Genomic DNA, 57,671 nt, shown 5'->3' with positions numbered 1-57,671 from the left:
AAAAACAAGGGCTTTGCCATTGGCTAAAAAAGGAAATTTCCCTATTTTAATCTGCAATCCTTGATCTAAAGCTCCTCTTTCTGTCAAACCCACACTAGCGACCTCAGGGTGACTATACACGCATTTTGGTACGTGCTCATAACGAATCGGATCTGGGTTCAATCCCGCCATATGTTCAACAGCTAAAATTCCTTCGTGTGCTGCTACATGAGCGAGTTGAAGTCCTCCAACAACATCACCAATCGCATAAATATGAGAATTCTGTGTTTGCATCATCTCATTTACCTGGATATAATGATTTTGAAGGCGTATATCTGTATTTTGTAACCCGATTTGGGAAATATTAGCCTCTCTCCCGACAGAAACGAGAATTTTTTCAGCCGAAAAACTTTTCACTTCTTCATTCTTTTCCACTTTAATCGTAGCTTCCTCATTTTCCATTTCCATGGTTTCAGACAAAACCTTTGCACCCGTTATAATTTGAACTCCTTTTTTCTTTAATGCCTTTGTGAGTTCCCTTGATATGTCTTGGTCTTCACTTGGAAGAATATGATTGGCATATTCCAAAACGGTTACCTCTACACCAAAATCTGCAAGCATAGAGGCCCACTCAATGCCAATCGCTCCACCGCCAATAATTAGGATCGATTTAGGTAAATCGGATATTTCTAAAGCATCTTCGGACGTTAGCACTGTTTCCCCATCTATGTTTAGTCCTGGTAAGGTGCGTGGACTCGATCCTGTTGCAATGATTAAATTTTTAGGAATCAGCATTTCATTATCATCTTTTAATTCAACAGAAATGGTCCCAGGCAACGGGGAAAAAATGGAAGGACCTAAAATAGTCCCCGTTCCATAATACACATCAATATTTCCCTTTTGAATAAGCTGTTGAACGCCATGATATAATTGATCCACAATCTTCCTTTTTCTTTCTTGGACCTTTTCCATTTGCAGGCTGACCTGATTAGTTTCTATTCCAAATTCACCACTTCTTTTGGCAAGGGAAAAAACTTCCGCACTACGAAGCATTGCTTTACTTGGAATACAACCTCTATGTAAGCATGTACCACCAAGTTTGTCATTTTCTACGATCGCTGTTTTCAAGCCAAGCTGGGAAGCACGAATGGCAGCGACATACCCACCGGTTCCGCCTCCTAAAATGACTAAATCATACTCAGCAGCCATTTCTATCTCCCTCCCGTATCTACAGTATCGATAAAACATTCACACAAACTAGATTCTATTGGCTAAAATATGCTTATTATTGAGAAGGAATTGTCCACGAGATTTTCTCATTTGCTCGATTCTTTCTTCTGCCATACGGTCGGCAGCAAGATAAGTAGGGATATGATCTCGCTTTGAAATTTCAATCACCTTCGTTACATTTGTATAGATAGTCTCTACCCTTTTTAAGGCCCTTTCACGATTATAGCCATATAATTCGTCTGCAACATTTATGACGCCTCCAGCATTAATCACATAGTCGGGAGCATAGACAATGCCCATTTCATGAATGAGATCTCCATGCTTGGAATCTTGTAATTGGTTATTGGCAGAACCTGCAATCACTTTCGCCTTTAATTGCGGAATCGTTTGATCATTGATAACTGCTCCTAAGGCACAAGGAGAAAAAATATCGGCTTCTACACCATAAATATCATTTGGATCAACGGCTTTTGCCTCAAAGGCTTCCATCGCACGATTGACGGATTCTTTACGAATATCTGTTACAATTAAAGAGGCTCCTTCTTTGTGTAAATAACGACATAATTCAAATGAAACATTTCCAACTCCTTGAATCGCAATTGATTTTCCTTCAAGAGAATCAGATCCAAATGCCTCCTTTGCTGCAGCTTTCATCCCCACATAGCAGCCGTAGGCGGTAACAGGGGACGGGTTTCCAGATGAACCTGAAGACTGTGAAATACCCGTCACAAAATTTGTTTCTTCATGAATTAAATCCATATCATCTACGGTCGTTCCCACATCTTCTGCCGTAATATAACGACCATTTAAACCTTGAATATAGCGGCCAAAAGCTCGGAACATCGCTTCATTTTTATCCTTTTTCGGGTCACCCATGATCACCGTCTTGCCCCCACCTAATGGAAGACCAGCCGCTGCATTTTTATATGTCATGCCTCTTGCCAATCTTAAAGCATCTTCAATCGCCGCATCCTCTGATTCATATGTCCACATTCTTGTCCCACCTAAAGCGGGTCCAAGTGCTGTATCATGAATCGCAATGATGGCTTTCAATCCCGATGCTTCATCTTGACAAAATAATAATTGTTCATAATCATATTTTTCCATATAGTCAAAGATTTTCAATGTAAGCCCTCCATATATAGTAGTGCTTGTTCAAAAAGGAGGATAAAAAGGACCCGTCGGCTAAAGGCGCTGACGTCCTGTCAGCAACGCCGACACTAGCACGTCCTGTGCATCGGAAGTTCGAGGCGGCGCAGTTCGAGCAGCGGACTTGCACAGGATGTGCTGACTTCTGCGTTGCCCACAGGACGTGGGCGGTTTTAGCAGAAGATCCTTATCCTGAATACATGAGCAGCGAAGAAACAAGCCGACGAAGAAATTCGCTTATGTCTTTTTACCGGACTTTTTGAACATCCTATTTAAGACCTTATCTTGAGACCTAATCATAATTGCTACCTTATTATTGTAACGAAAAGGCCGCTGCTTGACAAATCTTTAAGGTGTACTATGATTTTTTTATATAGGAAATGTAAAAGGAGTCTATATATGGGAAGAATCGTGGCACTCACTTTATTAGTAATCCCCGGTATTCTAGCAGGTTATGGCATAAAATTAATGCGTGATATGCTCTTTGGTATCTTGCAGAAGCCTTTTCCGGTTCTATGGCTGCAATTTCTAAGTGGCCTGATCTTCTTTGTGATTGGATTAGGATTTATTGCTGGGTTTATTCTACACCGTGATCGCAAAAGAAATAAAGTACAAAGACGATTTAATAAGAGGGATAAAATCGTAAAGTAAAAAATAAACAGGCGCAACCTGAAATCGAACCATTCAGATTGCGCCTGTTTATGGATTCACGTCTTACTTCATCCTCTCCTTTAATCTTACCGCCTTTTCTGGATAATCTGTTATGATAGCAGAACAATTTAGTTGAAATAATCTTTTCATATCCTTCCTTTTATTCACCGTATAGGGTCGTACACGAACACCAAATTCCATCGTGGTCTTAATCATATCATCTGTCATGATTCTTAATTTCGGATGAATCCCACTTGCCTTTAAAGTTGATGCATATTCCCACGGTTTATATAAAAGTTGATTATATAAAGGGGCTGTTTCAACTGTTGGGCAAATTTCCTTCATTTTTTGAAGGGAAGAGTGGTTGAAGGACGAAATAATCATTCGCTTCTCATAAGAGTATTTGCGAATAAGGGTGGCCACTTTCTTTTCCAAATCTTCGTAAGGAATGATATTGTTCTTTAATTCAATATTACAAACACATGTATTATCTTTCATCCATTCAAATACTTCTATAAGGGTTGGAATTCTACTTGCCTTTTTAAAAAAATGCTTAAAATGATCATTCGCTTTTAATTTTTGTAAGGATGTTAATGTAAAATCCTTTACAAGCCCACTACCATTTGTTGTTCGATCAACAGTGGTATCATGAATCACGACAATTTCTCCATCTGAGGTTAACTGAACATCAAGTTCTATACCATCTGCACCAGATTGCTCTGCCGCTATAAAAGCTTCCATCGTATTTTCTGGTTTCGTTCCTGATGACCCTCGATGGGCTAATATGATCGTCATTTTTCTCACCACCGTTGTAAAGGGTTTCCAAACCAAGGAATTCTAATGAGTTAACTAAAGTTATGAAGCCTTGTGTTCTAATCTTAACTTGTCTGCAACCATCGCAATAAACTCAGAATTGGTTGGTTTCGCTTTTGACATGCTTACAGTATAGCCAAATAGCGCTGAAATCGAATCGACATTTCCCCTGCTCCAAGCTACTTCAATCGCATGTCTAATAGCTCTTTCCACTCTACTTGCTGTCGTATTAAATTTCTTTGCAATATCTGGGTATAACACTTTTGTAATGGAACCAAGTAATTCAATATCATTATACACCATTGAGATCGCTTCTCTTAAATATAAATACCCTTTAATATGGGCCGGAACTCCAATTTCATGAATAACAGACGTTATACTTGCTTCCAAGTTTTTTTCCGGTTTTGCTCCGTGGGAATTACTTTTTACCGGCATTGTATTTCTTTTCAGTTCACTTGCCTTACCACTAATTTGTCGTATATGTGTAGTTAAATTTTCCATATCAAAAGGTTTTAATATAAAATAGGATGCACCAAGTTCAACTGCTTTCGTTGTCACATCTTCTTGGCCAAAAGCTGTTAACATGATGACATTAGGGAGCTTCTTATTCGAATCACGCAGTTTTCCTAACACACCTAATCCATCCAAATGAGGCATAATAATATCTAAAACCAGGACATCTGGTACAACATCTTCTAACAGACCTAAACAATCTTGACCGTTATGTGCCGTTCCTACAACTTCCATATCCTCCTGTTCAGAAATATACTCTTCTAATAGTCCAACTAATTCCCGATTATCGTCCACAATACACACTTTAATTTTCTTCAAATTTATTTCCTCCTATATAGCGAATTCCTTATTTTGACACTAATAGATAAATACGCCAAAGATTTTAGAAATCCTTTATATTTATCGATTTTTTTATAAAATCTTACATTCCCTCTGTTTTTCTTAATTTTTCGCCCTTATTCGACTTACCTCGATCCTTTTGTCGAATTTTCTTTAGATTTGCAACAAAAAAGAAAGGGAACGCACAATTGCGCACCCTCAGCTAGCTTTTTCCATATCGTCTTTATATATATTGATACCCGCTTCATGTAACATCCATTCAATATGAACACCATACCCTGAGGTTGGGTCATTCACAAATACATGGGTGACAGCGCCAATTATTTTACCGTCTTGAACAATGGGACTTCCGCTCATTCCCTGAACGATTCCTCCCGTTTTTTTCAATAATTTGGGATCTACTATCTTCAATACCATTCCTTTTGTAGCCGGGAATTTCTGAGGGATCGTGCTTACGATTTCAATATCATAAGCTTCGACCTCATCGCCATCTGTTACAGTCAAAATTTGAGCTGGTCCCTCTTTTACTTGATTGGCTACTGCAACCGGGAGTGGCTTATCCATAATGCCATTGGTTATGGATTTACTTAATTTCCCAAAAATGCCAAACGGACTATTTGTCGTGATATTACCAATCACTTCACGGTTAGCGGAAAACCGAGCTAATTTTTCTCCAGGAGTACCATTTTTTCCTTTTTCAATCGCTGTAACGGTTGATTTAACAATTTGTCCATCATCGACAACAATTGGCTTTTTTGTATCCATATCTGAAATGACATGTCCTAATGCACCATATTTTTTTGATTTTGGCTCATAAAAGGTCATGGTTCCAATTCCTGCCGCTGAATCACGTATATACAAGCCTAATTTATATGTCTTTTCTTTATCATCCATAGCAGGTTGAAGAGATGTGTCAATTTTCTCTTCTCCTCTCTGAATGGAAATATCCAATGGTTCATTCTTTTTGCCAGCTTCATTCACAAATGGAGCTACCTCAGCCATATTATTAATTTTTTTTCCATTTATTTTGGTGATAATATCGCCTGTTTGGATCCCTGCTTCTTCACCAGGAGATCGCTTCTCTCCGCCTGCATAGACTAAATGATGTCCTACAACCAAAACACCAAGGGTATTTAGCTTAACACCTATCGACTGGCCGCCAGGATACACCTTTAGATCTTTTAAGACGTTAACATCCACTTTTTTTATCGGAATACCGGCGAATTCTAAAACCAATTGATCTGCGCCAGGCTGTTTGCCTTCCAAATAAATGGCCTCTCTGCTTTCCTTTAGGGAGACATTTTCGCCGTTTGAGTCTGTCACGCTCATGGCACTGGCTTTCGCAATCGATTGTTCTTGGCCCTCAAATAAAGTGATGTTTCCTGGTATTTGGATGAATTGATGAACGGGTTTGCTAAAACATAACATTAAAAGTGAAACAAGGAGAATTCCACCTATCGCTTTTCTAAACCAATCGTGCATGTACTTTTCACTCTCCTCGCTTTCTAGCCCACATCTTTAATTTAGCCTCCTTGCCCGCTATTTATAAGTGGAAGAAAGTAAAAAAGCTGTCCAATATAGGATAGCTTTTCAAGTTTTTTTTAAGAGGATGCAAAAAGTCCGGTAAAATGACACTACGAACTTCTTTGTTGGCTTGTTTTCGAACTTCTTGGACTTTTTTGTCCTCCTTGAACTTATTTTAGCTTCCCAGCAATTTCCAATAATTCCTTTGCATGCTCTTTCGTTAATTCTGTCGTTTCTGCACCGGAAATCATTCTGGCAATTTCATTTATTTTTTCTTGTTTTTGTAAAATGGTTAATTGAGTCTTCGTTCTTCCTGATTCTGCCTTCTTCGAAATCCAAAAATGCGTATCAGCCATGGCTGCTACCTGAGGCAAATGAGTAATGCAAAGAACTTGAGAGTGAAGGGAAATTTGAAATATTTTTTCGGCAATGGCTTGAGCGACCCTACCACTGACACCTGTATCCACCTCATCAAAAATAATCGAGGTAATCCCTTGATGTTTAGAAAAGATGGTTTTTAATGCTAACATGATCCTTGATAATTCTCCACCTGACGCAATTTTTGATAAAGGTTTTAACGGTTCTCCAGGATTTGTAGAAATATAAAAAACCACTTCATCTAAACCATCTTTTCGAAATTCCTTTTGATCGACTGCATCTGATTTAAAAACAGGCTTAAATACAGTTTTGTCCATATAAAGTTCTTTTAATTCCCGGTAGATACTGGTAGATAGCGTTTCGGCGCTCTGTTTTCTTAATTTACTTAAATATTCGCCCTCAATATATAAATCCTTTTTGATCGATTCTATTTTTCTTTCCAGTTGCTCCATTCTTGCCTCACGATTTGTTAAGGACTCCATTTCCTCTTCGATTTTTGCTCCATATTCAAGAATTTCTTCCATCGTTGCTCCATATTTTCTTTTCAATTGGTTGATTTCATGTAATCGACTTTCGACTTCATTTAACCTGTCAGGATCAAATTCCATACTTTCCAATTTATCCCTTAGGAGAGCAACCACATCCTCCAGCAAATAATAGCTGTTTGCTATGGTTTCATAAGACTCCGAATATTGTTCATCTAACTCTGCAGCACTCTCTAAATGCCCCATAGCATGTCCAATAAAATCCAAGCCACTTATCTCTCCTTGGAGACCATCATAGGCAGCTTTTAAGGAATCGTATATTTTTTCATAATTTGCTAATTGTCTTCTTTCTTGCATTAATTGCTCATCTTCATCTATTTTTAATTCGGCATTCTGGATTTCCTGCGATTGGAATTGTAACAGATCTAACCTCTGCGCAATTTGTTGTTCATTCAATTTAAGATCACGTAGTTGCTTAAGGGTTTTCGTGTATTTTGCATAGATTTCTTCATAATTTTTGTAAGCATTCGCAATTTTATCCCCACCAAATTGATCAAGCAAAGAAAGATGTTGCGATTCATTCATGAGCTCTTGATGCTCATGTTGGCCATGAATATCAATAAGGGTGCTTCCTATTTCACGTAAAATGGAGATGGTGACGAGTTTACCATTTATTCTACATACGCTCTTTCCATTATGAGATATTTCACGGCGTAAAATAAGCATTCCATCCTCTATATCAATTCCAAATTCACGGGCTTGTTGATAGCTTGGGTGATCTTGTGCGATATCAAATAAACCTTCAAGTTCTGCTTTCTTTTCTCCGTGACGGACAAATTCGGCTGAACCGCGGCCACCCACTAATAATTGCATGGCATCGATAATAATGGATTTACCAGCACCTGTTTCCCCCGTCAAAACCGTTAATCCTTTCTCAAAGGAAACAACGATTTCATCAATAATAGCAAAGTTTTTTATCGATAATTCTCGCAACATAATGAAATCCCTTCTTCCAAAAAATAGTGTTCAAAAAGGAGGATAAAAAGGACCAAGAAGTTCGAGGCGGCGCAGCTTCGAGCAGCGGACTTGTACAGGATGTACTGACTTCTGCGTTGCCCACAGGACGTGGGCGGGTTTAGCAGAAGATCCTTATCCTAATACATGAGCAGCGGAGAAGCAAGCCAACGAAGAAATTCGCTTATGTCTTTTTATCGGACTTTTTTGAACGTCCTTTTAAAGCATATCAATGAATTTCTGGTTAATGGTGATGGCATCTTCATTCGTACGACAAATAATTAAGCATGTATCATCTCCACATATGCTTCCCATAATTTCTTCCCAATCCAATTGGTCAATTAAGGCACCGACGGCCTGTGCATTCCCTGGTAGAGTTTTCATAACGATTAGATTTTGGGCGTAATCTATTCCGACGAATGAATCGGTCAGAGAACGTTTTAATTTTTGCAGTGGGTTAAAACGTTGGTCTGCTGGCAAGCTATATTTATAACGTCCATCTGGCAAGGGAACTTTCACTAAGTGAAGTTCTTTTATATCCCGTGAAATCGTTGCTTGTGTTACATTAAAACCGGCATTTTCCAATTGCTCTACGAGATCATCTTGAGTTTCAATTTCCTTTTTGCCAATCAATTCCCTAATTTTGATATGTCGTTGTCCTTTAGTCATTGGTATACCGCCTTCATTTTTTTATAAACCTGTATAATTATACTACATTATACAATAAAGTGAAACTTCATTCAGTGGGGGTTTTTTTCATTCCCCACTGAATGTTAGTTGAACGAATCGGGGATTTACTGGCAGTTGATCCCCCACTTGCAATTCTTGTTTTCCCTCGAATTCTCGAAGTGGGGGGTCTTACTGCCAGTTAATTCGGGATAAAATACTAAAAGAGGGATATCCAATGGATAACCCTCCGCTATTTACCTAATTTTTCATGTGCTATTTCAACGATTTCTTTTGGAGAAATCTTGAGAAGATCTTCTCCTTCTTCCTCTCGATCTATTCCAGGCCAGGTAAGATGGATCAAGAATTCAATATTGCCCTCTCCCCCCGTAATCGGAGAAAAAGATAAATTCTTTACATAATAGCCCTGTTGAAGAGCAAATAGTTTAATCTTTTCAATCACCTGCAAATGTGTCCCAGCGTCCCGAACAATACCTTTTTTTCCTACCTCTTCTCTCCCTGCTTCAAATTGCGGTTTAATTAAGGCAACGATATCGCTATTTGAACCCAACAATCCTTTTAGTACTGGGAGAATTAAAGTAAGGGAGATAAAAGAAACATCAATCGTTACAAAGCTTGGAATTCCCTTATTGAAATCCTCAGGCTTTACGTAACGGAAGTTTGTTCTTTCCATCACAACGACACGATCATCATTTCTTAATTTCCACGCGAGCTGGTTATAGCCTACATCTAGAGCATAGACCATTTTTGCACCATTCTGCAGGGCGCAATCTGTAAATCCTCCCGTTGATGCACCAATATCTAACATTATTTTTTCTTTTACAGTTAATTCAAATTCCTTTAATGCCTTTTCTAATTTTAAGCCGCCACGACTTACATATGGCAAAGGATTCCCTTTTATTTGGATAGGAATATCTTCAGGAACTTTTTCTCCCGGTTTTTCCAAGCGATTTTCATTAGAGTACACAATCCCTGCCATGATGGCACGCTTTGCTTTCTCACGAGTTTCTGATAGACCTCTTTCAACGAGTAATAGATCCAGTCTTTGCTTTTTTGCCTTCATACCCTTATGCCCTTTTTTGCTTAGCAGGAAGCATAGCTGTTAATTTGCTGATAATATGATCAGACGTCAATCCGATTTCTTTCCATAACTCCTTCACACTGCCATGTTCAATAAAGCGATCTGGAATTCCTATCCGATCAATGGTTGTATTCGTATACCCATGATCATGGGCATATTCTAAGATGGCACTTCCAAACCCACCTTGAAGCACAGCTTCTTCAACCGTTAATACAGGGCTTCCCATCTCAAAGATTTTTTCCAGCATCGCACCGTCAAGAGGCTTAATAAAGCGAGCATTCACGACTCGAACAGATATTCCTTGTTTTTCTAATTGATAAGCCGCTTCCATTGCCATCGGAATCGTTGTCCCAAAGGTCAGAATAGTGGCCTTTGCACCATCTTTGAGAATTTCCCAACTCCCAATCGGAAGCTTTTTATATTTTTCATCCATTGGAACACCATAACCATTACCGCGAGGAAATCTCATTGCGATTGGCCCATCATTATATTGATTCGCCGTATAAACCATATGTTGCCCTTCATTTTCATCCTTCGGCATCATAATCACGATATTCGGTAAAGATCGTAAAAAAGCGATATCGAACACACCTTGGTGGGTTTCTCCATCTGCCCCGACCAATCCTGCGCGGTCAATTCCGATAAAAACATTTAAATTTTGCCGACAAATATCATGCAAAACCTGATCATACGCTCTTTGCAAAAATGTTGAATAAATCGCAAGAAAAGGCTTCATTCCTTGTGTGGCCAGTCCTGCTGCCATTGTTGCAGCATGTTGCTCAGCAATTCCTACATCAAACATCCGATCTGGGAATTCCTTTGCAAAATTCTCAAGCTTTGAACCGACTGGCATAGCAGGTGTCACAGCCACAATTCTGTGATCACTACGCGCTAAGTTACGAACCGTCTCACTGACTAATGCACTCCATGATGGTGCTGTATTAACTGGTTTAATCAGATCGCCCGTTTCCATTTTATAGGGACCTGTTCCATGCCATGTTCCGACTTTATCATCTTCTGCTGGACTAAATCCTTTGCCTTTTTTCGTAATCACATGTAAAAGGACAGGACCATCCGTTTTTTTCGCATATCGAATATTCTCCAGTAAATCATCAAAATCATGTCCATCAATTGGACCCAAATAGGTGAAGCCTAATTCTTCAAAAAACATTCCGGAAACGAGTAAATATTTTAAACTATCTTTCACCCGTTCAGCTGTGGCAGCAAGTTTCCCCCCTACCGCAGGAATTTTTTTCAATAAATATTCTAATTCATCTTTCACCCACTGATATTTTCCTGCTGTTCTTAGCTTGCCAAGTACATTATTTACTGCGCCTACATTGGGGGCAATCGACATTTCATTATCATTTAAAATGACGGTCATATTCGTTTGACTATCGCCAATATGATTTAATGCCTCCAATGCCATTCCTCCTGTAAGAGCTCCATCTCCGATAACAGGAACGACAAAGGAATTTTCTCTTTTGATATCGCGGGCAATGGCCATTCCCATTGCAGCAGATAAAGATGTAGAGCTATGTCCTGTTTCCCATACATCATGCTTACTTTCCACCATTTTCGGAAAGCCACATAAACCTTTGTATTGCCTTAAAGTGTCAAATTGATCCGCTCGACCTGTTAAAATTTTATGAACGTATGATTGATGTCCGACATCCCAGATAATTTTATCTTTCGGACTTTCAAAACATTTATGGAGAGCTAAGGTCAACTCTACGACGCCCAAATTAGGACCAATATGTCCTCCTGTCCAAGATAATTTTTCTATTAAAAATTTGCGGATCTCCTCACTTAATTGCTGGAGTTCTTCTGTATTCATCGCTTTTAAAAAGGAAGGGTCTTTAATGGATAAAAGATCCAAATTGGATCACTCACTTTCATTTCTTGGTTTTTAAATTTGACTTCTTTTTCTTATGTTCTTTCAAGATAGAAATATGGATTTTTTCCTCAAGGAATTGCAGTACTCTCCCTACTTGGAAAATAATATTTTTTGAATAGGTAATCGCAAATGATTTACCAAATGCCTTACCTCCCACTGTAATCGCAGCTATAAGACTAGTTAAACCTACATTTAATCCATAATCAAGTGGGGAATTATTAGCGATATGAATACTTTGTGCTAATTGGATGACAACTAATGTTGTCGCTGTCCCACTAATGATTCCGGAAATATCACCGATCACATCATTACAGAAACTAGCAAAGCGGTCTGCATTTCGAACGATGCGAATAGAATATTTGGCCCCATACACCTTTCTCGCCGCCATGGAATGAAAAGGGGTTTCATTTGCAGCGGTGGCTGCAATTCCTATCATATCAAAAATAATTCCAATTAGGACAATAAAAAGCACTATAATGAGTCCGAACGTCCATGAAACCCCATGTAACGCTCCATTGGAAGCGATTGAAAAAATAGCCGCTAACACAAATGTGATAACGGCTATACTGATACTCCATCTCATTGATTTATGTATAATTTCTTTCATAATGGTTTCATTCCATCTTTCCATTTAGTGCGTTGGATGGTCATCATAAGAGTAAAAATTACGGCTTAGGTCCAGTAGGTTTTCCCAAACAAATACCGAATGTCACCATTCTGGCGGTTTCCCTTTAAATTTGTCTTGACAAAGTCGCCTTATGCCAGACTGGATTACCACTTAGTCCGCACTATAATCCTCTTATCATGTCATAGGAACAGTCTAGGAGATTTCCTCAGCAACCTTTAACCTGGCTCCTAGCCTCTTTTGCAAAGCAGATTTCATATGGACGGAAGAAATAAGAACGATGGCCAACCGTGTCTCGCTTCTTTAACCATAATCCCCTCTGACTTCACTCAAGGCAGGCTACGCTGCTAGTGATACCCTGAGTCACTTTGCAGGTCTATACTTCACTATTCATGCCATATACATACGGTATCTGAATAGCTGAAGCCTCCGCGGTAAAGGGTCTACGCCCACATGCCTTTGTGGATCGCCCTTACACCTTTACTCCCAGCTCCGACCCAAGGCTGGGCTCCTCAAGCCGGAACAAGGAACTTCATCGATATGCCCTTTAGTGAATTTTTAGGCCCACCTTCAGAACCGGTAGATTGACTAGAATACTGCACCATCCAACAATGTGGAGATATTATATCATATATTCTCAATTTTTGCAATCCTAATCAGGAGTCCCTCACAGCTATTAAATCCGTTAACTCTAGAAGCAGGTCTGTATTTTGCTTCGTTTGCAGCAGGGCATTTTTTGCTTTTTCAATGTGGTAAACTAATTGTTCCTTTGCACCCGTTAGAGTGAGGAGAGCAGGATAGGTACTCTTCGATTTTCCGTCATCACTGCCAACAGGCTTCCCAATAACATTTTCATCCCCAATCACATCTAAAATATCATCGCTTATTTGAAAAGCTAATCCTAGATGTTGGGAATATTTTTCAAACAATGTTAATTCTTTGGCATTCGCCCCGGCTATTTTTGCCCCCGCTAACACACTAAATGTTAGTAATTTTCCTGTCTTATGCTGGTGGATATATTCTAGATCTTTTATATTCGGTTCCTTCTTTTCAGCCTCAATATCAGCAACCTGTCCCCCAACCATTCCTTCTGGTCCGGCGTTTTTCGCCAATAACTGAATCAGCCAAATTTTATTATTGTCCGTCAATCTTGAATCGTTCGCAATCAACTCAAAGCTGTACGTTAAAAGACCATCCCCTGCCAAGATAGCTAGAGCTTCTCCGAATACTTTATGATTGGTCGGTCTCCCACGTCTTAAATCATCATCATCCATACTTGGTAAATCATCATGGATCAGAGAGTATGTATGAATCATCTCTAATGCACAAGCCGAAGACAATCCGTCTTCAGGGTCTTTCCCATACGCATAAATGGTAGCAAATAGTAGAAGAGGGCGGATTCTTTTACCGCCAGCCATTATAGAATATTTCATGGCTTCTTTTAAGGCATCTGGAGCTTGTAATCTTTCAATCTCCTCAACAAGTTTGTTATCAAGTTTCTGTCTGTACACGTTCAGTAATGGTTCATTACGTATGCTCAATCTTGCTCCTCCTCTTGGAGATGAAAATCCTCCTCTCCATGATCTGTTAAAACCTTTGTTAACTGTTCTTCCGCATTTTTTAACTGATCATGGCAAAATTTTGAATACTCCATTCCTTTTTTATACATGCTTAGCGCTTCTTCGAGTGGGATATCTCCTGTTTCAAGACGACCTACTATTTTTTCTAACTCAGCCATTGCTTGTTCAAATGTGATCTTTTCCGCCATTTTTTTCACCCTTCTTTGCATAGTCCACTGTACAATGGTAATGCCCATCCATCACTCTTACCATCATTTTTTCACCTGCTTCTACTTGATCCGTATCTTTTATGAGTTTTCCTTCCTCCGTATAGGCCACACTATACCCGCGCTTTAAAATATTTAAAGGACTTAGGGCATCCAATTTTGAAACCTTGTGAACAAAATCATTGTTTTTCTGTTTCCATACCATTTGCATTTGAGTTTTTAATCGTCCATGTAGATAACTTAATTTCTCTTTGTGTAACTGTATTTTTGTTGCAGGATGATGGGAATGAAGTACTTGCTCTATTTTTTTAAATTGATCCATTTTCTTTAATAAAAAACGTTCTTGCGCTGTGTATAGCTTTTCTCTCCACCTATCTACCGTTTCCCATTTCTGTTCATAAATTTTATGGGGGTGACGAAATAGATAGGATTGCTCTAAGTAATTTAATTGTGTTTGTTTCGATCGAATGGCTTCTGCCATCCCCCTGTTCAACCGATTTTGCTGGTTTAGAAGGCGCTCCATTAACTCCTCTACATGTGGCACAGCAAGCTCTGCTGCCCCAGTCGGCGTTGGAGCCCTCAAGTCCGCAACAAAATCTGCTATTGTAACATCTGTCTCATGGCCAATGGCAGAAATAACAGGTATCGTTGATTGGAAAATGGCTCGTACGACCGGTTCTTCATTAAAAGCCCAAAGCTCTTCGATTGAACCGCCGCCTCTGCCCACAATGAGTACATCGATATCTTTACGTTTATTGGCTGCTTGAATGGCTGCGACAATCGATTTTCCCGCCTGTTGTCCCTGCACAAGGGCGGGAAAAATAAATATTTTTCCGATTGGATATCGCCGCTGAATCGTTGTCATAATATCCCGAATAGCTGCACCAGTAGGAGAGGTGATGATTCCAATTTTTTGTGGATAAGACGGAATCGGTTTCTTATGGGAAGCATGAAATAGTCCTTCCTTTTCCAAATTTTCCTTCAGTTGTTCATAAGCGAGAAATAATTCACCAATTCCATCTGGCAACATTTCCTGAACATAAATTTGGTATTGGCCACTGTGCTCATAGACCGAAATATTTCCTTTAATCAATACATGCATACCATTTTCAGGGTTGAATTTCATCATTTTTGCAGAACGGGAAAACATGACAGCCATGATTCTCGCTTGATCATCTTTTAATGTAAAATATAAATGTCCACTTGTATGTTTTTTAAAATTGGAAATTTCTCCTTTAACGAACACATTCATTAAATGAGGATCGGCATCAAATTTTCTTTTTATGTATTTTGTTAACGCTTGGACAGATAAATAGGATGGATGCTCCATTCTTTTGTCACCTTCTATTCAACAAGAAAAGCTGCATTCCATCTTCTGGATAACAGCTTTTCCGTTCACTTATCTCTATTCTACTCGTTTTTATCCCTGATTGCGATAGTTTAATTTATTTTTTGCGGATTGAACCGTATTATATAATAACATCGTAATCGTCATGGGACCTACCCCTCCTGGAACAGGTGTAATGGATCCCACTTTGCCTGCTACATCTGTAAAATCCACATCCCCACATAATTTCCCGTTTTCATCCCGATTCATACCAACATCAATGACAACTGCGCCTTCTTTCACATAATCCGCCGTAATCATTTTCGCTTTTCCAATCGCAGCTACTAAGATATCTGCCTCCCTTGTATAGGAAGCTAAATCATCTGTTTTAGAATGACAATAGGTAACGGTCGCATTCTCGTTTAGAAGCAATTGTCCCATTGGCTTTCCGACTATATTACTTCTTCCAATAATGACGGCATGCTTTCCAGTAATGGAAATCCCCTCATACTTTAACATTTGCATGATGCCAAAAGGAGTACACGGCAAAAATGTATTTTGGCCTGTCATCATTTTTCCAATATTAATCGGGTGGAATCCATCCACATCTTTTTCAGGGGAAATCGTCTCAATGACTTTCGTTTCGGAGATATGGTCGGGAAGTGGCAATTGGACGAGGATACCATGAATATCGTCCCGATTGTTTAATTCCTCAATATGATTTAATAACTCTTTTTCTGTTACACTCTCTGGAAGCTCCATTAGTACGGATTCCATTCCAATCGCTTTACAGCTTTTTTGTTTGTTCGTCACATAGGTCCGCGAAGCCTGATTATCGCCTACTAAAATAACGGCGAGGCCAGGTTTGACCCCTGCTGCCACTAATTCTCCCACCTCTATTTGGAGGTTTTTTCTTGTTTCTGCGGCTATTTTTTTTCCATCAATCAAATGGGCTGTCATCCTCTTCCTCCCCTGAACGCTTTCTCTCATTTTCTTCTTTTGCTTTGGATAGAATGCCATTAATAAATTTTCCTGAATGATCATCGCCAAAAATTTTCGCAATTTCAATGGCTTCATTGATCGCCACGTTTTCTGGTACATCCTCATTAAATAAAAGCTCATACATTCCCATTCGCAAAATGGTGATGTCTACTTTAGCGAGACGATCCAATGTCCAATTTTCCAAATGCTTTTGAATTTCCGCATCAATTTGTGGTAGATGTTGAATCGTCCCTTCTACCAATTGCTGTAAAAAAGAATCATTTTGTTCTTCTTCCAGTACATTTGCAATTGCCTCTTTCACTTCAATCCCGCTTATATTCATCTGAAACAAAGCTTGTAATGCTTTCTCACGTGCTGTTCTTCTTTTCATTTACTATGAAATCTCCTTTAGGCCCGCAGGATGGGTCAGGACGGCGAAGACATTCGGATGTGGGAAATCCTTTGGCTCGCCGCGCTTCTCTTATTATTCCTCATACCCTATTTCAAGATCCGCTTTTTGTGTTTCAAATGCTACACCAACAATATGAATATTGACCTCTTTTGCTTCCAGTGCCGTCATATTATAGAGTGTTTGTTGGATATTATCCTGTACTTTTTGGGCAATCGTCGGGATCGAAACACCAAAATTCATTAAACAAAACACATCTACTTTAATCCCTTCTTCTGTTAGTTCTACCCGAATGCCTTTTCCATGATTTTTCTTTCCCAGCTTTTCAACGACTCCGCTTGCGAAATTGCCACGCATTTGGGCAATTCCATCTACTTCAGAAGCAGCAATTCCTGCAATGACTTCAATGACTTCAGGAGCAATTTCAATTTTACCATGGCTTTGTTCATTATCCTGAGTCATTTCCAACATATTCATTGTCTCTTCCATGTTTTGCACCTCCAATTATTTTTGACCCATTACATCATGGATTTCTAAAAACTTTGTATTAAAGTCTCCATTTACGAATGTCTCATGCTCCAATAAGTTTAAATGGAATGGGATTGTTGTTTTAATTCCTTCAATAACAAATTCCTCTAGAGCGCGCTTCATTTTGGCGATCGCTTCTTCTCTCGTTTTTCCATAAGAAATCACCTTTGCTACCATTGAATCATAGTAGGGAGGGATTGTATAGCCTGGATATACACCTGAATCCACTCTTACTCCTGGACCGCCCGGGGCTAGATACATTTCAATTCGGCCAGCGGAAGGCATGAAATTCTTTTCAGGATTTTCAGCGTTAATTCTACATTCAATCGACCAGCCGCGAAACTCCACTTCTTCCTGAGTAAGCGTGAGCTTCTTACCCGATGCTACATGGATTTGTTCTTTGATTAAATCTATACCTGTCACCATTTCTGTAACTGGATGTTCCACTTGAATACGTGTATTCATTTCCATGAAATAAAATTCCTGACTTGTACGGTCATAGATAAATTCAATCGTACCCGCACCCGTATATTCCACAGCTCTAGCAGCCTGAATAGCCGCCTGCCCCATCTTTTCTCTCGTATCCGGATTGATTGCCGGGGAAGGAGTTTCCTCCAATAATTTTTGCAGTCTTCTTTGGATCGAGCAATCTCTTTCACCAAGATGAATGATATTTCCAAACTGATCCGCTAATACTTGGATTTCCACATGGCGAAAATCTTCTATATATTTTTCGATATAGACACCTGGATTACCAAATGCCGTCTCAGCTTCTTGCCTTGTAATCTTAATTCCCTTAATCAATTCTTCTTCGGTGCGAGCCACCCGAATGCCTTTTCCGCCACCACCAGCCGTTGCTTTAATAATGACCGGATACCCTATTTCATTTGCCAGTTCAATGGCATCCTCCATATCTTCAATAATGCCGCGAGACCCCGGAACAATGGGTACACCCGCTTGTTTCATTGTTTCCCTTGCCGCATCTTTTGTTCCCATTTTCGCTATAGCATCTGGACTAGGTCCTACGAAAATAATATTGCAAACACGGCATAACTCAGCAAAATCAGCATTCTCAGCTAAAAATCCATATCCTGGGTGAATCGCATCACAGCCTGTTAGTTTCGCGATTCCTACAACATTTAATGTATTTAAATAACTGTCCTTTGAGGCATTTGGTCCAATACAATAAGCTTCATCAGCTAGTTGCACATGAAGAGCCTCATGATCTGCTTCTGAATAAACAGCAACAGTTTCAATGCCCATTTCTTTGCAGGCTCTAATAATTCTTACGGCAATTTCTCCTCGATTGGCGATTAATAATTTATTTATCATTCACGTATGCTCCTTACTTTTGCTTTACCAAAAATAACGGTTGACCATATTCAACCAATTGACCGTCCTTGACAAGGATTTCTACTATTTCACCTTCAACTTCCGCTTCTATTTCATTAAATAATTTCATGGCCTCTATAATGCAAACGATTGAATCTTCTTTTACTTCGGAGCCCACTTCGACATAAGCAGGAGTATCAGGAGAAGATGCCTGATAAAATGTGCCTACCATCGGGGAAACAATTTGATGGAATTGATCCGAGTGAACGGCTGATGATCTTTCTTCCTCTTTATTTTGATGATGAGTAGGTTGTTGTACAGCAACAGATGGAACTGGAGCTTGCACAGGCTGCTCCTGAACGGTTTGTATACTTGACCTTTTTTTCAATTCTACCTTTGACCCTTCGTGTTCATAAACAAATTCTTCTATCGAAGATTGATCGATTAATTTTATGATTTCACGGATTTCTTCTATTTTCAACATAATGACACTCCTTAGGATTTATGAGTAGCTGCTAATATCATAATATAATACTTAATAAAAATTCAATGCTGGATCTCTTTATTCTTAAAAAAATCATGAAAAATCCGTATTGAATAGAAAATGGACGGATGAGTTTCCCCCTCCGTCCTACGCTTACTTCGTATCAAATTCGATATTCGGTATATAGCTTGTGCTAATTTCATCCTTTATAGTTTTTAGAATTTGAACTGCATCTGCTGCTGTATTTTCTTCTGCTTTCACCCTAATATTAATTTCGTTATCTTCGATTGTGACTAATGCATCACTATATCCTAATCCTTTTACACTTTTTTCAATCGTCTGTTCTTTGACAGCAAGTTCATCAATTTTTTCCATCTCATCGTATAATTTATTTTTTTCTTCTGCTGTTAGATCATCAGCAGCTACTTTGTTCGTTAAATCCATTTTCATTTCACTACGTTTATCCGCCAAATCCATTCTCATCGCTTCATAAACTTCATCTCCAGCTGACTTTGTCATGATTTCTAAATCCTTACCATTTGTTTGCTTGCTAGCATCCTCAGTACCTTCTTCTCCACTTGTCGCCAAATCATTTGCTGGTGGCTCTTGCAGAACATAATAAACTGATAAGACAACCACAAGACTTAACATCGTTAATAGCCAAACCGTTTGCTTCTTTAAAAGCATTAAGATTCCCCCTTAGATTTTTTTGGAATAACCGTAACTTGATGGACTGGGACATTCAAGGCTGCCGTTACAGCTTCTCGGATCCACTTTTTTACTTGGATATTTTCTGCCCCCTCCGCCACAACCAAAACACCTTGAATTTCGGGTTTTTTTATTTCGGAAGTAAGGGGCGTCTCCTTATCCCCATTTTGAATAATCACAAGCTGATCTTCTTTCGATTGATCTTCAACCTCCCTTGTTCCCCCGTTTTTATCCCCTTCACGGGTCGTTTGATTTCTTAAAGTTGTATTTTTTTCATATACTTTTCTTTCAGTCCCGGATACATTCACAATCACGGTCACACTTTGAACCCCAACAATAGATTCCAACGCTTCTTTTAACCGATCCTCATATTGCTCTTCAAATCCCTTCATCCCATTAATTGGGTCGAGATTTTTACTAGAGGTTTCAGCGCTGTCACTAGAGGCCGTTTCATCTAAAACAGCTGTTGGCTGTTCGTTCACATCATTTTTCCACAGGCTGCCCATGATCATAAATAAGGCTCCTAAAGCAAGTAACACGAGAAGATAAGAAGTTTTTCCGCCGTTTTTTCCGGGAGGCTTTTGTGTAAGGTTCTCTACTTTTTCTTTTATCCAATCAAAAGGATTATGATTCTTACCCATCTTTTTCAGGTTCCTCCCCCGAAACTATTTCAATAATCTTTTCAGGAATTTCCCATCGTTCAGATAGTAAATTTCTTATTTCGTTATATGGACTACTTTCCTTAGGCTTTTCTTCCTTTGTGTTAATCACGATTGGTTCTACATTCTCTATTCCGTTTTCGGAAGGGGTAACATGAACCACCACCTGATTTATCTGCTCTTCTGGTTGATCCATATTGGCATCGGCAGAGATTTGAATGTCCTTAATAACTAACTGATAATGATCCATCAACTCCTTTTCCACTTCCTTTTTCATTTGGACAGCCATCTGCTCTAATGTATATGCATGCTGTGAGGCTTGTATCTCTTTTTTTTTCTTTTCTAGCAAATTTTCTGTAGATTGTTCATTTGCCTCGATTTTTGTTGCGAAGGAATTCAAAACTTTCTCATAATCGACGGATAAGAGTTTAAACAAAGGAGTAATAATGATCGAAATTAAAAGCAGGCCTATCACGAGTTTTGCGTATTTTTTCATATTTGTTTCAGGTAAAAGCATGTCAATAATCATAGACAGGAGTAGGAAGATGATAATATTAAAAATCCAATCGGTAATAAACTCCAATGATATCCCCTTCTTCTTATCTAACCATCATTGTGATATTGCCTGAGGTTATAATAATTGTTAGACTGATAAAAAACATAAATGAAACGATTGCGAGCGAAGCAAACACATACATCATGCTATTACTCACCACATTTAGACAGGAAATAACGGGCCCATCACCAAGTGGTTGTAACAATGCTGCTGATAGTTTATAAATGAATGAAATCACCAATATCTTCATAGCAGGAAAAGCTGCAATTAAAAGAATGATCAGCACACCGGCAATGCCAATTGTATTTTTCAATAATACGGATGCCGACAGCACCGTATCAGCCGCATCCGTGAACATTTTCCCAACGACCGGAACAAAATTACCAGTGACAAATTTGGCAGTTTTAATCGCAACCCCGTCTGCCACAGCGGAGGCGGCCCCCTGTATAGAGATGACTCCTAGCAGGATCGTAATGAAGGCGCCAAGAATTCCGACACTTGCTTTTTTTAATAAGCCAGCTAATTGGGAGACCTTTATTTGCCCATTTAAAGTATTCGCTATGCTTAATAAGGTGGAAAGAAATAGTAAAGGCAAGACACCATTTTTAATAATCAAACTACTAATATTCACAAGAAACACGAGAATGGGATGGAAAAATCCTGACGAAGTAACACCTCCGGAAGAAGCAATCAATGCAAGTAAAAGTGGCAATAACGCCATAATAAATTGACTCATATTATCAATCGCCTCTATTGCATATTCACTCGCAACTCGAAAGCTATTAAGGGCAATAATAATTAGGACCATAAAGATGATGGAATAGGCTACCTTACTGACTGCACCTTGTTCAAAGGCATTATGAAGAGATTGTAAAAAAACACTAAAAATGGTTAAAAGCATAAGAGTCCCCAAAAGCTTGATATTCAGCGATATTTCTTGCACAATAAAGGCGATAATTCCATTGACCCAAGCCTGGATAGAGGAGGACTTGTCCCCCTTTATAAATTCGAGAAGTGTTCCCCTTTTGCTTTCAGGTAAATAACTCCCATAATTCTCCACAATCTTGTCCCAATACCCGGTTAATTCTTCCAGGCCTAAATCATCCATATAGCGATCCAAAGTGCCTTCTATTTCATCCTCTGCCGGTTGCACTTCTTGAGCCCCTGCTTGTATAGGTCCAATGAAAAGAAGAAACATTAATAAAAAGATCCGATGCCAGAATTGCATCTATTCCACTCCGTTCTTCGAATGCTTTTTGAACATCCCCTTAGGTGGGCATCATCGCGAGTATCGTTTCGATTAACACCGTCAAAATCGGAACTGCCATCGCTAAAATTAATATTTTACCGGCTAATTCTACCTTCGCTGCAAGAGAACCTAATCCAGCATCCTTGCTAATATGAGCAGTAAATTCAGCAATATAAGCAATTCCGATGATTTTCAAGATCGTTTTCACATAGAGTGAGTTGACATGGGCATTGGCTGCAAGCGTGTTAATCATCATAATGATTTTTTGAATTTGGTCGACTAGAAAAAGGAAAATGCCCGTTCCTGTAAATAACACAAGCAAGAAGGCAAAACTTGGCTTTTGCTCCTTAATTGCTAATGCAAGAAATGTCGTAATGAGGGCGATCCCTGCAATTTGCAAGATAACAATGACGGATTCCCCCTATCACTGAAATAAAAATACGGAGCGAATTTTTTGAAATAGTCCATCAACAATGGTTACAACCATAAATAAAATATAAATAAAGCCAAAAAGTGTCACCCATTGGGCATATTCTTTTTTCCCTACTTGGTCAAGGATCGTATGCAAAAAAGCTACGACGATGCCTACCCCAGCAATTTTGAAGATGACATCTACTTCTATGCCCATTCTCATTACCTCCTATTTAGGAAAAAGCAAGTATCCAACTCTCCAGCTCGTGCAAAATCGCTTAATTATTGGGCGGCTTTGCTTATCAATATCGTGCAGCACATTAATCTTAATTGGCTCCCTTAAATTAGTAGAATCACAATGAGAAGACCTGATAAAACGCCCAAACTTCTCGCCATTTTTTCATACATTTTTTGTTTTTCATGTGCCTCTTTTTCTACCCGTTCTAAATGATTTAATGTTAAAACAATCTGCTTTTGTTGTGATTCTCGATCATGCTTGCCAAGATTTACTCCAAATTGTTGCAGGATTTCAAATTCATTTTGTTTTAAGGCGGTTCGCTTCCATGTTTCCTTTAATGCGGCTTCCCATGCTTGAATCACTGTGATATCCTCTTCGTTCAAAAGATCAGCAAATCTTGCGTAATGATCGGAAATCGGTTTGGACAGTTGCTTTGATATTTTGATACAGGCCTCCCCAAGCGGGGTATGCCCATACATAATTTCAGCCTCTAAAGTCTCCAGTGACGCTGCAAACAACTGTAATTGTTTCGGTCTTTCACTTAATCTTCTCGCTATTTCAAATCCTATAAAGGTAGTGGCTCCAAGAATGAAAAAAGCACCAATGAATTTAAGCATGGCGAACGAATCCTTTATACTCCATTGGCTGTCCATTTGAATCTTTAATCGCTATCGTTGTACCAGGACCATTGATCCGCGATAATTCAATAAATCGATCAAATACTTGCGCTTGAATAATTTTCTGTAATAAGGGCCTTTTTTTCACTTCCTCAAGAGAGTGACCATGGGTCGTCATCATTAACGTTATTCCCGCATTGACAGCTTCCATAATGGCCGTCCTGTCCTCTTCCCTCCCAATTTCATCCACAACTAGAACATCTGGACTCATCGAGCGAATCAGCATCATCATCCCCTCTGCTTTCGGACAAGCATCTAATACATCCACCCTTTGCCCAAATTGAAGTTGGGGTGTCCCATGCACACAACCAGCAATTTCCGACCGTTCATCGACAATCCCCACTTTAGCGGCGGAAATTCCGCGTTCAGAATATCCACTTGAAATGATTCGCGCTATATCTCTTAATAAAGTTGTTTTTCCTGTCTGTGGCGCGCCGATGATCATCGTATTTTTCCACTGTTTTTGAAATAGAAAGGAGAGATATTTTTCTGCAATGCCTATTTTCTCCCTTGCGATTCTTATATTGAACGATGCTAAATGGCGAATCGCTTTCACTTGACTATTTTCGAGAATAACCTTTCCAGCGAGACCAATTCGATGCCCACCCTCGATTGTCACATAACCTTTTTTTAATTCTTCATCAAGTGTATAAAAAGAATGATTCGCCAGCTTTGCGATAAATTGTTCCGCATCTATTTTAGTGAAAATATAAGGGAGAAAATGAGGATTCCCTTTTGAAGCTACCTCCACTTGCCGACCAACTCGCAATCTGATTTCTTCTATCTCATTCCACTTTTGATCAGGAAATTGCGTGATTAAATCACTAATTCGGCGAGGTAGTATTTGCATCACTGTTTTCATTGTGCTCCTCCCCTTCTATCATTCTCTATCTAATATGTATTCAGCTTGTCTATAAATATGAGATATCCTATTAGAAAAAATACAATAAAAAAAAACGGGGAGTCATTTCCCCGTTTAAAATGTACGAATATTTACGCTCGTGATACATAGCTTGCATCAGAAGTATTAATCACTAAACGATCTCCTGTATTCACAAAAAAAGGAACTTGTACCGTTAGACCTGTTTCTAATTTTGCTGGTTTAGAGCCTCCAGAAGCTGTGTCGCCTTTTATACCCGGTTCTGTTTCAACGACTTCAAGCTCCACCGTATTAGGTAAATCAACTCCTAGCGTCTCTCCTTGATACATAATAATATGGACTTCCATATTTTCTTTTAAAAATTGCAATTCATATTCAATTTGTGCTTCTGCCAATTCAATCTGTTCATATGTTTCATTATCCATAAAGACATGCATATCCCCATTTGCATAGAGATATTGCATGGTTTTATTATCAATTTGTGCTCTCTCAACCTTCTCACCAGCACGAAAAGTCTTTTCTTGGATCGCCCCTGTTCGTAAATTCCGCAGCTTCGATCTTACAAACGCTGCCCCTTTTCCCGGTTTTACATGTTGAAAATCGATCACACGCCATATCCCTCCATCTGTTTCAATGGTAAGTCCTGTACGAAAATCATTGACTGAAATCATTCTTTTGCCTCCAAATTTTTATTAAAGTATGATCAAATCTTTGGTTGAATGGGTGAGTGCCTCATTTCCTTTATCGGTGATTAAAGTATCGTCTTCAATGCGAACCCCTCCGATATTAGGCAAATAGATCCCAGGTTCTACTGTTACAACCATTCCAGGTTGCAGTTTATTCTCAGATCGCTTGGACAGACCCGGTCCTTCATGAACCTCTAATCCAATTCCATGACCAAGAGAGTGACCAAAATACTCTCCATAACCTTTTTCCGTCATATAGTCTCTTGCAATCGCATCTGCTTCCCTTCCTGTCATACCTGGCTTTATCTTTTCCATTGCCCTTAATTGTGCCGCAAGGGTCACATCATAGATCTCTTTTAATGAAGGTGCTGGCTCCCCTACCGCTATAGTTCGGGTTATATCGGATACATACCCATTATAAAGGGCCCCGTAATCCATTGTGACAAAATCGCCTTTTTCAATCACTTTATCCGTCGCAACCCCATGCGGCATGGAGGACCTTTTTCCAGATGCCACAATGGTATCGAAAGAAGATGAAGTTGCCCCACATTTTCTCATGAAAAATTCCAACTCATTAGAAACCTCAAGCTCTGTTTTTCCCGGTTCGATAAAATCAAGAATATGTTTAAATGCTGCATCCGCAATATCCGCTGCCACTTTGATCTTAGCGATTTCGTCATTCGTTTTGATTAACCGCATTTGTTCCATCACGTTTGAAACAGGAACGAACTCAACTGGTATGGTTTGATTGTATTTCGTCCATGTCGAATAAGACATATAATCTTGTTCAAAGCCCAATTTTTGAATGCCTAGCTCTTTAACTCTTTCGGCTACCTCTTCCAAAAGGGGGCCCGAATGAATGGAAATCTCATATTCTTGCGCCTGATTTTCAGCCTGTTCCGCATACCGAAAATCTGTAATAAAAAAGGAGCGATCCTCTGAAATCAGGGCTACCCCCGTTGATCCCGTGAAGCTAGTCATATAACGTAAATTATATGGACTTGTAACAAACATCCCGTCGATACCCAATGATTGGAAAGACGCACGGATTTTCTCCAACTTATTCATTCTATCCTCTCCTTTGTATGTACTGCTTTATCGCTAGAAGGGCTAACTCATAACCATATAGTCCGAAACCAGTAATTTGTCCAATCGATACCGGTGCTGTTACTGATTTACTTCTAAACTCTTCCCTCGCATAAACATTTGAAATATGCACCTCAACCACAGGTAGATCAATGGACGCAATGCCATCTCGCAAGGCAATACTATAGTGAGTAAAGGCACCTGGATTCATAATAATGCCCTCATACCCTTTTTCTTTTGCACCATGCAACGCATCAAGAAGTGCCCCTTCATAATTAGATTGAAAAAAGTCTACTTCTAATTCCTCTTCTTGGCAGACATGATCAAGATTTTTTTCTAATTGTTCTAATGAATCTTCCCCGTAAATACCAGGTTCTCTTTCCCCTAATAAATTTAAATTAGGACCATTTAAAACAAGTATTTTCATTTTTCTCACACCCTACGTCAGAATGCTCTCCCAAAAACATTCTACCATAAAAAACCAAATCTCTTCTAGTTGTAGCGTGTGATCTTCATTCAGATTTAACATTCTCCCAATATTGCTGTTCATTATATTCATACGAAATCGAATAACCAATAAAAATACCATACAACACAAAAAAACAGGCTTCCGTTAAAATAGTTGTGAGATTATAGTTTGTAATCAATTGAATGGTCGGGATAATCGGATAAAACACAAAGAAAATCAAACAAAAAAGGGCTGCTCCATATACCCCACCCCAAATAATAGACTTTTTCCTTTTTAATAAGACATAATAACCGAAAGCTACTAGAATCGATAGTAAGCCATAAATCAGACAGGATATCACAATACCAAGCCATCCATCCTGCCAATTCCCTCTAAATATTGTTAATATGAATGACGGTTTAATCTCAGTAAAGTTGAGATAATGGGCAATAAAGCATAGCAAAGCCCCTCCCGCACCTGCAACAAATCCAGTTAACATCGCTAAATGTGTTAATGGCATACTGTACCGATTGCTATTTTTTTCTTTTTCCACGATCTTCACCTCATCATTATCATATCCATTTCCGGCTTTTAAAATTATATCTGGTGAATTTTTTGTTTTTTTAGTAAGATATAGGTAAAGTATTGATCCTAATGATGTTGAATCTGGCAAGAAAATGTTATGGGTGGAAAATGAAATAGCATTCTTTCTATTAACGGTATATCCGGTTTTCTTTTTGGGAATACTTTCAATACTCCCGAGGAGGTGGCATTCTTGACCATACGGAATTGGTTGTTTGGAGGAATTATCATTTCGGCCCTTATTGGATTGGGTACTTGGTTGTATAGTAATCCGGCAAGTCTGTTCCTTCAGTTGTTTGTCATGATTTTGATTGCTGGTATTATTCTGTTCGTCATTCGAGTATTTATGGGAAGAAAACAAAACTATAAAGAAAGTAGATCTTTTGCAAAAGCGGCTAAATTATCGAAAAAGCGTTATCAGCAACCCCGAAAGAGTGTACACGCCAATAAAACAATGAAAAGACCGCTTCGCAAGCGATCGACTGCACATTTGACAGTGATTGAAGGCAAAAAAAATAAGAAAAAAGATCGAGCTATCTTTTAACGTTTGAATGACATTAATAACTCCATTTAGTCAGAAATTCTTTTGTTTTTAGACGTCCTTTTTCGATAAGGGCGTCTTTTTCTTGATCTGATAAGGAGAATTCTGTTGTCAACCCTTCTTCCATTGGAATAAAAATAATATCTTTTTCATGCCTTCTTGAAATATACCTAGCATCATGAACATCTTTCATCGTACTGAACAAAGCTTCAAATAAAGATAACGCATTTTTAATCTCTCTTTTTGGTTGTTCTTCCGATTTATAACTTAATTTAATCCCAATAATCGGTCGTTTCTTCTTTTTATTCTCTTGGTCAAATAGCCAAATCGGAAAATTGCTTAATATTCCACCGTCTACAATTATGTTTTTTCCTGATACAGAACGTAGTTTAACAGGTTCGAAAAAAAAGGGAAGTCCACAACTCATTCGAACCGCTTTTGCAATCGGAAATGTTTCTTTCGGAATTCCAAATTGATCCAAATCATCTGGTAACACTAATAATTTTCCACTCGATAAATCGGATGCGATGATTCTTAATTTATCTTTTGGTAAGTCAGAAAAAGTATAAATCCCTTTATCTGCCAATTTTTTTCGCAACCATTCTTCTAATGCACGCCCTTGATATAATCCCATCCGCCAATACAAAAATAACCATTTTGAGATCGCAAAGGGAATAAAGGTTTTTCTTTGATCTAAAAAAAGGGAGATCTCCGTTTCATTCATCATGGTCAAAATATCTTTGCTGGAATAGCCTGCTGCAATGAAAGCCGCCATAATGGAACCCGCACTGGTCCCTGCTAGTCGTTTGAAGGTAATGCCCTTTTCTTCTAGCACTTCATAAGCACCCATCAGCGCATATCCTTTAATCCCTCCACCCGAAAATACCCCATCCACATCCATTCCTGCCCCTCCTGTTCATGCCTTTTTATTATTTTAGAGGGAGAAAAAGAATTTAGAACAGGATACAAGCTTGGAATTTAACCAAAGAAACCATTAAAAAATACTCAAATGGGGATTCATTTGGGATTTTTTAACCGTTGTCCGTTCAACATTGTCCTATGATTGTATCCGCTACAGGAATCTTGGCCATTTTTGCTTCTAGTATTTTCATCTTGCGTAAGGACACGTAGCATTCATTGCCGTTTGCCATGATGATTTTACGTCGTTCCTTATCGATATCCTTTACATACTGTAAGTGAACAATATAGCTTTTATGACAGCGATAAAAGCGCTCATGGATATTTTCAAATTCCTTCAACTTTCCATAAAATTCGTAATAGCCATTTGTTGTGTGCAGGACAACTTTATGTTCCACCTGAGGGGAAGTTTCAAAATAATAGATATCATCTAAATCAATATTTTTGATCCGTTCTCCGATTTTTATTTGAATACATTTCGTTCCATCGCTATGCCCCAGTTGTTGATATTTCGTAAAGGACGCTTGCAATGCTTCATTTATCTGCTCGGCTAGCTGATCATGCCCATCATCTTTGACAATAAAATCAAGGGCAGCTAACTTGTATTTAAACGTTAGTTTTAGCCGATCCGCGTGCATGGAAATAAAAATAATATCGGCGAACGGATCATGTTCTCGGATCTTGCACGCCAAGTCCATACCGTCCATGGAGGAACCGAGTTCAATATCTAAAAAATAACAGTCCGCTCGCTGATCACGTAAATACGCCAAAACTTCATCCGGTTTAGCAGCGCTTAAAGCTACTTCAATGCTCGGTTCATTTGAGATTGCGTATTGGAAAATAACCGATTGTAGAAATTCTCGATGTTCTGCTTCATTTTCGCAAATCACAACTTTCATCGTCTCCCCCCCTTTGAAGTGTAAGTCGATATCAGGAACGATGGCAGAAAAATAGATCTTAGGCCATTGTTTTTTTCGGATAAAAAGTTGAAACGTATTTTTTTCGTATCACTTCATTAATTTCAATTTCATGAATAAAAAATCCATTTTCGATTCTCGTATTCATAGTAATATTCGGATACCGATTGAGAATTTTTCGTACGATGGCTAAACCTAGTCCATGATCTTTGCCCTTTGTCGAAAACCCGGCCTCAAAGAGTCGCTCTATCTGGATTGACTCATGGTTGACACGATTTTCAAAAATAATTAATACAGAAACATCCGTTTGCAAAAATGCCACATTTAGTTCCCGTTCTTCTAATTTGGCGGAAGCTTCAATGGCGTTATCCATTAAAATACCGATCATACGTGTTAAATCAATCATATTCATTTCAATCGCTTGAATGACGTCCGGTACTTCAACATGAATATCAATCCCACGTTCCTCTGCCACCAACACCTTAGTGGAAAGCAGTCCTTTCAATTCAACAAGCTTAATATGATCCAACTGATTCAATATGTAATTGCTTTGAATCGTCCTGTTTTCCACTTTCACAATCCGATCATGAAAGTATGCCTTTAATCCTTTGAAATCATTTTGGTCGATATACCCTTGCATGGTAAGCAATATGTTTTGATAATCATGACGAAATCCTTGCATGTCCTTGTTGATTCGTTCTAATTCCTGCATATAGTGTAAAAGTTGTTCCTGCTCCATTTCTTTTCGCCTGAGCCTATTCTCTTTCTTATTGTTGCGCAACAATAAAAAAGAGAGAACAAACATTAACACAAAATAAATGGTTTGAATAAGTAGATTAAACATGGCAGACGTATATAGATTAAGGCTCAATGAGATAAATAGATTTAAAGTTAGGACGGCCACTGTAATGAAGGCGATCACAATGAATAGAAGTTGACTAGCGACTGAAATGGCAATCGAATTCCATATTTTTCGAATAAACAACTGATAAATATAAATGGAAAGCGCAAAAAACACAAGAAATATAATAGCACTGATCCCCATGACAGGAGCGGTTTCCTCTGAAAAAACAGAAAATTTAATGACCTGTGCCAGTGTTTCAGAAATAATACAAGCAATGGCAAAGATACATACATCCAACAAAACACGGATTTTCTTTGTATACGCATAAAAGACACAAATCAAAGAGACCAGCAAATAAACAAACCCAACCCATTTTATCACATATAAGTAGCAAAGAACGGCTGGAACACCAATCACAAGGATGCCGACCACTACTCTTTGAATGTTTGCGGGAATTTTCAATGTGTAAAATAAGGCACCAAACAGAGCAAATAGTTCCACAACAAAAAAGAAGAATGAGAAGATCATAGTTCGATAGGCCTTTCTCTCAAAATAAGTTGTTGCTAAATAAGGACGTAACCGCTTTCCGGAAAGCAAAGATTTAAAGGTTCTCAATGCAATCACAAAACAATTGACTCATGTCTTTGTTCATACACAGTATAACACAAATTATGGTCGGTTCCAATCTCTAAAGAAAAGTGACTCCGTAGAACTTTCTTTAAAGTAGAGCTTTAAAGAAGGCTAAGCGTGATGATTTTATGCATCATAAAGGAAATGATGGAGAAAATCGGTTTGACAGCATACAAAACTCCCCTGAAACTGGCTTCATACGCAGTTTCAGGGCAAAATAATGAATGAAACTCGCGCCTTACTCAATCAAAATCCGTTTGACATTTGGATACAATGAGACAACTAGATAAATATGATCCTTCCGAATATCCTTCACTTCAATCGGCTCGATTTTCGATGATGGTGCAAAATAATAGGGCAGATGGAAATCCATCTCGGTCTCCGGACGTAAGCGGAAGCTCATCATCTCATTATCTTTCAAAGCGGGATTCGCAATTTCATTCAATTCACGGCTAATTTGCAATAAAAAATCGGTTCCGACTAAATGATAATCAAAAAAGCCGAAGCTCGTTTCATCATTGGGATCGTCTTCGATTGTATTCGTATTTTTAACCGTGACATGCAGCTCATAGACCATTTCTGGGAATGAGCTGTCACCCTCCTCAAATAAGGGGGAAGATGCACTGTTCTGATAGTGATATTTGGCAAGAAATTCTTCGTATGACATCATCTCGCCACGGTGAACAGTGATCGTATATCCATCGCTATTTTCAGTATCATCCAGAAAAATATCCTCTTCGATCGCCACTTCCTCCCCCATATTAAACGTATGGACCGGTGGGTGATCGACATCCTTGTTCACATACCAAATGCGGATCCCGACAATGACAAGAATGACAACAGATAAGAAACCAATCAGGATCTTTTTCATGCGTGTGGGCTCCTTGTTGTCGTATTGACCAATGAACCATTTTCCAAATAATGAATCTCATCAGCTAATTCATCCAGTATATCTGTATCATGGCAAGCAATCACAACTACAGCTCCCCGTTCTTTTTCTTGCCGGACAATTTCTTTGACACACTCCACCCCACTCGTATCCAATGAATTGGTCGGTTCATCTAGAATCACGATATCGGGCTGTTCCATAATCGCCCCGGCGATGCCAAGCCGTTGCTTCATGCCTAAAGAATATTTTTTGTATTTTTTCCTGCTGCTTTCAGGAGTAAGCCCTACCTTATCAAGCACATGCTTAATTTGTGTATCATCGATCTCATCACGAATAGAAGCAAGCATTTTCAAATTTTGCAAGCCCGAATAGGAATCTAAGAAGGCGGGATTTTCAAGTAGGATGCCAATACTTTCTGGAAAGGTGATCTCTTTTCCAAGTTTTTTTCCATCAATGGTGATGACTCCCTTTGTAGGCAAAATCAATCCAGAAATCAAGCGCATTAACATCGTTTTCCCTGAACCATTCACCCCGCGGAACCCGGTCACCTTCCCCGAAGATAGTGTCATGGACACATCTTGAATGACGATCACACCCTTTAATTTTTTTGTCACATGATCCATTTGGATTGTTGTCATTATACATCCCTCATTTATTCTAAGTTTGTATATTATTCTTCCACTAAAATATCGTAACGCCGAAAATAGAGACAGCCGACGATAAAGGAAGCGGAAACTAAAAGCAAAAACATCAGGATCCCGCCATACGTACTCATACCATTTTCCACCACATACGCACTGCGAATCGGCATGGCATAATTTCCCGGAAGATACGGGGTGAGTAGATAGGCTGACGCCAGTAAGAGCACCGCCATTAGCCCAAAGCTATAGAGCGGTTTGATAAAGAGAACGAGCGTCATCTGCACTAGATTTAAGCCGATCGACATCAAGAGCGGGAAAAATAAAATCGTATAGACCAGCTTAGTAGAAAAGGTATCGAATGGGCTGCCCGCATCAAGAAGATCATGCACAAACACCGGAGTAATATCCAATGTGATTGGCTCCTGCATGACAAGACAAAAAAGCAAAACGGTCAGAAAAATAACCGCATACATGGCCAACACATAACAAATATTCCAGATGCTCTTAGAAATCCACCATGCGATACGCCCTTTCGTTCTTACCAAAATATTTAACCCTAAAGACGATAAGTCCCGATAAGGATAGTAAAGTGTACAGTAAAAGATAAACAGATGGAGGAGCAGCCATTTCACCGGAAAGATAAACGATTCGGTCATAGAGGGGATATATTCCCTCATGCCGGCAAAAATATAAAACAGATAGTCGATCATTGTACCTGCTGGGATGCTCTCTTCAAAGATATAGGTATGGCTTTTGCGAAGATAAAAATCAAGACAAAAGGCGATCACAAGGAGTACGAGAACAAGCCACTTGATCGACCCAAGCAGAAAGCCATTTTTTAAGTCATATTTCAGTAATTTAGAGAATTTCACGTTTCCCACCTAATTTCATCGTAATTCCAAAAGTTAGCAGGAAAAAAAGCAGTCCCTGCACTAAAATAATCCAAACATTTGTTGGATTCTCTAGGCTGGTTGAATGCAAATAGTGAAGTGGCGAAATTTCATAAAAGTATTTGTATGCTAGAAATGTACGACTATAATGCAAAACCAGTATCAAGAAAAAAGGGATTAACAGAACCGCGATTCTGTTTTTTACCAAGAGAGAAACAGTCAAACTCATCGTTGCAAATAAACCTGCAAAAACAAAATCTAAAATAAGGTAGAGAATAACAAAAATGACCGGATGAGTATAAAATAATTGCGACCATAAGGAACCATGACCTACTGCGTAATACAATGGGTACAACATGGAGGGTGTAGTCGCTGGTATGAAGGATGCAACTACTAAAAAGTTGATCACAAGTGGGCTCAGTACGACAAGACCACCAGCTGTAAAAGTGGCTAGATATTTTGCCAGAAAATACTGCCATTTGTTGCTTCGGATCATAACTGATTTTGCATAACCAGTTTTATTTTCGATAAAGTAGGACCAACCATATGGAAGGGCTGCAAGCAGCGGCAGTAACGTAAAAAAGAGCGTAGACCCAAGCGATGTGCCCTCTCCACCGATCCAATGGTTATAGAGGGAAAACCCTTCTGTCATCGGATTTCCACTTGTCCCCAAAATTCGATTCTGTCGCTGGAAGTAGAAATAGGAATCAATCATATACCAGGCACTAAGCAAGGCAAACAGACTCGCAATGATGAGTGTCGTGAAAAAAATTTTATTGTTTATTGCTTTTCTTAACTCGACTCTTAATAAACGTGGAAATGTGTTGTTCATAGTCGTTTTCTCCCTATTCAAATTTTAGTTCGAAATATTCATAGTCTTCCGCCAATCCACTTTGTCCTATAATATAATAGAGAGGCTGGTTCTTTAGCTGATCGGCGGGCACAAACCAACCTACCGTTACATCGATTTCGTCACCGATTGGCAAGGGGAATTGGGAATAATCCTGACCATTGTTTTGATCCAGAGGAGGATGTTCACTAAAATATGATTCCTCTAAAGTCCATGGCCCGTTTGGGTCTTCAATCCCTTCTTTAAATCCAACTGATGATTCAATAAACAAAATAGGATCATCCGCCTCGCTATCATACCCCTGATGACTGATATTTTTCACTGTAACATCAACGGTCACTAGCCGATTCTTTTTCTTTATATCACCGTTGTCTGCAATAAGAGATTTGTCAGTGAAGTCATCTACATTTAAACCTAGATCATTAATATTATCCGAAACATGAATTTTATTAAGTGTGTACTCAATGGTCTGTTTTGTATCAGTCTGAATATCTTCCTCGGTATATGTAATGGTATCCCCAACAGAAAAAGGACCTTGTTCTTCGTCTTCCGAAGATTCGTCCACTATTTTAGCGGGATTTGAATACTCGTCTTCCTCTTTATTTAATTTGCTTTTAAGCGAATCTTCAAATTCCCTATAGGAGCAAGCAGAGAGAAAGATCGGTAAAACACAGAAAAATAAAATGGTTATTCCTTTCATCTTCTTCATAGATCGTTCTCCTTGTGGAATTGATTTTATACTGTAGAAAGAAGCAGAGTGAAATAATCTCTGCTTCCATATCTTGCGCAAAATAATCTTAGTTTAGATGTGGAGCATTGCCCACACTGTCAGGACTCCATACTCCCGAAACTGTACCAGATTGTGTAAATCGTTTGAATTTTAATCTAGCGCTTCTCCCACCGTTTTCGTAAACATTTTGCTTGACACGCCACTCGCCTTTTCTTGCTGTTTGTGTTCCTCCAATTGTTTCATCTGCCCAGTAATTCGTACCGCCGACTGAAGATGGCCGAAAGCCTTGTACGTCTAGATAAATATAGGTGACAGGCACTTGATTAATCTTCACATACGTAGAACTCCGATCTTCTTTTGCTCGTGCAGCAGTAGTATATCCTACGGAAGAGTTCACGTAAAAACTAAAAGGTCTATCCTTAACATTTGACGCAAATGTTGACGACGGAATCAAAGTCAACATCATGCTAGCAGACAATACAAAGAGGGCTATTCTTTTTTTCAGCATTTTGTCACCTCCTCTCTTTTTTATTTCATTCACTCATGAGCTTTATTTCGGTTAACCTACGAATATAGTAGCATTGATCCCGCTTACGTGTAATAGTTTTGTCGTAAACGTCGGGTTTTTGATCGTAAACGTCATTTTTTACGTTTAGCTTAATAAAATATCGTTGTTCGACTATGTTTTATAAGAATGAGGTAGGAGTTTCGTCGTCGCCTCAATCTTCACAAAAGTTGATCAAACAACAAAATGGGGACTCCATCCATTCGGGTAATGATCTCTCTCTTGAATGTCCTATTCCTTGACACAAGGGATATTTAATCTAAACAGCGACTTTTTATCCAGCTCATTTCCCATTACCAATGACAAGCGATTTCTTCCCCATAAGTGTGTATAAATACTCAAATTTCTCTTTCGCAATTTTATAATTTTTTTCTCCATAATCTTCGGGATCGTTTACGTACACATATTCTTGATCATATCCCGTTAAAACAACATTGTGAAGGGGATTTGGGGCATAAACCTCCGCCCCCTCCTTCGTTAACCAAAACCGCTCATTCGGTATCTCATATTCATTGGTGATCCAAACAAGCACTGGTCTTCCTTCCGCAATAAAATATTCTAACGTGTCAAGATTTGCTCCGGTTGAATCGATGCTTGGGACGTATTGATCCGCTTGTTGTTTAAGTTGATTAGTGAAAATTGTATAGCCAACAGAAAAAGGATCCCCTACATAGCCATTGACTGGATTTCCCCAAGTATGAATCGACCCGTCCTCATTTTTGATCAATTCGGCATCGTCATAAATATGTTCCTGGGCAATTGTTTCTTTTGTGATAGCGATTCCATAATAATTTAAAGCCATGGCGAGCGAAGTAGCTTCACAGCCGGAAGGTAAACTTGGTCGTTGCTTTATATAAGGGATATCTAATATCATCTCATCTGGTTTATCCCTATCTTTTGGATCAATAGTCAGAGGATGAACTAAAAACATTGCATTTACGTATGCTGTATTTCCATCGTATTCAATCGGGTAATACCCATTAATAGGCTCACCCATCACTTCAATTTGATCTTCAACATTGAGTTCGCCAATTAGCTCATGTTCTCGACTAGGCCCTGTACGAACATTTAAAATAGTGCTTGTCACGATGTAAGTATTGTCGCTCGAGGGCACGAGGAGATCATTTAGATTTTGATCGGAAAACTGTTCCATTGAATCAACAGAATTAGTTGCACTCATAGCTACAAAATCCCCTTTCATATTTTGTGAATATATGATAAAAGTGGTCATACCAATAATTCCGATAAAAATAAAAGTCCAGAAAAAAATCCGTTTTTTATTGAAACATGAAGACACGCTGCACACCCCCCTATAAAGTATTCTTCAAGGAATCATTTTGCTATTTATGAAACTTTGAAAATAGCATTTTAATATCAATGATTTTATACAGGAAAATATCTATTTATTCATATAATTATGAATTTAACTCAACGCTTATCCATCCTTATTTCGATCGCTTTCAATTCTAGATGATTTTTGGCCTGTGAATATAGTAGCATTTTTTCCATTTCTGTGGACATTTTTGTCGTAAACGACTGCTTTTTGATCTTAAACGTTAATTATTTACATTAAAAAAAATCGCATATTAACAATTGCATCTTTTATATAAGTAAATAAGAAAAGCTTAAGGCGCCCGTAATCGTCGACAAGCAAATGTTCTGAGACAATAAAAGTCCGTCTTGACTTTTATTGGCGGGGGTTTATGATCTCGAGGGACTAGGCGCTGGAGTTGGAGCTGGATCCCACACTAGCCAAATTTACTATCTTACCTTTAAAAATAGGTCAACCAGATATATATTCTGGATGACCTATAATACGAAGCGTGCTCTTTTGTAGTAATGGGGAAAATCTTGAGAGATTCAAAGAATTTAAGTAAACCAAGCCTTATCCAATTTCTCATAATAGGGTTTCAACTTCTGTTGAAGTTGCTGAAATACTTGTTTTTCGTCCTTTTTTAATATTTCGATACACCCATTTGCTTGATCAATTTTTAGTTGATAAGGTGCTATGTCTTTGAGCAATGTGATAAATTGATTAAACTCTTGGGGGTCTAAGACTTCTTTTAAGTTCAGCACCATCCCTATAGCCTCTCTTTCATTATTTTTCAGTTTTACTGTATAGGACGATTTGGACAGTAGCCTCTATTGAAGTACCACTGCAGTACCACGGATTAAATCTTGAGTTGTAGGACTATAAAATTTACGGTTTAACCCCTACGTTTGTTTTATTCGCTTTTATTATTGCCGAATATCAATCCACCAACGATCGTCCGCATTCATGTCTTCTGTTTTACCAAATCCACTGTAATGGAACACATCAAGGAAGATTGAATCCAGTTTATCCTCATCTACAAAATAGCCTAAGTTAATCTGCATCGTTTGTCCTGGCTGGAGAATGCCAATATTGTAAAAGCCTTTTCCGTCTCCGTGTGGTGCTAGATAATCCACTTCTCCCGTCATAATACTTTCTTCAGCGATTCCATCTTCTCCAGCATAGTTCCATGCATTTTTTTCAGGTTTAAGTACCTGTAGGGACGGATGCATATAAATTTCTTCTGTTGCTTGTTTACTATTGTTTTTCACTTCTGTTGTCAGATAGACAAATTTGAGGTTCACTGAAGGAGACTCTATTAATTTGTTAATGGAATCTTTACCATCTCCTACTTTATATACATCACGCTTGTAGGGCAGCAATTTTTTTGTCTCGTCCAAAGCCTGATTCTCAGTTAATGTCTTTAGAGATGAATCATTAAAGTTTTCTCCTTTAAAATCTTGAATGGAATCAAAGACTTCCACTTTTTCTATCACATAATCAAGTTTGTTGATGATTCCAGTTTCCACTTGCTCTAAAGTTACTGGCACCGGTTGACCGACATTAAATAATTGTTTACTATCTTTCTTCAATGGAACAACACTAAATTCTGTTGGTTCCTCTGCTTCCGCTTTTTCTTGGTTGGCAAGGAATTCATCATAATCCATTGTGTAGTGTGCATTCTCCTCTGAAGTTGCTTCAAGGGAAATATTCTTCATGACGGTCATCATTTGTTCATCACTTACATCCGTTCCAATATAACTTTGTAACATCATCCCCTCTTCTTTAAATAATAGGAAGATTTGTCTATCAAACGCTAAATCGTCGCTACCAGTGTCTCTACTGACAACCACTGCTTTTCTGCCATTAATTTCCATTTCTTCAAAGTTGCTTGAGTACATAGTTGAGAAGTCAGAATTTTCCCCTAATCGCCAAAGTAAGAAAGAAAATCCGCCTTGTGCGTAGTTATCTTTGAAGGAATATTTCATTTCACTTTCATCAATTGCTTCCATATTTTCTGGTAAATAATCGATTTTCAGCTTATACCAATTATCATTCTTTTTGAAGGCCTTATTAGTCACGGAAACATTTACTTCATAATTTTGTTTTTGCACAATCATATCATACGCTTTTACTGCTCCAAAAACAGTCGTTGGCATGCCAATCAATAAACAGGCAGTAGCAATTAAAATGCTCTTCCTTTTTCGTTTGGCTTGATGTTGTTTAATTTTCTGCCTAATTTCCTCCATAAATAATTTCTTTTTATGTGTGTAGGTATCTGAAAATTCATGTTGTTCTTCCAGTTTATCAAAATCATCTAAAGCGATTTTTTCAGCGATTTCATCCATTTTTTTTGAGTCCTTTGAATTCATCATTTTGGCTACCTCCTATGATCGTAAGTATTCGTTTTCGAGCACGTTCAAATTGCTTTCGTACGTTAATTTCAGTTATCCCCATGAGCTTTGAAATTTCTTGATAATTCAAGTCATAGAAGACTTTGTACTTAAAAATTTGTTTGTAGGACTCCTTTAAGGTTGTTAGCAATGTATCAATTTGGTTCTCAGATATTAAACACTGTTCCCACTCTTCAATATTTTCATCTGTTACTTTTGCTGCCTCTCTTTGTATTTCTGCTAAGAGTATTTCATGTCGTTTGTTATTCCGGTAGTTGTCAATCGCTTTGTTTTTTGCAATCCGCAAAATGTAGCGTTTAAGCTCTTGATTATTCAAACTGTGAAGTTTTTCTAGATGCTGGTAAAGAATAATAAACGTCTCTTGGACTGTGTCTTCAGCCTGCTGAATATTATTCAGGATTGAATAGGCTACATAATAGATTTTTTGTTCATATAGCTCGTATAGTTCTTCCATCTTTTCATAGTCCTTGTTTGTATTTCTCATGTAATACCTCCTTTCACTCTATATAACGAGTGGGCCCCACACTTTTGTGACACTTTCCTTCAACTATTAGAAACCAAGAGGTGACCTAGCTTTGAAGTTATAGTTGCTGCTCTCCATGTGCTAGAATCCTTTCCTTCGTTACATACATAACATTCTTTTTTTAGGATCCATCATAATAGGGGTATAGTATACTCTTTTTTAGCAGAATAAAAACTCCCGAATGAATGCACATTTGGGAGTTTTTTTCGGTTATAAACCACATTTTAATTGGGCGTTACAATTGTCACAAGTATGACAGCCACCAATTTCTTTGACATGTCCTTTACGGCAGACTGGGCAAATGTCACCAATTTCAGAGCCAAAGGCACTTGTTGAACGGAGATCTTGAATGGTATCCACTAGCACGACTGGTTCACTAAACTGTAACTGCTCACTCGTCTCCATTGTATTATCTTCTGCTTTCAATGTAAGGACCTGAGAGTCACGGCTTCCGTCAACATACACCGTTCCGCCTTTCGCTCCTCCTCGATAGAGTCGCTCATAAACCTTTTGCACTTGTTCGACTGTATAACCTTTCGGCGCATTGACTGTTTTTGAAATCGAACTATCGATCCACCGTTGTATCACACATTGCACATCGGCATGGGCTTCAGGTGCTAGACTCATCGATGTAACAAACCATTCTGGTAAATGGTCTGGATCCACATCAGGATTTGCTTGCAAATATTCCTTCACAATATCGGCTTTGACTTCAATAAACTTTCCAAGACGGCCACTGCGATAATACGTAAAAGAGAAATAAGGTTCTAAACCTGTACTTACGCCAATCAAAGTACCAGTGGATCCAGTCGGAGCCACAGTCAGTAGATGTGAGTTACGAATACCGTATTCTAAAATATCTTTCCTTATATCCTCCGGCATCCGTTTCATATAACCTGTTTCAATAAAGGCTTGACGTAATTGATTCGTTTCTTCCTCAGTCTCCCCTTGTAAGAATGGGAAACTGCCTTTTTCTTTGGCGATTTCAATCGATTCGCGATAAGCTTCTGTCGCAATCGTTTTAAACACTTGATCAACGAGCTTATTTCCTTCGGCTGATCCATATTCCTTTTCACAATAGATTAAAAGATCCGCAAGCCCCATCACACCAAGACCGACACGTCTTTCACCAAGTGCTTGTTTTTTATTGTCTTCTAAGAAATATGGGGTTGCGTTAATGACGTTATCCTGCATTCTTACACCGATTTTTACCGTTTGTCTTAGTTTTTCAAAATCAACAGTTTTCTTTTCTTTATCTGCCATATTCGCTAGATTAACAGCCGCCAGATTGCAAACAGAATATGGTGCGAGTGGTTGTTCCGGATTTATTGTTAACCTAAAGGCTTTTTATCCTTTAGTTCTTACAGTTGAGTTCCTGTAAGTTCAGCATATATTTTCATTATCAATTATAATGTTGCGGTCTCGTGGCAAGATTATATTCTGCTCAAATCACGAACAGTTTCACCTGCTATGCGTTGCCCCTGACTAAAGTTTTACGTTTAGCCTTCGGTTCGGATTAGCGTCTCAGCCTTCCCGCTTTATCCCGCAATGTTTAGCGTGAGGCGAACTCCACCACACGGATTTGTTGCAACAACTTTTTGTCCGTATGCTTTCGCATTGGTCATTTCATTCGCATTATCGATGAAGAAAATGCCTGGTTCTGCTGAATATGTGGCACAAATATTAATCAGATTCCACAGCTCTTTTGCTTTGATTTTTCGGTATGTACGTAGTTTATGACCAAGTTTTTCCCATTCACGTACATCCCCAACCTTATGCCACTCTTCATTATAAATCTTCATGGCTTCTTCATCGTAATTTTCCACATCTGGAAAACGCAGCTCATATTCCTTATCATGATCGACAGCTTCCATAAATTCTTTTGTCAAACAGACCGATATATTCGCTCCAGTAAGAAATTCGGCGTTATGCACAGAATACGTTCCGCCTTCATTTAGCTTTTCCTCTGCTTCGCGGAAAATTGCTTCATCAAAGCCACCATATCCCGGCATATTACGATAGTTCAGAATTCCTTGATACATAGCTTCTTCTGTTTGTGTTAATGGCGTAAATTTCAGCTTATCTCTGGCATGTTTTTTAACAATAGGATCTTCCGTATTTTCAATTAAAAATCTTAAAATTCGTGGGTTTTGCATTTTGGAAATGATAAATTCAATAATGTCGGGATGCCAATCCGCCAACATGATCATCTGAGCCAATAATGTTTCGTTGATTCGTTGGATCAACTCTCTAAGTCACCCTAGAGTTCAGACCATATCTTACACTCATCTGAGTGTCCTCGCACTTCGGAATCACTTGATTCCTACTCTACTCGCTTCCACATATTGTGTGCTTTCGATGGTCGTTGAACCTTCGCCATGTAACAGGCGCTTGGCTGCTGATTGTCTTTGTCCCCTTACTGTTTTCTAGCCTTCACGCTTACTGTTTCCAGTTACGTTGTAGCCAGCAAGTCATTTAAAGAGTTCCCAGCAATTCACGAGGTTTATTTAGAGACGAGGCACCTTATGCGAATACCACGTCTTGATCCACCTTGTTCTACTAAATGGGTGAGCTTTGCAATATCATCAAGCCAGGAAACAGATCCAGATGATTTTCCATTCACACCACGGGCAAGTGTATTCCGCGGTCTTAGAGTGGATCCGTTTGTTCCGACTCCCCCGCCTCTACTCATAATTTCCATTACCTGCTTCCGATGTTCGGAAATGCCTTCCCTAGAATCTGGGACAAAAGGCATCACGTAACAATTAAAATACGTAACGTCCGTTTCAGAGCCCGCTCCATATAAAACCCGTCCCGCCGGAATAAAATTCAAGCTGGAAAGTTCCCGATAAAATTTTTCAAACCATTCTTTTCTTTTTTCTTCTGTCACTTCCACGGCAGCCAAACCGCTCGCATTTCTTTTCGTAATTTGTTCATAAAAAACTTCCAACGGTTTTTCGATGACATCAAGAGGACGAACGATGAGTCCAGTCTTTCTTTCTTCCGCCTCATCCAAAGAATGACGAAATTCTTCTTCAACAAGTACTTTTGCCGTATTCGCTTCCCAGTCAATCGACTGGATAAAACCAAGCCCTCTTGCCGGAAATTTCGGATCTTCTTTAATCGTTAATACGACAAAATCACCAGCAGCTAAGGTTATCTTTTCTGTATCTTTGAATGCGTATCGATCAATCATAACAAGTCTAGATACTCCCTTATGTGTGATCTTCATGTCGGCTGTAATGGGATATACTTGGTGAAATTGTCGAATATCCTTATTCAATCTTTCCATATTCAAATCTGAATATTGTTCATAGACGGTGGTCATGATCTTATCTCCTCTCTGCTCTTTCAGAGTTACTTTTCAGCCTTCCATTCACTCAAAACACTATATATTGCTTCTATACCATTATCATCACACAATATATTGTAAATCAAGTAAAAAGGGTTTAATCCCTTATAGGTTGGTTTTAATCCCTTATAGGTTGGTTTTAATCCCTTATAGCGAAGTTTAATCTCTTATAAGCCTTCCATAAAGATCATTTTGGGAGAGTTTCTCGATTTTGGGTCTTATAATCCTTTTATAAAGCCTATTTTTGAAATAAAAATTTTGATAAAGGCCGCCTTGAATAATATAATAAAAGTTAGGGTTGTTTACTAGAGGGGGGAAGAAAAAAATTGACAGCTTTATATACGTTACTTATTATTTTGGGAATCCTTATCATATTTTCCCTATATAATTATTTTCATCAAAAGAAAATTTTAAAAACACTTTCAGAAGAGGAATTTCGTGCTGGCTATCGAAAAGCGCAATTGATTGATGTGCGCGAAACGAATGAATTTGATGCCGGTCATATTCTAGGTGCTCGCAATATCCCGGTTTCCCAATTAAAAAACAGAATGAAAGAAATTCGTCCCGATAAACCGGTGTATCTTTATTGCCAAAGTGGCATGCGCAGTGGGAGAGCCGCACAAATGCTTTACAAAAAAGGATACAAACAGCTTTTCCAACTACAAGGTGGCTTCAAAAAATGGACAGGGAAAATAAAAACGACGAAAAAATATAACAGCTAATACAAACACCGCAGATAACTTTATTTTCTGCGGTGTTTCTAAAACCAATCAGATGAAATATTGAGCAGGTTCGACTAACAAATGGTTTTCTCACATCTACCCAATTTTTAAATCAAGAACACTTGTTTTGTAAAAGAGATCTGTTATACTATCTTTAGATACTCTTCCTTGTCAGTCCTCATCATATACAAAGGACGTGTTCTCATGGCATTAGCGGAATTATATTATGAAAAACCTGCCGAATTTACCATAGTGAGTCAAGTGAGAGAAAAACCCAATAACTATAACAAGCAGCCACGGAAAACAAGGGAGAGTGCAAGAACAAGATTACTCAAACAGATACCTCTGGAAAAATTAATGGATTTGAAGATTGATTACGCTTTCAAACAACTCTTTGGAAGTGAAAAAAATAAGAAGATCACCATCATATTTTTGAACGCGATTTTGCAAAAAACAGGTAGGAATCGAATCAAAGATATCCTTTTCACCAATATCGAGGCAGGTGGAGAATATGCGGATGATAAGCAGTCGAGACTAGATCTGTTGGTTGTGACAGATGCGGATGAACAAATTAATGTGGAAGTTCAATTCACGAATAAATATAATATGATTAAACGTTCTATTTATTACTGGGCTGGTGTATATAGAAATCCTTTTACAAGAGGGATGGATTATCATGAATTACAGCCAGTGATCGCGATAAATATTCTGAATTTCAATCTACTGCCCCAAACAGAGCGCTTTCATACCTCTTTCCATTTATATGAAGATGATGAACATTTCAAGTTAACTAATACAATGGAATTTCATTTTATTGAAATGACCAAGCTAATACAAGCTTGGCAAGAGGATAAGCTGGATCCGTGGAATGATGTGTTAGCTAGGTGGCTTCTCATGCTCGGTATGGTAGATCATCGAAACAAGAAAGTTTATGATGAAATATACAAAGAATTGGAGGAAATCGCCATGAAAGATGAGGCACTACGCGACGCTTTTGAAAGCTGGACAGAATTGAGTATGGATCATGAACAATGGCTTGCTTACGAATCGCGTCTAAAGCGTGTGATGGATGAAGAATCGTTTCGAAACAATATGGAAGCCATGAAACGAGAGATTGAGCAGGGGCAAAAAAAGATTGAACATGGAAAAAAAGAGATTGAACATGGGAAGAAAGAACTTGAACATGGGAAGAAAGAACTTGAACACGGGAAGAAAGAACTTGAACATGGGAAGAAAGAACTTGAACACGGGAAGAAAGAACTTGAACACGGGAAGAAAGAGCTTGAACAAGAAAAACAGGATCTCCAGCAAAAAGAAAAAGAGTTAAGACAGAAGGAGAAGGAAATTAGTCAAAGAGAAGAGAAATGGAGAATAGAACAAAAAGACACAGCTTTACGTCTTATTAAAAAAGGATTGGACATTGAATTTGTCGCCGAATCGACTGGTTTGGATATAGAGGAAGTCGAAGTAATTCGTAACAGGCATGCAAAATAAATGAGAGAACAGAACCAGTTAGAAGGGATCCTCCCTTTCTAACTGGTTCTTTATTTTCTGCGGTGTTTCTACATTATCCTTCTTTTCTATAACGCAATACAGGCTTTCTAGCCGCCTGAGTTTCATCTAAGCGTTTGACAATCGTTGTATGTGGTGCTTCCTGGACAATTTCTGGATTTTCTTCTGCTTCTTTAGCGATTTGAATCATGACATCAATAAAAGCATCTAATGTTTCTTTTGATTCTGTTTCTGTCGGCTCCAACATCATCCCCTCTTCGACAATAAGGGGAAAATAGATTGTTGGCGGATGGAAGCCAAAATCTAATAATCTTTTTGCGATATCCAATGTCCGAACACCTAATTTTTTCTGCCGCTTCCCACTTAAAACAAATTCGTGCATACAATGGCGATCATAGGGCAAATCAAAGTAATCCGCAAGCTTTCGCATCATATAATTTGCATTTAAAACCGCATATTCGGAGACAGCTTTTAACCCATCCGCTCCCAACGACCGAATATACGTATAAGCTCGGACATTAATGCCAAAGTTTCCATAAAATGGTTTTACACGGCCGATTGATTGAGGGCGATCATCGTCGAAAACAAATTGATCCTTCTTTTTCGTCAAAATTGGTTTGGGCAAAAACGGAATGAAATCCTCTTTCACCCCAACTGGTCCTGATCCTGGACCTCCGCCGCCATGTGGGCCCGTAAATGTTTTATGAAGATTTAAATGAACGACATCAAATCCCATGTCACCCGGCCGGACCTTCGACATCACCGCATTCAAATTAGCCCCGTCATAATAAAGCTTTCCGCCAGCTTTATGAACAATTTCCGCCATTTCTAAAATTCGTTCTTCAAATAATCCCAAAGTGTTTGGATTTGTCAGCATTAGCGCCGCCGTATCTGATCCTACTAATGTTTTCAGATCCTCAATATCCACTAATCCATCTGGACCTGACCGAACTGTCACTGTCTCAAATCCTGCAACCGTGGCAGAAGCTGGATTTGTGCCATGCGCGGAATCCGGTACAATCACTTTTGTCCGCTCAAAATCACCGTTCGCTTCATGAAATGCGCGGATCATCATCAAACCCGTCCATTCTCCATGAGCGCCTGCTGCTGGCTGCAGCGTTACTTCATCCATACCGGTAATTTCAGCTAAATGTTCTTGTAAATCGTACATAAGTTCCAAGGCCCCTTGAACAGAAGACTCAGGCTGATAGGGGTGAATAGAAGAAAAGCCCGGAAAACGAGCCACTTGCTCATTGATTTTTGGATTATATTTCATTGTACAAGACCCAAGCGGATAAAAGCCAGAATCAACCCCATGATTATGAGTGGAAAGCTCTGTAAAATGGCGGATGATATCAAGCTCAGATACTTCTGGTAGTTCTGGAGCCTGTACACGAATGTATTCTTCAGGCATATTTTCCCTTACATCCACTTCTGGCACATCTAGTGCAGGAAGACTATAGCCAATCCTTCCAGGTGTCGATCGTTCAAAAATTAATGGAATTTGACTCACAGATATCCCCCATTTCCTTTGCAAAATCTTCTAGCTCTTCTCTTGTTCTAAGTTCTGTAACGGCAATCAACATATGATCTGCCAGTTCAGGATACTCCCGTCCTAAGTCATAGCCGCCGATGATCCCTTGCTCCATCAGCTTTTTATTCAAATCACGGACAGAGGTTTTTATATTGACAACAAATTCATTAAAATGCGGACCGTGGAAAGGCAGCTCAAACCCTTTCTCTTTAAAAATTTCCATCGCAAAATGAGTTTTTTGCCAATTTTGATGAGCCATTTCTTGGACACCTTGTTTACCAAGTGCTGAGAGTGCCACAGAGGAGGCTAAAGCATTCAACGCTTGATTCGAACAAATATTGGATGTCGCCTTATCACGGCGAATATGCTGTTCACGCGCTTGAAGTGTCAAGACAAAGCCGCGTTTTCCATCTTCATCAACCGTTTGACCGACAAGCCTGCCTGGTATTTTTCGCATTAGCTTTTCCGTGACGGCAAAATAACCGCAATGTGGACCGCCGAATGAGGCGGGAATCCCAAATACTTGCACATCCCCTACAACGATATCCGCCCCAAATGTCCCTGGAGGCGTTAATAATCCTAAAGCAAGTGGATTACTAGAGACAATGAACAGTCCTTTTTGCTCATGGATCAGTGGTTCTATCTCTTTTAAAGGCTCCACTTGACCGAAAAAATTAGGGTACTGAATAATAAGTCCGGCCACATCTTCATTTAATTCGGCTTCTAAAGCTTCTATATCAGTCACTCCGTCTTTATACGGAATTTCAATAACCTCGATGTTTTGGCCTTTTGCATAGGTGTGTAAAACAGCACGTGATTCAGGATGAACGGTTTTCGAGACAAGAATTTTTTTCCGCCGTGTTTGGCCTGCACATAGCATGGCTGCTTCAGCCAATGAGGTTCCTCCATCATACATGGATGAATTAGCAACCGCCATTCCAGTTAGCTCACAAATCATTGTCTGAAACTGAAAAATAGCTTGGAGCTCCCCTTGCGATATTTCTGGTTGGTAGGGCGTGTAAGCTGTATAGAATTCCGACCGCGAAATAACATGATCAACAATTGTTGGGATGTAATGATCATAGACACCTGCCCCTAAAAAAGAGGTATATTGTTTCGTATCGGCATTTTTAGCCGCCAACCGGCTTAGTTCCCGCAATAGCTCTGGCTCAGATTTTGCTTTTTTTAGCTTGTATTCCCCTTGAAAGCGAACCTTTTCCGGTATAGCAGCAAAAAGTTCGTCAATGGATTGTACACCGATCACTTTCAGCATTTCTTCCTGATCCTGTTTGGTCATCGGCAAATAACGATGCTGTAGCATATTCCTCTTTCTCCCTTCTAATTTCTGGAACGCTTATAAAACGGTGTCGAAATCACTTTAGCTTTCAGCCGTTTTCCACGTATTTCCACTTCTAATTCCGCACCCAATTTGGCATATTCTGTCTGAACCAAAGCGAGGCCCATATTTTTTTTCAAAGTAGGGGATTGCGTTCCTGAGGTCACTATGCCAACTTCCCTCTCTCCCGAATAAAGTTTATACCCATGCCTTGGAATGCCGCGATCGATCATTTCAATTCCGATATTTTTACGCGGAATCCCTTTGGCTTTCTGTGCCTTGAGTGCTGATTTCCCAATAAAATTTGCGTCTTTATTCAACTTAACAGCAAAACCGATCCCCGCTTCAAGAGGGGTGATCTGCGCCGATAATTCTTGCCCATATAAAGGGAGACCTGCTTCAAAACGGAGAGTATCTCTTGCCCCTAATCCACATGGAAGCAAACCATCTTCCTCGCCAACTTCAAGCAATTTCTTCCAAATATCGGGAGCAGCTTCCGACATACAATAAATTTCAAAACCATCCTCCCCTGTATACCCTGTTCGGGAAATTATGGCCGGGCTCCCATTTATATCCACTTGGTTAAAAAATTGAAAAAACTTCAGTGCTTGTATATCTTCGTTCCTCACTAATTTCTGAAGAATACGTTGCGCCTTCGGACCTTGAATCGCTAATAAAGCATATTGATGGGAGACATTGATCACTTCCACCTTTCCTTCTGCATGTTTCCTTAGCCATTCTTCATCTTTTTTTGTATTGGCGGCATTCACGACTAGAAAATATTCAGCTTCTTTGAGTCTGTACACAAGAAGATCGTCGACAACTCCTCCATTTTCATCACACATCGGCGTATACATCGCAGCACCAACTGTTAATTTCGATAAATCATTTATCATCATTTTTTGCAAAAAAGGCAGGCTATCCTCTCCTTTGACGATCAGTTCCCCCATATGAGAAACATCGAATAACCCCGCATTCGTTCTAACCGCATGATGCTCTTTCTTAATACTCGAAAACTGAACCGGTAAATCCCAGCCCCCAAAATCAATTGTTTTTACTCCCATTTCCTGATAAAGCGAATACAAAGGAGTCTTCTTTAAATTGGTCAATGGCCTTTCCCCTTTCTAACAGAGTCGCAAAAAGGACAGAGAAATCCCTTTTACGGATTTCTCTGTCCTTTCACCTGAGAGTTTTTACCCCTTTGGTGGTTCCTATGAATGGAACTCTCTCCAGAGTTGCGTCAAATAAGGGTCTTTTTTGCCTGAGAGATTCACAATCTTGTTGCTTGCTCCTTCGGCGCTGCCTGCGCAGTCTCTCCCCTTATCCTCATTCGCGTAAATATATATCTTCACTTTTTTGGATATACTATAACTAACCGATTGATTGAACCGGTACTAACAAATGTTATCGTACCATCATTTTCATTTTTCATCAATGCTTTTTAACGTTTTACAGGAGGTACGTATGTCAGTAAAAATACAATTCGACCAAAAATGGAAACATAGTTTCATGGAAAAATTAGAAAAAGATGGTCCATGGGCTAATTTTGAATTATTTAAATTGGCTATGAAGACTGAAGAGTATTTAACGATCCCTACCTTTGAGGGATTAGTGGCCCCAAAATACTTGCAACAGTTAAAACCATTACCCCATCAACTAGAAACCGCGCAACAAGTGGTTGAAAATATGAATGGGAAAGCAATTTTGGCGGATGAAGTGGGGCTTGGGAAGACGATTGAAGCAGGATTGATTTTAAAAGAGTATATGATTAGAGGATTGGTCAAAAAAGCCTTAATCCTTGTTCCTGCCTCCCTCGTTTCTCAATGGGTCCTCGAACTAAACGAAAAGTTTCATATCCCGGCGGTGCCACAAAGAAAAAGCTATGTATGGGATCAATATTCCTGTGTCGTTTCTTCCATCGATACAGCCAAAAGAAGCCCCCATAAGGAAATCATTGCGGAACAAAATTATGACCTTATTATCATCGATGAAGCTCATAAATTAAAGAATCCCAAAACAAAAAACTATCAATTTATTCAGTCGCTCAAGAAAAGATTTTGCCTGTTATTGACCGCAACGCCGATTCAAAATAGGATAGAGGAAATTTTTCATCTCGTTTCATTGCTCAAGCCTGGTCATTTAGGATCCGAAAGTGGATTTTTAGAGCAATATAAAAATAATAAACATTCCTCCATTCAACAAGATGAGTATCTAAAAGAATTAGTGAATAAAGTGATGATTCGAAATAGGCGAGGAGAAACAGGTATCGAGTGGCCTGAACGGCAGGTTGAAAGCATTTTGATCGATTTTTCAAAAGAGGAAAAGGAATTATATCAAGCCATTGACACCTTAAAAAATTTGGGAGAGGGTTTTGCCGCGCATGGTTTCTCTCTTCTTACTCTCAAAAGGGAGGTTTGCAGCAGTAGAGAAGCCGTCTTTCTCACATTAAAAAATATGTTAGCGAAAATGGAAACCCCCCCACCAATCGTAATCGAAACGTTAAATACGGTGAAACAAAAAATCGATGCGATTCAACAAAACTCAAAAGCGGAAAAAGCATTGGAATTAATACAAAAGATCAATGATAAAGTGATTATTTTTACAGAATACCGCGCAACTCAATTATACTTACAATGGTTTTTACAAAAAAATGGTATTCGCTCCGTTCCTTTTAGGGGAGGGTTTAAACGCGGAAAAAAAGATTGGATGCGTGAATTATTTAAAAATCATGCACAAGTGCTAATTGCAACAGAAGCTGGTGGGGAAGGGATTAATCTGCAATTTTGTTCCCATATTATCAATTTTGATTTACCCTGGAATCCGATGCGACTTGAACAAAGAATTGGACGAATTCATCGATTAGGGCAAGAAAATAATGTTCGCATCTATAATTTTACGATTAGAGATACGATCGAAGAACATATCTTAAAACTACTTTATGAAAAAATCAATTTATTCGAACGGATCGTTGGAGAACTGGATGAAATTTTAACGAGATTTGATCACTTGAATATGGAGGAATACGTAAAAGACATCTTTCAAAAATCCCGCTCAGAAGGAGAAATGAAGATTAAAATGGAAAACCTCTCTTCCTTAATTCAATTTGCTGACTCTATGGAGAAGGAGGGAACAAACATTGCAGCAGACTGAAATTCATCAATATCTCGAAATATTCTTCCAAGAAAATGATTGCATCATTGAAAAAAATGAACCTGGATTTATGACGGTACAACTTACGGTCGATATGGATAAAGCGTTAATGAATCGCCCTTTTTATTGGACCTATTTAGAAAAAACCGGAGGAATACCGAATCCGATGAAAATTACTTTTATCACAGATCCTAAACAAGCGCCAAAGGATCTAAAAGGTGAAATTATTCATTTCGGGGCTCCTCGCCTCCATCAGCTTTTCCAAACAACCAAACAAATTGCAGGCTATATTCGACTTTATGAAAGTCCAAAAAGGGCGGATCGGACAAGACAAGTTCCCTTACACCCTTGGTTAATGCTGAATATCAAAATCTCTTATGAATGTGACAGAAAGAAAGATGTTCTACGATCACTGGGGTTAAATTTAATCAATGGTGTATTAATCGATCATTTTTTTGAGAAGATGGAAAAAGCCAATCTTCATCCTAAAATCCCTGATTATTGCTTCACGGTTTCCCCGATTATCAAACCAGAGAGTGGTTTAAAAAGGATGGAAGCCTATTTAGAAAAAGAAATATTATCGATGGACCATAACTGGGCAAGAGAGGCGGAATTACGCTGGGAGAAAGATTTACAGCTTCTTAATCATTTTTATGAAGACCAGGAAGAAAAACCAGAAACCTATGAAATAGAAAAGAAAGCACTACAAGAACAATACGAACCGATTGTGCGGATTGAGATCATCAATGGAGGAATCTTTTATTTAAATGCCCTGAATTAACCTATGTATCCAAAAAAAGATAGGCTGACCCATTCACAACGAGTCAACCTATCTTTTAAATATCATTCGAATCGAATAAGGCACTAAGCCAAACCATTGATATAGCTTGGGGGGGCTTGCTTTTTTGCGCTCTAATCTCATTTGCTTCCGTTCTGCTTTTGGTCGTTCAAAATGTTTAATACATGTTTCTGTCATATATTTCATATAATCATCAAACGACATGCACCTTCACCTCTTTACAATCGGAAAATAATGGAAAACCGTCCTATGTAAAGTATAGCCAAGTCATTTATGAAACATTCATTTTTTGAAGGATAGAACGAGCAACTTCCTCAATCGTTAAATCTGTTGTATCAATAATCGCTGTCGCACATTCCAAATAATAAGGTAGTCGATTTTGATACATCTCAGCAATTTCTTTACGTGTTTTGTGATGAATCAGTGGTCTGGAAGAATCTAACCCAATTCGCTCTGCAATGGAATCAGGATGACATTGTAGAAAAAAGGTATTTCCGTTTTTTAATAACTGACGATTCTCCTCTCTTAAAATAATGCCTCCACCTGTAGTAATAATACAGGATTCTTGAGATAACTCTTTTAATACTTGAGACTCCACATCACGAAAATAATCTTCTCCATACTGCTCAAAAATTTGCGGAATCCCCATTTTCATCTTTTTTTCTATTTGTTGATCCGTATCAATCACTGAATATCCACATCTAGCGGCCAATTGTTCACCAACAGAAGTTTTGCCTGCCCCCATAAAACCAATCAAATACAATGATCTTGTCCCCAAATTCTGCTCCCCCTTAGATAGTTCGCTAATCATTATTTTACCATCTAATTCGGTGTCGGGAGAATGAATTTGTTGTAATTGCACCTTTATTTCTTTTTTATAGTATTGTTGCATCTCATTTACATACCCCCATTCCGATAAATAAATATGGACGACTTCCATTAAAAACAACAGGGTGAAGGAACAAATAAGTAAAACGAGCGGATAAATAGCTCCTTTTTGTTGGATTAAAATCATGATTCCTCCCTATTTACTAATAATAAAAATCTAGCTTCATCCTTTACTCCATTAGTAAATTCAATCTCTATCACCATGAATTCCTCATCTATCGAAAAGTTGATTGCTTGGATATTCTGAAGCACAATTTCATGTCCTAAACGATTCACTCGTCTTCTTAACGTGAAACCATAAGGCTCATAACTGATCACTTGATTATTTTTCTCCATCATCAGACTTGTTTTAGATTGTACATTGACTACATGTACCTTCTTTGCCCCCTCCATTTCTTTTCGTATGCCGATGAGGAATAAATTCCATTCATAATCTTGATCAACCTCTATGAGTCCATCCACTGTCTTCAATGTCTGAAAAATAAACGGTATGATCGACATCATGAGCGCCAAAATCATCATTGAAAAAACAGCCTCTAGCAATGTAAAGCCAGTTTGATCATTCCACACATTTTTGATGGTTTTCATACTGAATACACGCTCTCCCATTTCCCGTACTCATTTCTTCAAAGTATAATTCGTATTGAATCCCCTGACTGCTTCTCATGACTCTTTCCGACCGATTCGAAAAGCCATATTGTTCAACATACTCATATAATAAGCGATATCCCATCATTTCCTTTTTCCCTTCAGATAATTTGTTCACCATTGAAAAGACTAGCGGAAACAAAGTCAAACATATTAAAAAGAGAAAGGAAAGGGAAAGAAGCCCTTCCAAAAAGGTAAACCCTTTCTCATTCTTCAATATTAAAACGCCCCTTTCCAATATTAAAAGAAACCTTCACAGTTGTTTGATTATGCTGAAACGTGATGATGCCAAAGGTAGATACATTTCCATCTGGAGTGATCACAAAGCTAGAAATAGTACTTTCCTTTATATAAATAGATGGCGGGAATTTTCGTATAAGAAAAAGTTCGGGTTGTTGTTTTCCAACAAGCATTTCATACTGCTTACTTCCACGAGAAAAACGAACTTGAACCGCTTCTTTTCTGTTTTGCGCGTAGGCATGGGCATAATATAAATCGGATTCAAGCTGGGTAAAAAACAATCTTTTCTGCATCGATTCTGAAAATGACCGAAACATAAAGATACTGAATAAAAGAATAATGGAAATGACTGAAAGGACAATCAGCATCTCGATTAAAGTAAAACCATCCCTTGAACGTACGTATTTCACGAGCCGCCCTTCCCCAAAGCTTTTACTTTCCCATTGGTAATGGTAATATCACTGCCATCCGGGCAACTGACTTTCGCTGACTCAATATATTGCCCTTCTTCCAATTCGGCTAAACTTTGCGGATATCGGTTATTCTCCATATAGTAGGCCTGTGCTTGCCCCTGAAGCATACTGACTAACGCATCACAGCCCTTGTTATTAATGTTCTTATTATGCTTTGTCACATTGGGTAAAGTGATTAATAATATGATTGAGATGACTAATAATACAATGAGCATCTCGATGAGTGTAAAACCTTTCTGATTACGGATATATTTTTTCACTTTTTCCTCTCCTCACCTATATTAAATAGCATCCATCATTTGGAACATAGGAAAAAAGATGGACATATAAATGACTGTCACCATTCCCCCAATAACAATAAAAATAATGGGCTGAATCGTTGACATCAGTTTCATTGTCTTTTCTTCTAGTATCTCTGTACAAATTTGACTATAGTGAAGCAACTCATCCCCCAAACGGCCATTTCTTTCCCCATGTGCAACAATAATCTCCATTTCCTCCGCAATAAAATGTAACTGAGTCAGTGTTCTTGAAAAAGAACTCCCCATTACTAGCTCTTTTTTTAAATACTTTCCTGTTTCCTGCAGCAACGGTCGAAAATTTTGTGATTCCATTATTTTGACAATTTCATTCAATGAAAAACCGTTTTGTAAGAGTAAGCTCCACTCTCTAGCAAAGAAGATGGTTTGATACAGTCTGTAAAAATATTGATAAAGGGGAATGGAGGAAAGAATGGTCGCCGTTTCAAAGGCGGATTTCTTTCGGAAATATCTTTTAATAAGAAAGGCTGCGAGAAGAAAGAAACAAAGGGAGATGGCAAAATACGTTGGGAGATGGTCAATAAGATGGAGAATGAATTGGGTCATCCCATTCGGTTGAAAACCGATTGTGTGATATAGAAGCTGGAATTGTGGCAAAAGCACTGTCTTGAGGATGAGTGCAACAAACACCAGAGCGAAAAGCAAAATAAATGGATATTGCATTAACTTTACGAACTTTTTTCGCTGTTGTTCCTTTTGCAACAAATAATTCCCACTTTCACGAAAGGTCTTTGCTAAAAAACCATGCTTCTCCGCAAAATAAACCATGGCACATGCTTGATTATCAAAATCATGTTTAATGAAAACCTCATGGATCGAACTTCCATTTTCCAGCTCCGTCATCATCGAAGAAAAAAGAGCGTGATGTTTCGCTTGGATATTCATAAAAAATTGAAAGACCTCTACGAATGTATAACCATTTTCTAACATATCACTTCCTCTAATAAAAAATTGTCCTTGATCTTTTAAGGTCATTTTTTTCGTCCACAATCCATTTTTCATATTCTTTGGCTGCAATATAGCCAAACGCTACCCCCTTTGCAATCAGTTTTGGTAATGAATGGGCTGAGGAGAAATGAGCTTCCCCCATTAATTCCTTCATGGCTCCTTGTAAAGACTGACCATGTAAAACCTCATAAACGCCCGTTCTTTTCGATTTTTGCGAACGAATACAATATTTAGAGCACTGAAACCCACAAAAAGGACATTTAAGTGTGACTAATCGTTGTGAGGTAATCGCAAGCAAGGTTTGCTCTAAATCATGTTGTTTGATTCCAAATTCAACTAGCCGATACAGGGCACCTTTTGCATCTCTTGTATGCATGGTGGAAAGTACTAAATGACCTGTCATCGCCGCTCGTATCGCAATCGAGGCCGTTTCTACATCACGAATTTCCCCGATTAATATAACATCCGGATCATGCCTTAAAATAGCCTTTAAGCCATTATGAAAACTAATCCCCGCTTTTTCGTTAATCTGCACTTGCAATAAATCATCATTTTGTCGTTCAACCGGATCTTCTAACGAAATAACTCGTCGATTCAACTGCTTAGAACAATAGTCAGCTAATGTAAACATTGTTGTGGATTTGCCACTGCCGGTTGGACCGGTGAACAAAATAAACCCATGTGCCTGTGTCATGAAACGTTGCAGGATTTGCATACTATTAGGAAAAAGGGATAATTTTTCATGTGAAAGGTTATTTTTGTGGTAGAGAATGCGGATGACAATGCTTTCTTTTGCTTTCGCTGTAGGTAAAGTGGAAATTCGCAATGAAGTTAAAATCCCGGAGAAATGTGCTTGTAGTGAACCACTTTGCGGCTTTCTTTTTTCACCAATATCCATGGAAGCTAAAAATTTCAAATGAGAAATCAATCTTTCTCCCATCTTGATCGGAATTTTTTTATGGGAAGACAGGATGCCGTGAATACGGAACTGGACCAAATAATCATTCGATCGAGGAAGAACATGGATATCTGTGGCTTGATAATACAGGGCCTGCGATAACAGAGATTCTGAAATTTTCTCAATGCTCATTATTCATAAAACACCACCTTTCATACCTTTCTCTATTACTACATTCGACACCCTTTTGCTTTTTCCTGCAAAAACTTTTAAAAAAATATTATTTATGTGAGGAATAAGATATACTAAGGATGGATGGTATGATCACCTAATTGCCACAAAGTTGCTCGCTCATATATTTACTTTTTAATCAACATTCCTTTATAATAAGGTATTGATGGATTATTCGCTGCAAAGGAGGGAATGCATATGGATCGCATGTATAGAGTATTGGGTTTTTGGACCGGTATATTTGCCATTATGCTTTATCTCGGCGATATGGAAAAAACGGCATTATTATTTCTAGGACAAACCGGATTTTTTATTCTTCTCAGTTACTTGAAATTATCTGAACGTATGTATATGTATGTATTCGCCGCATATTTAACCGTATTTATGTGCGGATTTACATACTACACCATGTTCTTAATGCCTCCGGGCGGTGGATTAGGCTAGTAATCGAGTAGGAGGCTAATCATTAATTGATTAGCCGACCTCTCCCACCACCGAACGTACGGTCCCGTATTCGGCGGTTCAGTAACTTGAGTATCGTTGCTCATATAAATGATTGAGATC

61 protein-coding genes, 3 pseudogenes and 1 riboswitch (1 of these 65 running past the window's edge) are annotated in these 57,671 nt (G+C 38.7%); of the genes and pseudogenes, 7 read left to right on the top strand and 57 right to left on the bottom strand.

Going from position 1 to position 57,671, the window contains the following annotated elements; all coding sequences use genetic code 11:
* Both lpdA and MUB24_RS00315 read right to left on the bottom strand, forming a co-directional pair.
* Positions 1 to 1,188, bottom strand: partial view of a dihydrolipoyl dehydrogenase gene (gene lpdA / locus MUB24_RS00320; protein WP_244699692.1) — the 5' portion only. Its footprint begins 231 nt before the window's first position; the window shows 1,188 of its 1,419 coding nt (coding positions 1–1,188); its start codon is at positions 1,186 to 1,188; its stop codon lies off the left edge, out of view.
* 48 nt (positions 1,189 to 1,236) lie between these two features.
* Complete coding sequence (locus tag MUB24_RS00315) at positions 1,237 to 2,334, bottom strand: Leu/Phe/Val dehydrogenase (RefSeq protein ID WP_244699690.1); 1,098 nt, start codon at positions 2,332 to 2,334, stop codon at positions 1,237 to 1,239.
* A gap of 423 nt (positions 2,335 to 2,757) precedes the next feature.
* Here MUB24_RS00315 and MUB24_RS00310 point away from each other — a divergent pair, with 423 nt between their 5' ends.
* A complete protein-coding gene (locus MUB24_RS00310) occupies positions 2,758 to 3,009 on the top strand; it encodes a DUF2627 domain-containing protein (RefSeq protein WP_244699687.1) in 252 nt (83 codons plus the stop codon).
* A 63-nt stretch (positions 3,010 to 3,072) separates the two neighbouring features.
* On the opposite strand, the gene MUB24_RS00305 is transcribed toward MUB24_RS00310, so the two are convergent.
* From MUB24_RS00305 to MUB24_RS00170, 28 genes are all read right to left on the bottom strand, one after another.
* Entirely contained in the window at positions 3,073 to 3,804 is a 732-nt protein-coding gene (locus MUB24_RS00305; protein ID WP_244699684.1) for a glycerophosphodiester phosphodiesterase, read from the bottom strand.
* 60 nt (positions 3,805 to 3,864) lie between these two features.
* Complete coding sequence (spo0A, locus tag MUB24_RS00300; protein ID WP_244699682.1) at positions 3,865 to 4,653, bottom strand: sporulation transcription factor Spo0A; 789 nt, start codon at positions 4,651 to 4,653, stop codon at positions 3,865 to 3,867.
* Positions 4,654 to 4,872: 219 nt separating this feature from the next.
* On the bottom strand, positions 4,873 to 6,156 hold the full coding sequence (gene spoIVB / locus MUB24_RS00295) for a SpoIVB peptidase (RefSeq protein ID WP_244699679.1): 1,284 nt from the start codon (positions 6,154 to 6,156) through the stop codon (positions 4,873 to 4,875).
* 212 nt (positions 6,157 to 6,368) lie between these two features.
* Positions 6,369 to 8,057, bottom strand: a complete 1,689-nt coding sequence (gene recN, locus MUB24_RS00290) for a DNA repair protein RecN (RefSeq protein WP_244699676.1) — start codon at positions 8,055 to 8,057, stop codon at positions 6,369 to 6,371.
* A 237-nt stretch (positions 8,058 to 8,294) separates the two neighbouring features.
* Positions 8,295 to 8,744 (bottom strand): transcriptional regulator AhrC/ArgR, encoded by a 450-nt coding sequence (gene ahrC / locus MUB24_RS00285; RefSeq protein ID WP_244699672.1) that lies wholly within the window; start codon positions 8,742 to 8,744, stop codon positions 8,295 to 8,297.
* Positions 8,745 to 8,994: 250 nt separating this feature from the next.
* Positions 8,995 to 9,825 (bottom strand): TlyA family RNA methyltransferase, encoded by an 831-nt coding sequence (locus MUB24_RS00280; RefSeq protein WP_244699669.1) that lies wholly within the window; start codon positions 9,823 to 9,825, stop codon positions 8,995 to 8,997.
* A gap of 4 nt (positions 9,826 to 9,829) precedes the next feature.
* Positions 9,830 to 11,722, bottom strand: coding sequence for a 1-deoxy-D-xylulose-5-phosphate synthase (gene dxs / locus MUB24_RS00275; RefSeq protein ID WP_244699666.1), 1,893 nt, complete (start codon positions 11,720 to 11,722; stop codon positions 9,830 to 9,832).
* 16 nt (positions 11,723 to 11,738) lie between these two features.
* Positions 11,739 to 12,347: a hypothetical protein gene (locus tag MUB24_RS00270; RefSeq protein WP_244699663.1), complete on the bottom strand. Its 609-nt coding sequence runs from the start codon at positions 12,345 to 12,347 to the stop codon at positions 11,739 to 11,741.
* A 674-nt stretch (positions 12,348 to 13,021) separates the two neighbouring features.
* Entirely contained in the window at positions 13,022 to 13,906 is an 885-nt protein-coding gene (locus MUB24_RS00265; protein ID WP_244699660.1) for a polyprenyl synthetase family protein, read from the bottom strand.
* Positions 13,903 to 14,133, bottom strand: coding sequence for an exodeoxyribonuclease VII small subunit (gene xseB, locus MUB24_RS00260; protein ID WP_244699657.1), 231 nt, complete (start codon positions 14,131 to 14,133; stop codon positions 13,903 to 13,905). Before xseB ends, MUB24_RS00265 begins: the two co-directional genes overlap by 4 nt.
* Positions 14,111 to 15,481 carry an exodeoxyribonuclease VII large subunit gene (gene xseA / locus MUB24_RS00255; protein ID WP_244699654.1) on the bottom strand — a complete coding sequence of 457 codons (1,371 nt, stop codon included), beginning with the start codon at positions 15,479 to 15,481 and terminating at the stop codon, positions 14,111 to 14,113. Before xseA ends, xseB begins: the two co-directional genes overlap by 23 nt.
* A 90-nt stretch (positions 15,482 to 15,571) precedes the next feature.
* On the bottom strand, positions 15,572 to 16,438 hold the full coding sequence (gene folD / locus MUB24_RS00250) for a bifunctional methylenetetrahydrofolate dehydrogenase/methenyltetrahydrofolate cyclohydrolase FolD (protein WP_244699651.1): 867 nt from the start codon (positions 16,436 to 16,438) through the stop codon (positions 15,572 to 15,574).
* Positions 16,419 to 16,850 carry a transcription antitermination factor NusB gene (gene nusB / locus MUB24_RS00245; RefSeq protein WP_244699649.1) on the bottom strand — a complete coding sequence of 144 codons (432 nt, stop codon included), beginning with the start codon at positions 16,848 to 16,850 and terminating at the stop codon, positions 16,419 to 16,421. The genes folD and nusB overlap by 20 nt, the downstream gene beginning before the upstream one ends.
* Positions 16,851 to 16,943: 93 nt before the next feature.
* A complete protein-coding gene (locus tag MUB24_RS00240; RefSeq protein ID WP_244699646.1) occupies positions 16,944 to 17,357 on the bottom strand; it encodes an Asp23/Gls24 family envelope stress response protein in 414 nt (137 codons plus the stop codon).
* Positions 17,358 to 17,372: 15 nt separating this feature from the next.
* Complete coding sequence (gene accC, locus MUB24_RS00235; RefSeq protein ID WP_244699643.1) at positions 17,373 to 18,728, bottom strand: acetyl-CoA carboxylase biotin carboxylase subunit; 1,356 nt, start codon at positions 18,726 to 18,728, stop codon at positions 17,373 to 17,375.
* 13 nt (positions 18,729 to 18,741) lie between these two features.
* Positions 18,742 to 19,212: an acetyl-CoA carboxylase biotin carboxyl carrier protein gene (gene accB / locus MUB24_RS00230; RefSeq protein WP_244699640.1), complete on the bottom strand. Its 471-nt coding sequence runs from the start codon at positions 19,210 to 19,212 to the stop codon at positions 18,742 to 18,744.
* Positions 19,213 to 19,365: 153 nt separating this feature from the next.
* Positions 19,366 to 19,899, bottom strand: a complete 534-nt coding sequence (locus MUB24_RS00225; RefSeq protein WP_244699637.1) for a SpoIIIAH-like family protein — start codon at positions 19,897 to 19,899, stop codon at positions 19,366 to 19,368.
* The gene (gene spoIIIAG, locus MUB24_RS00220) at positions 19,899 to 20,561 is read right to left on the bottom strand and encodes a stage III sporulation protein AG (RefSeq protein ID WP_244699634.1); all 663 of its coding nucleotides are present in this window, start codon (positions 20,559 to 20,561) and stop codon (positions 19,899 to 19,901) included. The genes MUB24_RS00225 and spoIIIAG overlap by 1 nt, the downstream gene beginning before the upstream one ends.
* Positions 20,554 to 21,162 (bottom strand): stage III sporulation protein AF, encoded by a 609-nt coding sequence (gene spoIIIAF, locus MUB24_RS00215; protein WP_244699631.1) that lies wholly within the window; start codon positions 21,160 to 21,162, stop codon positions 20,554 to 20,556. Before spoIIIAF ends, spoIIIAG begins: the two co-directional genes overlap by 8 nt.
* 16 nt (positions 21,163 to 21,178) lie before the next feature.
* Entirely contained in the window at positions 21,179 to 22,363 is a 1,185-nt protein-coding gene (gene spoIIIAE, locus MUB24_RS00210) for a stage III sporulation protein AE (RefSeq protein ID WP_244699628.1), read from the bottom strand.
* A gap of 40 nt (positions 22,364 to 22,403) precedes the next feature.
* On the bottom strand, positions 22,404 to 22,784 hold the full coding sequence (gene spoIIIAD / locus MUB24_RS00205) for a stage III sporulation protein AD (RefSeq protein WP_244699623.1): 381 nt from the start codon (positions 22,782 to 22,784) through the stop codon (positions 22,404 to 22,406).
* Between the two features lie 24 nt (positions 22,785 to 22,808).
* A complete protein-coding gene (gene spoIIIAC / locus MUB24_RS00200) occupies positions 22,809 to 23,012 on the bottom strand; it encodes a stage III sporulation protein AC (RefSeq protein WP_057983258.1) in 204 nt (67 codons plus the stop codon).
* A gap of 122 nt (positions 23,013 to 23,134) precedes the next feature.
* Entirely contained in the window at positions 23,135 to 23,650 is a 516-nt protein-coding gene (gene spoIIIAB / locus MUB24_RS00195; protein ID WP_244699621.1) for a stage III sporulation protein SpoIIIAB, read from the bottom strand.
* Entirely contained in the window at positions 23,643 to 24,572 is a 930-nt protein-coding gene (gene spoIIIAA / locus MUB24_RS00190) for a stage III sporulation protein AA (protein ID WP_244699618.1), read from the bottom strand. The genes spoIIIAB and spoIIIAA overlap by 8 nt, the downstream gene beginning before the upstream one ends.
* 131 nt (positions 24,573 to 24,703) lie before the next feature.
* Positions 24,704 to 25,261 carry an elongation factor P gene (gene efp / locus MUB24_RS00185; RefSeq protein WP_244699615.1) on the bottom strand — a complete coding sequence of 186 codons (558 nt, stop codon included), beginning with the start codon at positions 25,259 to 25,261 and terminating at the stop codon, positions 24,704 to 24,706.
* Positions 25,262 to 25,282: 21 nt separating this feature from the next.
* Positions 25,283 to 26,344 (bottom strand): M24 family metallopeptidase, encoded by a 1,062-nt coding sequence (locus MUB24_RS00180; RefSeq protein WP_244699612.1) that lies wholly within the window; start codon positions 26,342 to 26,344, stop codon positions 25,283 to 25,285.
* 1 nt (position 26,345) lies between these two features.
* Complete coding sequence (aroQ, locus tag MUB24_RS00175) at positions 26,346 to 26,789, bottom strand: type II 3-dehydroquinate dehydratase (RefSeq protein ID WP_244699609.1); 444 nt, start codon at positions 26,787 to 26,789, stop codon at positions 26,346 to 26,348.
* Positions 26,790 to 26,874: 85 nt separating this feature from the next.
* Entirely contained in the window at positions 26,875 to 27,363 is a 489-nt protein-coding gene (locus MUB24_RS00170; RefSeq protein ID WP_244699606.1) for a YqhR family membrane protein, read from the bottom strand.
* Positions 27,364 to 27,585: 222 nt separating this feature from the next.
* Between MUB24_RS00170 and MUB24_RS00165 the strand changes: the two genes are divergently transcribed.
* On the top strand, positions 27,586 to 27,936 hold the full coding sequence (locus MUB24_RS00165; RefSeq protein ID WP_244699603.1) for an SA1362 family protein: 351 nt from the start codon (positions 27,586 to 27,588) through the stop codon (positions 27,934 to 27,936).
* A 13-nt stretch (positions 27,937 to 27,949) separates the two neighbouring features.
* Here the strand turns inward: MUB24_RS00165 and MUB24_RS00160 are convergent, their stop codons facing one another.
* From MUB24_RS00160 to MUB24_RS00085, 16 genes and pseudogenes are all read right to left on the bottom strand, one after another.
* Positions 27,950 to 28,834 carry a patatin-like phospholipase family protein gene (locus MUB24_RS00160; RefSeq protein WP_244699600.1) on the bottom strand — a complete coding sequence of 295 codons (885 nt, stop codon included), beginning with the start codon at positions 28,832 to 28,834 and terminating at the stop codon, positions 27,950 to 27,952.
* Between the two features lie 145 nt (positions 28,835 to 28,979).
* A complete protein-coding gene (locus MUB24_RS00155) occupies positions 28,980 to 29,750 on the bottom strand; it encodes a LytR/AlgR family response regulator transcription factor (protein WP_244699597.1) in 771 nt (256 codons plus the stop codon).
* Between the two features lie 58 nt (positions 29,751 to 29,808).
* Entirely contained in the window at positions 29,809 to 31,236 is a 1,428-nt protein-coding gene (locus tag MUB24_RS00150) for a sensor histidine kinase (RefSeq protein ID WP_244699594.1), read from the bottom strand.
* A gap of 244 nt (positions 31,237 to 31,480) precedes the next feature.
* Entirely contained in the window at positions 31,481 to 32,113 is a 633-nt protein-coding gene (locus MUB24_RS00145; protein WP_244699591.1) for a DUF5028 domain-containing protein, read from the bottom strand.
* Complete coding sequence (locus MUB24_RS00140) at positions 32,110 to 32,769, bottom strand: ABC transporter ATP-binding protein (protein WP_244699588.1); 660 nt, start codon at positions 32,767 to 32,769, stop codon at positions 32,110 to 32,112. The genes MUB24_RS00145 and MUB24_RS00140 overlap by 4 nt, the downstream gene beginning before the upstream one ends.
* A 32-nt stretch (positions 32,770 to 32,801) precedes the next feature.
* On the bottom strand, positions 32,802 to 33,644 hold the full coding sequence (locus MUB24_RS00135) for a hypothetical protein (RefSeq protein ID WP_244699585.1): 843 nt from the start codon (positions 33,642 to 33,644) through the stop codon (positions 32,802 to 32,804).
* Positions 33,631 to 34,494: a hypothetical protein gene (locus MUB24_RS00130; protein WP_244699582.1), complete on the bottom strand. Its 864-nt coding sequence runs from the start codon at positions 34,492 to 34,494 to the stop codon at positions 33,631 to 33,633. The genes MUB24_RS00135 and MUB24_RS00130 overlap by 14 nt, the downstream gene beginning before the upstream one ends.
* Before the next feature lie 13 nt (positions 34,495 to 34,507).
* Positions 34,508 to 35,221 (bottom strand): DUF5027 family lipoprotein, encoded by a 714-nt coding sequence (locus MUB24_RS00125; protein ID WP_244699579.1) that lies wholly within the window; start codon positions 35,219 to 35,221, stop codon positions 34,508 to 34,510.
* An 88-nt stretch (positions 35,222 to 35,309) separates the two neighbouring features.
* On the bottom strand, positions 35,310 to 35,750 hold the full coding sequence (locus MUB24_RS00120) for a hypothetical protein (RefSeq protein WP_244699575.1): 441 nt from the start codon (positions 35,748 to 35,750) through the stop codon (positions 35,310 to 35,312).
* A gap of 340 nt (positions 35,751 to 36,090) precedes the next feature.
* A complete protein-coding gene (locus MUB24_RS00115) occupies positions 36,091 to 36,987 on the bottom strand; it encodes a C39 family peptidase (protein WP_244699573.1) in 897 nt (298 codons plus the stop codon).
* Between the two features lie 689 nt (positions 36,988 to 37,676).
* Positions 37,677 to 37,886: a hypothetical protein gene (locus MUB24_RS00110; RefSeq protein ID WP_244699570.1), complete on the bottom strand. Its 210-nt coding sequence runs from the start codon at positions 37,884 to 37,886 to the stop codon at positions 37,677 to 37,679.
* 159 nt (positions 37,887 to 38,045) lie between these two features.
* Complete coding sequence (locus tag MUB24_RS00105) at positions 38,046 to 39,494, bottom strand: anti-sigma factor (protein ID WP_244699568.1); 1,449 nt, start codon at positions 39,492 to 39,494, stop codon at positions 38,046 to 38,048.
* Complete coding sequence (locus MUB24_RS00100) at positions 39,460 to 40,017, bottom strand: RNA polymerase sigma factor (RefSeq protein WP_244699566.1); 558 nt, start codon at positions 40,015 to 40,017, stop codon at positions 39,460 to 39,462. The genes MUB24_RS00105 and MUB24_RS00100 overlap by 35 nt, the downstream gene beginning before the upstream one ends.
* Positions 40,018 to 40,266: 249 nt before the next feature.
* Positions 40,267 to 41,376: pseudogene (locus MUB24_RS00095) on the bottom strand (vitamin B12-dependent ribonucleotide reductase); the annotation flags it as partial.
* 251 nt (positions 41,377 to 41,627) lie between these two features.
* A pseudogene (locus MUB24_RS00090) lies at positions 41,628 to 42,272 on the bottom strand (vitamin B12-dependent ribonucleotide reductase); the annotation flags it as partial.
* Between the two features lie 308 nt (positions 42,273 to 42,580).
* Positions 42,581 to 43,384 (bottom strand): annotated as a pseudogene (locus MUB24_RS00085) (ribonucleotide reductase N-terminal alpha domain-containing protein); the annotation flags it as partial.
* A 350-nt stretch (positions 43,385 to 43,734) separates the two neighbouring features.
* Here MUB24_RS00085 and MUB24_RS00080 point away from each other — a divergent pair.
* Entirely contained in the window at positions 43,735 to 44,130 is a 396-nt protein-coding gene (locus MUB24_RS00080; protein WP_244699564.1) for a rhodanese-like domain-containing protein, read from the top strand.
* 204 nt (positions 44,131 to 44,334) lie between these two features.
* Positions 44,335 to 45,624: an Rpn family recombination-promoting nuclease/putative transposase gene (locus MUB24_RS00075; protein ID WP_244699562.1), complete on the top strand. Its 1,290-nt coding sequence runs from the start codon at positions 44,335 to 44,337 to the stop codon at positions 45,622 to 45,624.
* A gap of 73 nt (positions 45,625 to 45,697) precedes the next feature.
* On the opposite strand, the gene gcvPB is transcribed toward MUB24_RS00075, so the two are convergent.
* The 3 genes from gcvPB to gcvT are packed head-to-tail and all read right to left on the bottom strand — an operon-like array spanning position 45,698 to position 49,621.
* Positions 45,698 to 47,155 carry an aminomethyl-transferring glycine dehydrogenase subunit GcvPB gene (gene gcvPB / locus MUB24_RS00070; protein WP_396426683.1) on the bottom strand — a complete coding sequence of 486 codons (1,458 nt, stop codon included), beginning with the start codon at positions 47,153 to 47,155 and terminating at the stop codon, positions 45,698 to 45,700.
* On the bottom strand, positions 47,130 to 48,497 hold the full coding sequence (gcvPA, locus tag MUB24_RS00065) for an aminomethyl-transferring glycine dehydrogenase subunit GcvPA (RefSeq protein ID WP_244699559.1): 1,368 nt from the start codon (positions 48,495 to 48,497) through the stop codon (positions 47,130 to 47,132). The genes gcvPB and gcvPA overlap by 26 nt, the downstream gene beginning before the upstream one ends.
* 17 nt (positions 48,498 to 48,514) lie before the next feature.
* The gene (gene gcvT, locus MUB24_RS00060; protein ID WP_244699557.1) at positions 48,515 to 49,621 is read right to left on the bottom strand and encodes a glycine cleavage system aminomethyltransferase GcvT; all 1,107 of its coding nucleotides are present in this window, start codon (positions 49,619 to 49,621) and stop codon (positions 48,515 to 48,517) included.
* A 129-nt stretch (positions 49,622 to 49,750) separates the two neighbouring features.
* A riboswitch (glycine riboswitch) is annotated at positions 49,751 to 49,842 on the bottom strand.
* A 134-nt stretch (positions 49,843 to 49,976) separates the two neighbouring features.
* On the opposite strand from gcvT, the gene MUB24_RS00055 reads away from it, so the two are divergent.
* Positions 49,977 to 51,662, top strand: coding sequence for a DEAD/DEAH box helicase (locus MUB24_RS00055; protein WP_244699554.1), 1,686 nt, complete (start codon positions 49,977 to 49,979; stop codon positions 51,660 to 51,662).
* Entirely contained in the window at positions 51,649 to 52,443 is a 795-nt protein-coding gene (locus MUB24_RS00050; protein WP_244699551.1) for a YqhG family protein, read from the top strand. The genes MUB24_RS00055 and MUB24_RS00050 overlap by 14 nt, the downstream gene beginning before the upstream one ends.
* A 48-nt stretch (positions 52,444 to 52,491) precedes the next feature.
* On the opposite strand, the gene MUB24_RS00045 is transcribed toward MUB24_RS00050, so the two are convergent.
* From MUB24_RS00045 to comGA, 8 genes are all read right to left on the bottom strand, one after another.
* On the bottom strand, positions 52,492 to 52,665 hold the full coding sequence (locus MUB24_RS00045) for a YqzE family protein (RefSeq protein ID WP_244699549.1): 174 nt from the start codon (positions 52,663 to 52,665) through the stop codon (positions 52,492 to 52,494).
* A 67-nt stretch (positions 52,666 to 52,732) separates the two neighbouring features.
* Positions 52,733 to 53,476 carry a shikimate kinase gene (locus MUB24_RS00040; protein ID WP_244699546.1) on the bottom strand — a complete coding sequence of 248 codons (744 nt, stop codon included), beginning with the start codon at positions 53,474 to 53,476 and terminating at the stop codon, positions 52,733 to 52,735.
* Positions 53,473 to 53,937, bottom strand: coding sequence for a competence type IV pilus minor pilin ComGF (comGF, locus tag MUB24_RS00035; protein ID WP_244699543.1), 465 nt, complete (start codon positions 53,935 to 53,937; stop codon positions 53,473 to 53,475). Before comGF ends, MUB24_RS00040 begins: the two co-directional genes overlap by 4 nt.
* Positions 53,909 to 54,214, bottom strand: coding sequence for a hypothetical protein (locus tag MUB24_RS00030; RefSeq protein ID WP_244699540.1), 306 nt, complete (start codon positions 54,212 to 54,214; stop codon positions 53,909 to 53,911). The genes comGF and MUB24_RS00030 overlap by 29 nt, the downstream gene beginning before the upstream one ends.
* A complete protein-coding gene (gene comGD / locus MUB24_RS00025; protein ID WP_244699539.1) occupies positions 54,204 to 54,647 on the bottom strand; it encodes a competence type IV pilus minor pilin ComGD in 444 nt (147 codons plus the stop codon). The genes MUB24_RS00030 and comGD overlap by 11 nt, the downstream gene beginning before the upstream one ends.
* Positions 54,644 to 54,925 (bottom strand): competence type IV pilus major pilin ComGC, encoded by a 282-nt coding sequence (gene comGC / locus MUB24_RS00020; protein ID WP_244700488.1) that lies wholly within the window; start codon positions 54,923 to 54,925, stop codon positions 54,644 to 54,646. The genes comGD and comGC overlap by 4 nt, the downstream gene beginning before the upstream one ends.
* Before the next feature lie 66 nt (positions 54,926 to 54,991).
* Complete coding sequence (gene comGB, locus MUB24_RS00015; RefSeq protein WP_244699536.1) at positions 54,992 to 56,005, bottom strand: competence type IV pilus assembly protein ComGB; 1,014 nt, start codon at positions 56,003 to 56,005, stop codon at positions 54,992 to 54,994.
* Positions 55,971 to 57,068 (bottom strand): competence type IV pilus ATPase ComGA, encoded by a 1,098-nt coding sequence (comGA, locus tag MUB24_RS00010; RefSeq protein ID WP_280516804.1) that lies wholly within the window; start codon positions 57,066 to 57,068, stop codon positions 55,971 to 55,973. Before comGA ends, comGB begins: the two co-directional genes overlap by 35 nt.
* 237 nt (positions 57,069 to 57,305) lie before the next feature.
* Between comGA and MUB24_RS00005 the strand changes: the two genes are divergently transcribed.
* Positions 57,306 to 57,551 (top strand): DUF2626 domain-containing protein, encoded by a 246-nt coding sequence (locus MUB24_RS00005; protein ID WP_244699533.1) that lies wholly within the window; start codon positions 57,306 to 57,308, stop codon positions 57,549 to 57,551.
* The last annotated feature ends 120 nt before the right edge of the window (positions 57,552 to 57,671 follow it).

This window comes from Lederbergia sp. NSJ-179 (assembly GCF_022867885.1).
Classification (GTDB): Bacteria; Bacillota; Bacilli; order Bacillales; family Bacillaceae_C; genus Lederbergia.
Note: the sequence above shows the minus strand (reverse complement) of the source record. Positions and strands in the feature narration are given on the sequence as shown.

Coding starts and splice junctions, on each gene's coding strand:
- spoIIIAC (WP_057983258.1), bottom strand. CDS start 23,012: ATGGGCATAGAAGTAGATGTCATCTTCAAAATTGCTGGGGTAGGCATC.
- MUB24_RS00045 (WP_244699549.1), bottom strand. CDS start 52,665: ATGTCGTTTGATGATTATATGAAATATATGACAGAAACATGTATTAAA.
- MUB24_RS00145 (WP_244699591.1), bottom strand. CDS start 32,113: ATGAAAAAGATCCTGATTGGTTTCTTATCTGTTGTCATTCTTGTCATT.
- accB (WP_244699640.1), bottom strand. CDS start 19,212: ATGTTGAAAATAGAAGAAATCCGTGAAATCATAAAATTAATCGATCAA.
- MUB24_RS00130 (WP_244699582.1), bottom strand. CDS start 34,494: ATGAACAACACATTTCCACGTTTATTAAGAGTCGAGTTAAGAAAAGCA.
- MUB24_RS00225 (WP_244699637.1), bottom strand. CDS start 19,899: ATGCTTTTAAAGAAGCAAACGGTTTGGCTATTAACGATGTTAAGTCTT.
- aroQ (WP_244699609.1), bottom strand. CDS start 26,789: ATGAAAATACTTGTTTTAAATGGTCCTAATTTAAATTTATTAGGGGAA.
- MUB24_RS00270 (WP_244699663.1), bottom strand. CDS start 12,347: ATGAAAGAAATTATACATAAATCAATGAGATGGAGTATCAGTATAGCC.
- comGC (WP_244700488.1), bottom strand. CDS start 54,925: ATGCTCATTGTATTATTAGTCATCTCAATCATATTATTAATCACTTTA.
- xseB (WP_244699657.1), bottom strand. CDS start 14,133: ATGGCGGAAAAGATCACATTTGAACAAGCAATGGCTGAGTTAGAAAAA.
- MUB24_RS00040 (WP_244699546.1), bottom strand. CDS start 53,476: ATGATTTTAATCCAACAAAAAGGAGCTATTTATCCGCTCGTTTTACTT.
- spoIVB (WP_244699679.1), bottom strand. CDS start 6,156: ATGCACGATTGGTTTAGAAAAGCGATAGGTGGAATTCTCCTTGTTTCA.
- MUB24_RS00160 (WP_244699600.1), bottom strand. CDS start 28,834: ATGGATGTGGATGGGGTATTTTCGGGTGGAGGGATTAAAGGATATGCG.
- MUB24_RS00055 (WP_244699554.1), top strand. CDS start 49,977: ATGTCAGTAAAAATACAATTCGACCAAAAATGGAAACATAGTTTCATG.
- spoIIIAE (WP_244699628.1), bottom strand. CDS start 22,363: ATGCAATTCTGGCATCGGATCTTTTTATTAATGTTTCTTCTTTTCATT.
- xseA (WP_244699654.1), bottom strand. CDS start 15,481: ATGGAGCATCCATCCTATTTATCTGTCCAAGCGTTAACAAAATACATA.
- comGB (WP_244699536.1), bottom strand. CDS start 56,005: ATGACCTTAAAAGATCAAGGACAATTTTTTATTAGAGGAAGTGATATG.
- MUB24_RS00125 (WP_244699579.1), bottom strand. CDS start 35,221: ATGAAGAAGATGAAAGGAATAACCATTTTATTTTTCTGTGTTTTACCG.
- MUB24_RS00110 (WP_244699570.1), bottom strand. CDS start 37,886: ATGGTGCTGAACTTAAAAGAAGTCTTAGACCCCCAAGAGTTTAATCAA.
- MUB24_RS00305 (WP_244699684.1), bottom strand. CDS start 3,804: ATGACGATCATATTAGCCCATCGAGGGTCATCAGGAACGAAACCAGAA.
- MUB24_RS00240 (WP_244699646.1), bottom strand. CDS start 17,357: ATGGAAGAGACAATGAATATGTTGGAAATGACTCAGGATAATGAACAA.
- spoIIIAG (WP_244699634.1), bottom strand. CDS start 20,561: ATGGGTAAGAATCATAATCCTTTTGATTGGATAAAAGAAAAAGTAGAG.
- MUB24_RS00005 (WP_244699533.1), top strand. CDS start 57,306: ATGGATCGCATGTATAGAGTATTGGGTTTTTGGACCGGTATATTTGCC.
- recN (WP_244699676.1), bottom strand. CDS start 8,057: ATGTTGCGAGAATTATCGATAAAAAACTTTGCTATTATTGATGAAATC.
- MUB24_RS00115 (WP_244699573.1), bottom strand. CDS start 36,987: ATGAGTGCAACTAATTCTGTTGATTCAATGGAACAGTTTTCCGATCAA.
- comGA (WP_280516804.1), bottom strand. CDS start 57,068: ATGAGCATTGAGAAAATTTCAGAATCTCTGTTATCGCAGGCCCTGTAT.
- efp (WP_244699615.1), bottom strand. CDS start 25,261: ATGATTTCAGTCAATGATTTTCGTACAGGACTTACCATTGAAACAGAT.
- MUB24_RS00120 (WP_244699575.1), bottom strand. CDS start 35,750: ATGCTGAAAAAAAGAATAGCCCTCTTTGTATTGTCTGCTAGCATGATG.
- comGF (WP_244699543.1), bottom strand. CDS start 53,937: ATGAAAACCATCAAAAATGTGTGGAATGATCAAACTGGCTTTACATTG.
- MUB24_RS00075 (WP_244699562.1), top strand. CDS start 44,335: ATGGCATTAGCGGAATTATATTATGAAAAACCTGCCGAATTTACCATA.
- accC (WP_244699643.1), bottom strand. CDS start 18,728: ATGATAAATAAATTATTAATCGCCAATCGAGGAGAAATTGCCGTAAGA.
- ahrC (WP_244699672.1), bottom strand. CDS start 8,744: ATGACTAAAGGACAACGACATATCAAAATTAGGGAATTGATTGGCAAA.
- spoIIIAA (WP_244699618.1), bottom strand. CDS start 24,572: ATGAAAACAGTGATGCAAATACTACCTCGCCGAATTAGTGATTTAATC.
- spoIIIAB (WP_244699621.1), bottom strand. CDS start 23,650: ATGCTTAAATTCATTGGTGCTTTTTTCATTCTTGGAGCCACTACCTTT.
- nusB (WP_244699649.1), bottom strand. CDS start 16,850: ATGAAAAGAAGAACAGCACGTGAGAAAGCATTACAAGCTTTGTTTCAG.
- MUB24_RS00140 (WP_244699588.1), bottom strand. CDS start 32,769: ATGACAACAATCCAAATGGATCATGTGACAAAAAAATTAAAGGGTGTG.
- MUB24_RS00100 (WP_244699566.1), bottom strand. CDS start 40,017: ATGAGAAATACAAACAAGGACTATGAAAAGATGGAAGAACTATACGAG.
- folD (WP_244699651.1), bottom strand. CDS start 16,438: ATGACAGCCCATTTGATTGATGGAAAAAAAATAGCCGCAGAAACAAGA.
- gcvPA (WP_244699559.1), bottom strand. CDS start 48,497: ATGCTACAGCATCGTTATTTGCCGATGACCAAACAGGATCAGGAAGAA.
- MUB24_RS00180 (WP_244699612.1), bottom strand. CDS start 26,344: ATGAATAAGTTGGAGAAAATCCGTGCGTCTTTCCAATCATTGGGTATC.
- MUB24_RS00105 (WP_244699568.1), bottom strand. CDS start 39,494: ATGATGAATTCAAAGGACTCAAAAAAAATGGATGAAATCGCTGAAAAA.
- MUB24_RS00280 (WP_244699669.1), bottom strand. CDS start 9,825: ATGAAGGCAAAAAAGCAAAGACTGGATCTATTACTCGTTGAAAGAGGT.
- MUB24_RS00310 (WP_244699687.1), top strand. CDS start 2,758: ATGGGAAGAATCGTGGCACTCACTTTATTAGTAATCCCCGGTATTCTA.
- MUB24_RS00155 (WP_244699597.1), bottom strand. CDS start 29,750: ATGAAAGTTGTGATTTGCGAAAATGAAGCAGAACATCGAGAATTTCTA.